Source organism: Rahnella ecdela, from assembly GCF_019049625.1.
Lineage (GTDB): Bacteria > Pseudomonadota > Gammaproteobacteria > Enterobacterales > Enterobacteriaceae > Rahnella > Rahnella ecdela.
The window spans coordinates 57,672-104,034 of record NZ_JAFMOY010000117.1; the positions used below are offsets into that span (position 1 = coordinate 57,672).

Sequence of the window (46,363 nt, forward strand, 5' to 3'; positions counted from 1 at the left end):
GCGTAATAAGACCGCATTTGACATCAATGTCGGTAATCTGGTGATAACCCTTATCCATCAGAACACGGGCATCACGGTGTTCTTCCCACGTGTTGATCCGTCGTAACTCGCCGTCACGGACATTGGCAGCCACCAGAATAGGAAGGCGGCGTGTCTTCCCGCTGAGCTCGCCGGCTTTTTCACGAGCAGAATGGATCTGTGCATTAATCGCCCGCCGGTCCTCATTGAGATGGGTCACAATGAGCGTTTGTCTACGTGCCTCGAATGTTCTTCCCATGTAATCGTTCACGATACAGGCATAAAGCGAGGCGGGCTGCGCTTCTTGGAGATATTTCCCTTCTGCGGCAGCGCGTTGTATTTCCTGTTCTCGCTTGCGGGTAAATTCAATCACGGAGCTTTGCGGCACCCATGCATTTTTTTGGCGGGGAACTTGCTCAGGTTTCACATGCTCAACGGTGTTCAGGGCGCCAGCCATGTCTCGGGCAATCATGCTGTAAACCGCCGGTCGCAGCGCCGGTGTTTGTCGCACAATTTCTTTCATGATCGCCACATCTGCAGCACTGCGGGCTTGTTGCAGCTTAAAGGGCTGACCTGAAGAAATCGGTTGAAGCTGACTGCTGTCGCCGCTGAAAACGGCCCGCCCACCACCGGCGGTGATCAGCGCATAGGTTTTGGCCATATCAGCATTACCAATCATTGAACTTTCATCCACCACAAACACCGTGCTGCGGTAATTGAGCGTATCCCCGTGTTTGTGCTGCAGGTCTGCATCAAAGAGAAAAGATGACAGCGTCTGCGCATCGATGCCGGCACTGCGCATTTCCCCGACGGCACGGTGAGTAGGTCCAAGCCCCACGACACGGGGTCGTATTTCCTCTGGCAAGGCGTTGATAGCCTTCATCACAGCGGTGAACTGTGTGGTTTTTCCCACGCCGGCATACCCCTGAACAGCAACAAAACGATCGTGTGTTTCCAGGATCAGCCGGGTGGCTTTTTGTTGCCCTGCGGTCAGGCCCGTTAACACTTGGTCGGGCACGTGCGCGATGAGTGATTGGACCGCTCCCTTCCCTTCGGCAATATGGCGGATAATGCGCTTTTCGGCATCAAAAGCGCTGCGAGATATCAGTAAATCATCGCCGTACGCGTGGGAGGCACTGACTGAAATGAGCACCCCATCATGGATTTGCTGTTTGACCTCTTTTTCAAGGACAGGGAGTGTTAACGCACTTTCGCCAAATTGCTGGGCGGTGGCGAGAAGGGAGATACGTGAAAAGGCCAGTTTTTGGCCCTCAAGGACGGGGATGGCTAAATGGAGGGCTTGTTGCGCAGGCGTATTCAGGCGTGCTTTCTGACACATCATAGCCTCCTCTATCTTCTCCCGACCGGAGACCTCGGTGAGGTGTTGTATGACAGTGCGACAGACAAAGTGCCGGGCGAGTTTTTCCGTCGTTCTTTGCTCTTGCTGCGCGCAATACAGACACACCTGCACGCCACTTCGCGAAATTTGATTCAATGTCCTCCTGTCGAGGTCACGATTGGCGACCGCGGCAAAGACAGTGGCGGTATCGCTGACGGATCGCCCCAGGCCCTCCACCCAGGCCTGATCGACTTTGATCGCCCCAAAAGGGGACCCCGCCACGTGCAAAGATTGCGGGGTGGACTGATTGTTTCGTAAAACCCCCAATTGGCCCCCCTCCACCTTAACGACACGAAGAACATCGCCAGACTGCAGTTGATATTGAGGCATTTTTCCCAAAACATGCAGCTTCTCACCTACCGCGACAGGGAGTCGCTGTGGTCGGTAAAGCGACCACTGGCTATCGAGTGCAGACAGTGGGACTTGTTTTGTTTCCCCCGCCTCATTACGCAACGTCAATGCGTGTGTCTTATGCGCTATGCGGTCTATAACAAACCTGACAGGGGATTTGCTTTGTCTCCCCCAATGCTCCAGGACCATGCCTTCCTGGTAATGATCGCGTACCCTGCGACCTTTACTGGGTACCCACACCGGTACGATTGTGCTGATAAATGCATCCTTTGGGGACAAGATTTCCTTAGCCTTAAGGGCTTGACGCACCACATCGATGAGGGTCTTCTGTTCGCGCGGGCCTGAGGCCTGAATGACCGCGTGCCCTCCTTCTTTTAGGTGAGAGGCGTAGTCGTGCGCTAACCGGCTGTAGCGTTGATCTTTATCCGTTTCGCTGATGACGGTGACATCGACCTGCTTTCCCCCCTCATAACGGTAAGACTTACTGCCTGAATCACGCATAATGGCCAGCGCATTCCCTGTTCCTCCCCGTTGCTGCGCATCCATCACTAACAGTTGAACATTGTTTCGTAGAGCGCCCTCCAACAAGGTTACGGTCTCTTTCAGGCTGAGCTTCTCGCCCTGATCCACAATGAGGGTGCTGTGGGGAACAAACGCCGTGCCGTCAGGCAAACGGGCCTTAGTGAGCACCGTTTCATTCACCAGGTGCGGGTCGTTTTGTATGAATTTACGGGACGCTGCATCACCGGTGAGTATCTGCACGTCACGGCCTTGAGCTCGGGCCAAACGTATCAATTCTGCCACGCGATCACGCTGAAGCCCCGCGCCACCCGTGCCAGAAAGTATTGCGATAGCCGGTTGGTCCTGTACCAGTTTACTCACCACGTCGCTGAAGGGTGCTGCGCGGGTGCCTTCCCTGTGTGGATGAATGGCAACCCGCCCATGGCACAAGAGTTCCGCGCTTAAGGTTTTGATGGAGAGCTCATCGAGGACATGAATATAAGAGGTAAAAACCCCTTTCTCTTTGTCCAGAGGAATAAGCTGCTGGTCTGCGATCGCCCCCTCTATTCCTGCACGAGCCTGCTCAATCACCCCACCCTGGGCGGGCAGTTGACTGACCGTCTTGGCTAAGACATCCGAGTAAGAGAATTGGGTCTTTGCTTCACTGAGCAGTGAAATGGCTTGCCTAATAGCCTGGTTCACGTCTGCCTGGGACGGCGGGTGACGAGGCGTCATTCCTTCCCTCAGTCGTTGGTCAGCACGCTCACGATAGGTGGCCATATCGAAACCTGTGGTTTTTAAAGTTGTCATCCACTCGAGCATTTTTTGCGCTGGATACAGTGTTTTTTTGGCCTTTCGGGTATCGAGGGCGGCGACATCGCGTGATTGAGGGGAAGCATCCGCGCCCACCGCCTCATCAATGGCTTTACTCCGACCAGAGAAGACCTTCACAGGGACATCACGCAGCTCCCACATGTCATGTCGGCCAACAATTTCGACCTCATAGCCCATCTTCTCCACCGCCGTGCGCAGTGCCTGCCGGTATATTTTTCCGAGCGCAATTTGATTTGCCAGGACATTTTCTGAGAATCCGGTTTTACCCACCGTATCGCTGCTCAGCGCCTGCCACTTTTCTCCATTGCGGGTCGCATTGATTACCACGCTGTGCGTATGCAGGTGGGGATCTTGGTCCCGGGAAGTATCATGGTTAAAGCAGGCAATAATCAGATTGCCTGTCAGTACCGTTTCAGAATGACCTTCACGCATAGACCGTGTCGAGGCCAATGACTCGACCTGGTTTAGTGCCAGGTCAACGGCAAGATTATGGGCCTCGACAAGGCGCTTATCCCCTCCCAGCATGGCCATGACGGAAACACTTTTTGGTGCGGAAAACGTCAGATCGTATCCCGGGCGATGTGTATTGACTCCGCGTTGCCAGCGGCTAAGGTCAGCCCCGCCTGGCAGACGCCCGTTTAAGGCTTCACTCAGCGTAAGTCTGTCTATTGCCCCCTTTAATCCTAACCGTTTGGCCCCCTCCCCGCGCCAGTGCTCACTCATGCTCCCCAGCACATAGTCATTGTCCTCATCGGTGTAGTAGCTGGCCGCATTTTCGGCCGACCGGATTCGACTGAAACTCATCATCAGAAACTGTCCCCTACCTCGACCTCATCAGGTGGCGCATGACCGGGAGGTATGTCGCTATCTTCTGGCCGCCATATCGCGCGTTCTGCCACCTGTGAAGACTGCCACCGTGCGTAAGCATCAAAATCCACAGCCTCCCCCTCGTTCTCAAGGCCTGGCGGTAGCGTCACCCCGTCGTCTCGTAAAGACGCCTGCCCACCGGCATGGCCGGCCGGTGTGGCGGCGAAAGTGCCGGCAGTCTGATCATCAGTCGGCACCGCGCAATGAGGTGTGTGAGCAGAGGCCTCTGCGGGTGCCACACTTTGCATTCTCACACCATCCGGAAGGCGCTCAGACCCCGTCGCGTCAGTTTCAGGTTGAGCAAATAATTCTGAAATACGCCGTCCTTCTTCTTCTCGGGTGGTCAGGACTGCGCTCAGCCGGCACTCCGCCTCACTATCTACCTGACGGGGGATAAACGGCGCAGCCACTTTTGGGCGAGACTGATATTTAAGCGGAAGTTTTACGGCAGGATAAGGGCCCGGTAGGGTGACATAACAGGTTAAGTCGGGCAGCGTTTGAATATCGCTATAACTGACCAGCGTCATTCTTTCCCTGTCCTTGCCCACCGAGGTCCCGTCACGCACAGGATCGACGCCGTAAGAATATTGTTCAGACGCTTTGAGCAACTCCTTTTCCCCGATCTCCCCTGCGGCAAATTCTGCTATCTGCTTGCTCGGCGAACGGAAAAAGGCACGGGTGTTCAGCACATCAAATAACGTCGCCGCGCCTTTGGTGCCGTAGATATCTTCGAGCTGGGCATAAGACTGAAAGCCCAGCACATAGCACCCCCCGAATTTTCTCGCCTCGGGCAGGATTTCAACCAGATCCGGCAGCTTGTGCAAGGTGGGCAATTCATCGCCAAAGATCCATACGCGGCGTTGTCTGTTTTCACCCATTGAGAGCAAACCGCGTATTGCCAGCGACAGCCACATGGATATGACAGGCTTGAGGGAAGCATGGGTATCCGCATTCGATGAAATGAATAACCAGCCGTTGTTTCCGTCTTCGCGCACCCCGCGCATCCAGTCACGGATAGTGAAAGGTTCACCATGACACTCAATCCCCTGGAGATAACGGATAGCTTTGACGTAATTGGTGAGAACGGCACGAATGGAGATCGCCGTTTTTTCAATTTTTTCTTCCACCAGATTCGCCGCAGGTGAAGATTTCAGATAAGCCCGGAGCTTATCCATTTTTATAGACAACAACGTATCGACCAGCTTGGCATACCGGCGATCAGAATCCTTTCGCATCACATAAGCTGCTTCGGCAAAAATGGTTCGACCGGAACCTTGCCAAAAAGGATCGTCTCGGGTGCCCATAGGAATGAGGGTATTTGCGACGTTATCGAAATCGGGCTGGGTAAGGCATTCACGCCACAAATCCCATGCAGGGCAACGGGCATCGAGGGGATTGAGGTTGATATCTTTTGAGGGGTCATAGTAACTTTTCACAAACTCGCAGGAGCGGTCGTAAACAATCGCCATATCTCCGCGCCTACGGACATGGTCCATCAGGCGACGCATGAATTCAGACTTTCCAGACCCCACGGTTCCATGAAGGCAAAAGTTCTGTATTTCGCTGTCTTTTATCAGAGGGAGCTTATCGATGTGGATATCCGAGGTTTTCCCCTCCCTCTTTAGCATCGCGGCCACCACACCAGGATCTGCGGTGAGCTGACGCCCCCCGGTGATCTCATCTTCGCTTTGTTTTTTACCCCGGGATCCCAATACCCAGACAGTAACAACGAAGACGATGAGACAAATGACACTCCCGACCATAGCCGCTATCAGAAAACTCACCCAAAGCTGTTCGCCACACCAAAGGGGGTATTTTTCAGTGAGTATTTGCTGCACGTTATAACTGAGTTTCCTGCCGTAATAGTCCAAATGGTAAACCGGTTGCACGTGCATCAAGCCACGCATAGGACCCAGTGTCCTGCACCACCAATACACCATGCCATTGATAAAAGTCTGCCATGACAACCGGAGCATTATTGTCAGTGCGGTCGTCGTCCAGAAAAGAAGGAATAAACAATAAAATATAATGTTAGCGATTTGTCCAAACATGCGGAAACGCATTGCTGCAATTTGTCCGCCTTGCGTCATGTCTTTTACGCTAAAGCTCATTGAGTTCACCAGGATGCAGGGAAGTAAATATATTTTGCAATGCATGTTTAACAACAGGCTGGGGCTACACATCAAGAAACGTAGGAATATCCTCATGGATTATAAAAATTGAAGGACTCCTGAATTCATTTTTTATTAACTGGCTCTCTCATCCATTTTTTTTGAGGATATTCAGAATGATTATTTTGGCTCGTTCATATCCATGTTTCCTTCAAGATTTATGCCCTCATCTAGGAGTTCGCGCTTGGTTTTAGCACCTGGCAGGGAGCCTTGCTTATCTTTTTCATTATTATATCCCGCCTGATATTTTCTTTGCTCATTGTCGAAATCATTATTTTGTTCGCGGGCATGCGTGATAATGTATTTTGATTGCCTCTCAATATTATTTTCAGTTTCTAAATGATGGGCCTGGCTATTTTTAATCATCTCCCTGACGGTATTATTGACGCCCTCGCGAATACCGGCATGTTGAGTCTGACCCTCAATTATTTCACGGTTGCTTTTAAAATCAGCGCCGATCCCACCGTCGACATCACGGGGTTTCATCGTGGGCATAATTTCACCTGTTGCGGGTTCTGGTGATCCTGGCTCAGTGGCCATTCTTGGCGCCATTTGATTACGCACGAACTCACGAGCCAAGTTCTCCCGTTTTGCAGCTATCTCCGCAGAACCCGCGTCAGTGAGTAAGGTGTCCGCGTCAAGGGGGGCGCGTTCACGCACAAAATTGGAGAATTGTTGCGTAAGGTTTTGATTCATCTGACCACCGAGTGACTGGGTTCGGGAGGCCATTTGCGCATACTCTTGGCTACGTGTAAAAGCTTGCGTGTACTGGTCGTAGCTATTTTTCGCCTTACTCAGGGAGGCTGCTAACTGGTCAACACGGGACACCGAATTATTCTCCGTAGCGTTGCCAGATTGGCTCGTACGGGAATACGTCAGATAATCACGGCTTTCCCTAAAGTCCCTCGCTGCCTGAGAACTGATGTCGTGACGTGTGTCATGAGATTGCCGTCCAGAATCCGTGAGGCTCTGTGTTGACCCCGAACTTCCAGAGACGCTACCTGTGATCCGCCCGCCCCCTTCGACACTCAGCCCGGTCGCCAAGCGTCCTACTCTGCCAACGATTTGATCTCCACTACTGAATCTTCCTGCTGCATAGGCTTCCGCTGACGCGGTACCGCGGGAGGTTTTGTCCATGAGGTTCTGAAAGGATTGTTCTGCACTGATGTGGTTAGCTTTCGCATTGCTGGTCACGGCATTCCACATTTTGCTGTGCATCAACGATTCCTGAGAATTCTGAGCTTTATCCGCGCCTTCGATCAGCGAAGCACTGTGCCCTCGGTGACTGTTGAACTGGTTTAATGCATTCCAAGCACTGACCACGCTGCGGTTGTAACCCTGTATTGCCGTTTCGGCCTGCGATTCTGACTCCCGGGCCATTCGCTGTTGGGCGCGGGCAACCGAACGGGTGATCAGAATATCGACAGGTGTTTTAGACATGCTGCCCGTCGCGTCAACCACATGTCCGCCATCACGTGTTTGTGTTGAGGTGGCCCCATTGGCCAATTGCTGTGTCATTTGTCCGAACGACGTCGAGCTGTTGGTATTCCAGCTGTAACCCGTCACATTTTCCGTTTGCATATTGGCGAAGGAATAGTTGCCATCGACAACGCTTGCGGAAGAGGCGGAGGTTGAGCTCAGTGAAGCTGACCCGAGGGATGAGCTGATACTGGAGAAAACCTCACCTAAACCCATGACCATTTTCCAGGATAAGAAGGGGATCATCATTGAAATGTAACCCGCGGTGGTCGCGATATCCGAATACTTAACCTGTACCCGCGACAGTTCAGACAGCACCACAGGAGCACCATTTTGTTTCGCATAAAATGTCATGGCATTGTTGAGAATGGCGTAGAGAAGTGGCCATGTTTGAAGCCACAAAAAGGTAAAGGCATAGCCTTTAACCACCGACGTCGTGACCGCATTAAACATACCTGCCATCACCATTATCGGAAACAACCCCACCAAAATCCCCATCAGAACCGTTTGCATAATCGGTAGGGATTGCAGTGCGACCTGCCCGAGAGACGCATGGGCGAGACGTTGTTTCTCAAGCGAAGACGTGGTGGCAATGTTTAGGAGGCTGGCGGTATCACCATTGCGGGAGGCATAGCTTAAGATACCGCCTCGAAGCGCATTTAACGTGACGTTGTGTCTGATAATCTGGCTGGCACTTTGGCCGGAGGAGTAAAAGTAACCATAGCTATCCCCCAGCAGCTGGCTGAACAACAGATCAGGTTGGGGCTTTCCCCCAAAGAGTTGCCGAACATAGTAATGCCACGTCTTTCCTCCGGTGTTGGAATCCAGTGCCAGTTTGCTTTTCAACTCAACGGCAGCGTCGCTGCAGGTTTGATAATCGTTCTTTTGGGTGAATAGGCCCCTTAACGGACTGGGTGAGGCAAAAATCAAGGTATAGGGGTCGGATGAATTCATCAGATCTTCAAGACTGTATTTATGGTTGAGAAAGATGTCACCCATGACGCAGTTTTGTACATAATCGGAAAACACCGTCGTGATTTGTGAATTTTGGGAAAGAAAATCCGTGCTGCGTGCGACCAGATTTGCCCCAAATAACATGCCCGTCTTACTGTAGGTCACGCTGTCGGGTTGTGAAAAAACCGTTTCGTAGCTTTGCACCAGCGCATGTCCGATCCGGGTGGAAAGTGACGCAGGCAGCGCCAGACCCACCGGCACGTTATCCACTTCATATACCTGCACGGCATTGCTGTTATCAATGATCTGAATCGGGGTACGAATGATCACCATTAAAGAGACAAACACCAGCACAAAGGACCACCCCACCATATCCAGTACATCGTGTTTTCTCGTCCAGTTAACGGCGACGATGAGCACTGAAAACAACAAAGCCATGTGCGACATCGTTTTCCAGGTTTGGGTGCCGATGAACGCCGCGATTGCATTGAAAGTTCCGCGCAGCCATTCCCCTCCCGCAAGGGTGTAAATGTCTAACATTATTGCCCCCCGCTGAAATGGTAGTTATTTTGATAACGGGTCATCATGCGGGCAGAGACCTGCTGTCGCATGTAATTCATCTGGCGGTCTACCACGAGTAACGCATCCTGCTGAACCTGGACCCTGGCCTGAAATGCCGCGATTTGCTGCGTGGTCTGATTCAGGTTATCCATCACCAGATCCATTGATGCCTGCGGATAATTGCCCACAGACAGGGTGGCTCTGGCTTGCTGGATAAGTTCCTGGATGTACTGCAAGAGGATGTCGTACCCGATGTAATCGGTCAGTTGGTAGACCAAACTGTTTGCAACACCCAACATCTGGGGGTCAACCAGATACTTCAAGAGAGGAATGGAGGTGCTCGAAATGAAGCCTTTTTCCTTTTCGGTCAGCGCAACATCGCTTACCGCCTTGTTCTGAATGCTGGTGAGGAGCTGAGTAACCTGCGCTTTAAGGGCTTTATCTTGGCTAATGGTGACAGGGGTATCGGAGACCACCTTCAGACACTTATCTGCGTCATTACAGTGGTAAATTTGTGCCGTGCCGCCGTCCATCATGGCTTTAATCAGGTCGCGGTCCGTAGTCCTTGCCGGCAGCGGCGTGATGTCACCGTTAGCACCAAATACCAGCGACCCCGTCAACGTCATAATGAATTCTTTGAGTTCTTTGTTGCCGTCAAAAAGCCGGTTTTTCGACAATGCGTTCCACATCAGATTGATGTTTTTCATGACCCGTTCTTTGTCTTTTTCACTGGCCCTGTCCTGAACATCATCGAGACTGCCTCCGACGGTACACCCCTGACGTGATGCCGCCCAATCCGCGAAAATATTGCTCTCACCGGCGATGTCCTGACAGACTTTCTGCTGTGAGACTTGTGTTCGTGGAAACAGCCCACCGACAATGCCCTGGGCGGCCTGACAGGAGCTAAGATTCATGCTATTCACGTCACTGGCGAGCTTTTGTAGAAAGTCTTTCGCCTGTTTAATCTCAGGCACGGTCGTCTGCAGCGCTAAATCGAAGAAATAACCGGCGGCATTCGACATGATCTGCTTGGCAAAGCGCTGTAATTGTTCGCCATTAATAAAACTGAACGCGCCAAGATAAGCATCGATACCGCCACAACCGGCATTAATATCCGGAAGCGTCATGGAGACCAGTTGGATTTGTTTGACCTGCGTCCTCGCGTAGATGGAGCCTCCCGACGCATAGCCGGCAGCTTGCCCTTGCCATACCTGTGGCTGGCTCGTATTGGAGGCAAAACCCAGCTTATTGAAAAATTGATTCATGTCGCTGTTAACGTCGGCGTATGACGAACTGACGACCACCACACCCAACACGAACAGGGAGCGCGCCCAACGTTTGGACATCTTGTGACCATGGCGTTTACTCACTCCCCGCCTCCTTGGTTACCGCCTCCTGAAACACCCTATCCAGGCGAGTTAAAAAAGCGTACTCGTCGCTTGCCCCTTGCATAATCGGCCAGGTATTCAGGGTGTTTACATTCACCAAAAATGTCGTGGGCGTGGCGATAGGCATCGGGGACGGAAAAAAGGCCTTCATCACGTCTGCCGGCGCGGGCAAGGCACCGGGGTAAGTTTCATCGCCTTGACCATCAAGGGTGTAGGGAAATACTGAAAGGCCCATCCGTTCACCCAATCGTTTCAACAAAGGGTCAAACTGGTGGCAATAAGGGCAGTGGTATTGCATGAACACCACCACTTTCCACTGGCTAAGATCTACCTGCTGTCCATTGCTTAAGATGCGCCAGTGCGCAGACGGTTTTTTCCTGTCAGATGCATGGATTACGGGCTGCCCTGCCCCCATGACCCCGTGACCTGGCCTGTCTAGCGCTGCGGCATCGGCGCGTACCGCGGCATAGGTTATGCCAAGTGCAAGCACGAGCAGGCTACTTGGTGTGATCTTCATGGTGGATTTCATGGTCATCACGCTCCTTTTTGTCGATATTCTCCAGTTCCCTGTTGAGGATTTTGTATCCCCCCACCACAACCATCATGACCGCGGCCGCCTCCCCTAACTGCATGGCCATGTCAGGCTGTTTCCTGACAAGGTGGGCAAAAATATGAAACCAGACGCCAATGGCAACGACCCACATGCCAGTAATATCCAGTTCGGGTAAGTGATGTATGCGCATGCCGCGATATTCCTTTAAAAGGTGGGGGAAAAGTCCGTGGAGACATTCAGGAACTGCTTTGCCAGATCGTCCTGAGTGATAAATCCGTAGGACAGGGGTTTGACGCTTTCGGTGCGGGGGTCAACAAGCATCATGGCCGGAAAATATTTGAGGCCGAGACGCGCCGCCTGTCCCTCATCGTGTCGAGTGTCTGGTAAAAGCGGGCTGACCACGCCATCTGTTGAAATGGGAATGACGCTCAGCTGATAGCCCTCCCGAAAGTTTTTGATAACCTGCGCTAATTGTTCATCAATAGGTTCCTTTCCCCGGTAGAAAAAGAACACCCCGTACTGCTGGCTTAAGGTTTGTATGGCCTGACGTTGCCGGACATCGTCGGCAGACAGTTGATTTTTTACGGTTCCGTTGTAGTGGCTATATTGCAGGTTGTAGTCGAGCTCGGGATGAATGAGCATCGCCTTTTTCGCGCTCATCGAAAAGAGTCCGGCCTGATGAGTCCAGTAATTTTGCATCTGAAAATAGCGGGCAAAGTGGGGAACGGACGGATATAAAATGGCGTCATACAGTGAATGCTTGGTATATTCTTGGAGCCTGGCCAGCTTATTCATAATATCAGCAGGATTGGGGGCGGGGGGTAAAGGTAATCTCTTTTCTGGCGTCGTCTCTTTAACCGGTTCGTTATACCACTGCCACCCTGCGTCATGAGCGCTTAGTGGCAATGGCGACAAAAATATCATCACAAGTAAAAACAACCCTCTGAGCGTCATACGTTAACCCGATTCTAATCACCTATTTCTAAGGTGTTTCTTTTGGCCTGCTGATATGCACAAAAAGAATATTTAATACCTAGTCTTTAATGCGATGTCTTAGTTTGTAACTGATGCGTAATTTGTTCCTTCACTCTGTCCAATAATTCATTGTCCGAGGGGACGTTCTGATGGCTGAGTAAATCATCGAAGAAATGACTAAAATCCAAACGTGCAAAATTTATGCGTTGTAATTCTTCCACCGTCACCCCCCGACAGTCGGGATGGTTGGCGCGACCAAACCCAATGCCGAGTTGCCCTGCCCGTCCCTGTTGCTGCACAATTTGCGCGAGCTTGGAATCGAACTGGCAATAACTCCGTTTCTTCTCCAGGCAGACGCCTAACACTTTGCGGGCGCAGAACTCACCGGTGCTCACCGTGAGATTTTTCTCTTTGGCCTTTGCCAGCGCCTTCTCATCACTGCTGCAATTGGCCAGCCCGATATCCTGCCCCCACCCTGAATCTTTGCAACAGTTACTCAATCCCACTGCGAATTTCTTGCAAAAACGCGCCTGTCCGGTAAACGCCCGCACGTCTACGCCGTTCAGTGCCGACACATCCTTACCGGCCGCGGCAACCGCCGCCAGCTGGGATACTGCCTGCGCAAAATCGTTGCTTTGGTGCTTCTCGGCCTTATCGCATTCCCCGTCGAGACAGAAGATATCACCGCCGCAAATTAACTCTTTCCCGGACGTTTTTGTTTCGCAGGAATAGGTGGCGTATTCATGCAAGCAGACGCCTTCTTCAGAGCTGAATGCACACTGGCGGGTTGCCAGCGTGCAGGCGGGGTTGTCCATATAGGGTTTACAGGATCCAGGATCGGCCGCTTGCGTCAGGTAGGTGTCTTTGTATGCCCAGCAGGGCTGATATAGGGTATAAGGTTGGTTTTCAACATAGCGGGTTTTATTCCCGCCCGGCTCGATACATTCCGTTGTTTTTAATTCTCCTTCTGCTTTAGCAAAGGGACAATTTTCTTTCCACTCAATCCTGGGTACCCATTTTCGTACTTCCCCTCTCAGGGTGATTTTTAATAGCATATTTGCCCTGCCGGTCAGGAATGCCTGATAAATCACATCATCCACAGAGCCGGTACACTTTCCGCTATTCGAACAACTCGTCCCCGTTAACACTTGCCCTTTTGCTACGCCCATTCCGTCGACATTCAGCGAAATATTATCATTCTGATAGATGAAGAACGTCGTGTTCATAAATTCCACTTTCGATTTCATTAAATATTGACTCGAGGTCACGTGTAAACGGGCACTGATTACAGCCCCACCTTCCGGCAAAATAAAGCTGAAGACAACTTGCTTCCCCTTTCTTGAATAAGTGGGGTGGAGTTCAAAATCCTTATTTTCCCAGTCCACGGTCCAGTCACCGGTTATTGTTGCAGACCGTGTACAATACTGTTCGACATGTAAATCTCTCTCACAGGTGTAATTCGTCGAGTCGGTGCGACTCCTGTCCCGCGCGTGGCATTGCTCACCGGTCTCTCCTACCACATGGTCGGCATCTGCCTCTGTCTCTTTACCCGTCTTAATAAAGGGGGTTTGCGGTGAAAGAGGCTCTTTGGGGTTATTTAACACAGAGTCGTTGACCGCGTTGCCGACGTCACTGTTTGCCCACTCATTTACCCCGTCATTGACTAACCCTTTATCTCCCCCGGCAGAAACCCCACCGTAATACCTGGATTCGGCAGGGCTTGGCGTATAATTGGGTAACTGACCTTCGGGTTTGAAGTTTTTAAGCATCTCTTCCCCCTGTCCCTGGATGTGCCTGGCGAAGTCCGCCCCCGCGTTGTAATCGCTGTTAGCATCGGCGTCGGCAGAGTGTACCCCTGACCAGAGTGTGATAAGTAAGAGTATCTGCGCGACTGCCCTGCCTGTCACCGGCGAGTCAGCCATGACGGCCCCCTCTCACCAACAGTTGGTGGGCGAGCGTGGCGCAGTCGCCCTGGGTGGCCATTTTCTGCAAGGCCTGAGACAGTCTCAGGTTGCCATGGATGACATCGACCCCTTTATCACATTGCACAATTAAAGCGGGGACGCTTTCGATGCCGTAGCGGCTGAACAACGTGGGATCGATCTGGATACCTTGGGTTGCCCCGTCCTGAACGAGCCTTCCCAGCGCATCAACGGTTTGCCGCAGATCATTATTGACCAACCCCCGCAGCGTGGCGGGTATGCCGTATTGACGGGTCTCATACAACATGCGCGTCAACCCTTCTTCAGGGATAGAGAACGAGACAAAGTAGAACGCGGCGTTACGGGGTAAATGATGCTTTTCCTGCTGCTGTCGGGCCAGTTTATCGATAACACGACGGGCTAAGGAAGGAACAGGAGAGGGGTCTCTTTGCGGCTCAAGCCCGTTGATACTATCGAGCGGCGATATGTTTCTCAGCGGCTCGCTCACGTTATCCTGCTTTTTGAGCCCCTCCCCTGCTTGTCTGGCCGGCGGCTGGACTCGTGATGGCATTTGGCCGGTTTCACGCGGATGAGGGGTACCTAACGATGCCCGAACAGTCCAGGGGCAAGTGATCACCAAGATGAGTAGTAGCCACTTATTCATCACACACTCCTTCTTATAGAAAGACGCAGTTACGTTTACGCCACATGAGATATCCGAAATTTTTGCGGCTGTTGGGGGCGTTATGTCCGGATTCCCAGCGCATCACGCTTCTGCCCAGCGGATGGCAGCGTGTACTGTCGGGATACATATTGACCATCTGATAACGCCACCGTTCCTTGGGAAGAATGGGTGAGGGATACTCAAAGCAGACCGACGTATCCTTACCGACAGTCTCCATGATCTGACCCTGCCGGTGCAGCTTGTAAGCCATCCGTTCACTGAGCAGCACCGAGGACTGTAACGGGCTGAATTCATTACTCACCCAGCCATTAAACGGGTACATCGAGCCGTGAGAACCCGCACACCAGAAAAGCGCATCAAGCGGGAGGTGAAAGCCACTGGCGAGGGCATCGCCCGCGCAGGCCGCCTGGGCGATAGGATTCGCAAAGACGACGGCCTCGGGGTTTAAAATCGTGGTGAGACTGCTGTCTACCCACGTCGGATCTATTTCAGACAGATAGGCAATATCCATATCGCCTCCCTCCAGACACCCCGCAGACGTGATGATATTGAGCCAATAGGTCAGCGGATATTTGTACCAGTGAACATGGTAAAAGGCCCCGGCGGCGTCTTTATCGCTCTGGCCTGCGGTACCGGTCTGTGTCTTTCCAAGATTGATGCTGATCCCCCCCAGATTCACCATACAGCCGGGGGCGCGGGTCACATCGGTTAACGCCACCGGCTCCCAATAGCCGATCGCAATCCCGATACGCTTAAAAAGGGGCGGCGGTGCGGGACATAACTGGATCGGCATGCCGGGGTTACCGGTGTCGGGCACGTCACCCCCGCTGACCTGGATACTGCCAATTGAAAGGGGAAAAAGACATTTCCAGCAAATATCGGTGATCGGGTTAACAAAACGCCCTTCGCACGCCGCATCGGCCTCTGCCGGGGCCACGTTTCCCAAAATAAGCATCAGCAGACAGATTATGAGGGTAAGTTTCATGACTGACGCTCCGCCGGCACGGCTTCGATATACAGACGTTCACCGCCTGGCACGGGGGTAATACGCGTTGGCACCTCTGTTATACCGAAACGTTCGCACAGCTTTCCGTTTTGATCGAAATAGATACGGCTGTCGAGCGCGACGGATGTTTTGGGAATATCCCCCCTCACCAGAATAATTTTGACCTGTACCGTTTTAGGCTGTTGCCGTTTCATCCAGGCAACCTGCAAAGGGTCATCGCCGTTGATAAAATAGAGTGTCTGCATAAAGGGGACGAATTTAAGCGGATTGATGACCTCCCCCTGACGGGCAAATATGCGTCCCTGTTGGTCTTTGAGATCGGCCGCAATTCGCACGCTGGGATCAAAGTACCGCGATGCGTATTGTCGCGTTCGGTTTATACCCCTGACGGGTGACGGGCGTTCACTGTGGTCAATGACCCGGTGAAAGAAACTCTCCCTCAATTTTGGCCACCCCGCGGAGTGCTCAAGCTGTTCGATACGTTCGATTATCAGATTCAACATATCTTTCTCCGCCACGGGATACACGTCTCCCCAAGTGCCTAAATCGCCGGCTGTGCTGCCCTGACACAACAAACATAAACTCAACCAGCCTACGGACATTTTCATTCGCGGCCACCCTCCCGCATGCGGCGGGCAATATCGCGTTGAATATCCCGCGTGATATCCGGCGCCCCCTGCACCACGGCGGGTGACACCATGATGAGCACGTGGTGCTCTCGTTGGAAGGCCCGCAAACTCCCTTCCAGCGCAGTATTGAACCGTTGAGATAATGCTTTGGACTGTTCCTCACTGAGATTTTTGTGACTGGCACTGTCAAAAAACGCATCCACAGTGCGTTTCATATCAAATGAAACTGTCTCCCGGGTCTGCCAAATCGTGATCGCATAACTCACACCGGCATTGATGATCAACGCCGCCAGGAAGCAAGCCACGGTCAAGGTGTCATGTCTGCGACCCGTAAAGGTCGAGTGTGCGGGGAAGACGTCTTTCATGATGCCACGCTCCATTTTTCATGGGCTTGCACCCAGTGTTCTAACGCGTTCATTTCCTCAGAGAAGTTTCGGCAGGCCAGCGCATAGACGGCATCATGAATCTCCACACCTGCCTGCCGTTTACGTCGAATAAACTCAAAGTCTTCACCCTTTGAGGAGTACATGGCTCGGCTGAGCGGATCGACAAACAGCCGGTGCCAGGAAGAGTGCGCTTCGACGGACAACATGAACGAGCTGTACCACTGGTCTTTGGCCGAACCAAATTTGGCGATCATATCTTTCTCAAGACGCGTGAACTGATCGGGATAAAGCTGGTTGTATTTGGCGAACTCTTTCGCACTCTGTTTAAGAATGATTTTGTACGAAGAGTTACCCCAAGCTGCCCGCGCCGCGCTGGAGGCTTCCGGCGAGTCGAAATCCACAATGTTTTGGGTGATCGTGATGTAAGAACCGTTATGCCGGCGAACGGTACGGTATCCCTTCTCAATAAACGTGCCGACTTTGTTATTCTTAAAATCCAGCAACTTCCAGCCTTCATCGATCACGTTGAGTTTTTTCACGCTACGCGACGAGTGGTACATGCGATTTTCAATGTAGATGATGAGTGAAAACATCACCGCCACCAGCAGGGATGGCCGAGACTCAAGCCCGCCCAATTCCAGCACAACCATGCGGGCGTCTTCGCGAAGCGACGGTTCGTCTGAGTTAAAGTATCTGCCGTAAGTGCCCGCCAGGGTGTACTGGTCGAGTAAAACGATCATTTCATCCAGGCGGCTGCGGATGGTCGGGGACTGGGCATATTGCTCGCTGTCTTTAGCCTGCTTCAGGAAATCGACCACATCATCAATACGGGCTCGGTTGGATTTGCTCAACCAGGCCGCTTTCACGGCTTGCAAGAGCAAACCTTCATGCACCTCATCCAAATTGCCATGAGGGCTGGCCATGACAGAAAGCTGATCGCGAATGCGTTCGGCAGAAAGATCTATATCTTGAATATTGGCAAACGGATTAAATTTGAGTGTGTCGCCGTCGAGATAGACGCCTCCCATGTTTTCGCACAGGGACTTATACCCGTCGCCCATGTCAAACACCCATGCATAGCCCCCAGTATCGAGAACGCTGCGGATAAGGGGTTGGATAAGGCCCGTCTTTCCCGCCCCCGAGGTTCCACATACGGCCATATTAAAATTGGTGTTATCCATCCCCTGATAGAAGAGGTCAATAAACGCCAGTTGATTGCGATAGGTGGGTGCCAGCAGGCCCGATGGGGCTAACGGACTGTCGGCGATGACCGGCATCAGGTTAGCCACGTTGAACGTTTCGGCCCGCCTGATAACGCCTGCTGCCTGTAATTCTTTAAATAAGCCACCCCCGGCCATAAAGGGAAGTGAGATGAGGAAATTACGCAGGTGATTAAAACGCGGCGTGATCAGTTCAATACCGTTTTTTCGGTAGCTATTAAGAATGTCCTGCTCATAGGCGAGTGCTTTCTCATTATCTTCTTCACAAAACGCCGTGATATTCATGAAATAAGACACAATTGAGGACTGATTCCCGCTAAGACGTTGACGCAGTTCGCCCCACTCTTTGGCCTCCTGCTCCACGCTCGGGAAAAATTTGGCGTAAGAGGTCTTAGATTTTTTCTCTAAATCGAGATACTTGAGGTTTGCTTCACTGTGGGACTTCACCTGATCTTCGACCATCAACGTGAGGGTGACAATGAAGGGGCAAGAGATGGTGAGCTCTGGATTTAACAGGTTGCTGTAGTTGTCCGCACTGTTCCACAAGAAGGCAATTTCGGGGTTACGAGCCAGCTGAAAGTTCATCACGCGCGCGTTGCTGGTATTCTGACGCTGGCCAGTGCGTAAACCGAGGGTAAGATATTCCGCCTTCACGCCTAAATCGAAGGTGTCATCAACGCACTGGTAATTCAAATCCATATAAGGGTCGAGCGGACGAGGTGGCCTGGCAAGCTGGTCGGGTTGATGATTGACCATCTCACCCACGATATTGATGAATGCCTCGGCATCAATCGGGCGGGTGTAAATACGTGCCCCTTGGAGCGATGCGCGGAGAATTTTTACGCGATTTTCCAGTTCGATAACATCGGCCCGGCCCTTTTTCCTCGAGGGGACGGAGCAGGAAATAAATACACGGTAATGACGCAGCGTTAAAGGTAAATCCAGTCCCTGTGGGAGGGAGAAACGCGTTTGAGCCGCCCGCATGTAATAGGCTCGAGTGATGGCATTGAATTTGTCTGCCTTAGGGCCGGACCAGGAGAACTCTTTAAGACCGAAGGCGATCTGCTCGCCAACCTGCTTACTCGACATGAGATGAATTGATAGGGGGATCCCCCGGGACATTTTGGTGCGCAACAAATTTTCCAACGATTTCACAATTTGCTCATTGGCCCCGACCAACGGTTGCGCCTCCAGCATGAATCCCATACTGCCAGCATTCATAAACAGCCCGGTCTCTTTATCGTAATCACGATAGGGCAGCAACCGACTAAACTGGGGAAAATGCATATTCGCCAATTGCTGGTTCGCAGAGGTGGATCCCTCAGGCAGTTTAAGTGCCGTGAGTAATGAATTGGCCGCATTCGTTATTTTTTCTAACACGCTTTCTCCCTCTCGTTATCCTTGAAATTCCTATTTTCTCTAACTCTGCATAGCGTCATAATCACTGTGTTTATTTCCACTGAATGAGCGCGCAGTCTTTTATTAATTATGAATATCGATAGGGTCCCATTCCCCAATGGTTTAAATCGTGAAACCCTATTTCATCGCTCATCGTGCGGAAAAAGATAAAACACGCCCAGCATTAACCTAAAAATCTGTTGAAACATGTTTGTTTTTTATCTCAGCTATCCTTTGACACTCAACGCAAAGTGAAGCTCCCGGCACGGCTATTCGCCGTTTAAGAGGTATTTCAGCACCGCAATTCTCACATTCAAATAAAGATGGCGTTGTAGTTTTAACTGTTTTCCTGATATTGCTAATTTGTATATCGGTTTGATATTGCAGGAATGCCTGCGCCTCATCGACTTTATCTGCCATTTCTGTCTCTCCTGATAAAAATATCCGGACACGCTACCGCCCACTTATGAACAAAACTGTGTGCTTCCGCGATAAATTACAAATTATGCGCAATACTCTGTGGCCTTTGCAGGCATCCGCCAATCAGCATTAGGGGAAAAGGGTTCCAACCCAGTGAGCAGGCGCGACCACAAACATCACAGTGCTGGGCGGGTGATAGATATCGTCTTTATCGGCATAGGGCGCTATCCGTAGCATGGCCAATTGCTCACTCACGCGCGAAGGTCGAGAAGAACGCCGTTGGCCGGCGATGTTCACCGCGGTTTCTGCGTGGAGTGCCCTCACCCATTGGATGCCTCCTTTTTTGGGGGCGGGATGATTAAACGCGCGTGCAGCAGGCCAAAAGGACATTTTCGTTTGCGGTCCTTTTATCATTGAGGAAGAATTCATTCCTCTCTCTGACGGGGATAGCAGGGCATTGACACCGGATTTGGTTAATGACTTTTTTTCTTTACGTTGGGCAATTTCATTAGCTTGTTGCATCGTCAAGCAAGCATCAGTGGTCTTCGCATTACACGTAAATTCGCTGCTCGTCCCGGCGCATCCTGAGAGCAATAAGACAATGCCTATGACATTATATACAAAGCATTTCATGCAGTATCCTTCCATAAATTAAGACGAAATGAACCGCCGCAAGTTTTGACTTAACCTTCTATAGAAGATTTCCTTTATACCTGATTTGTCACCTAGACTTTTTCACCGACATTATTCATAACGGGAAGCAACTCTTAATCAAAAGCTTTTCAATAAATCATGGATAACAAATGTAAACCCTAATAAAAATACATATTTAACCTTTCACACATGCCACTTCAATTTATGAACAAAGTGCATATTTTATCAATGGTCCACACTCACCCATTTATAAAGTCAGATGGGAATGTCACTATAAAGTTTGAAGAAGTACGACTTGCTCTATTTCCCTCAACCACACAATTGGGTTCCTTGAATGCGTTACTCATCATTTGGCATAAACTGCCGGGGATCCAATTCTCCCAGTGTTTGCAGCATCTGATCGGTATTCAATCCGTTCATGTCTCCTGGAGTTTCAGGCCCTGGCACCCTCACAGGATCTTTCGACGTGTGAGGGTGTCTGCTCTGACTTTTTTCATTCTCTACCTCCTCAATAGTCCTTAACTGGAACCCATCCTGAAACACCACGGTCACTTCGTTACCTGCCCCTATCGGAATCACGGGATGGTACTGTTCGGCTCTTTTTATGTAATAGTCACTCAGGGACTGTGCTGCCTTACTGCCTCCGCCCCCCAGGCCTGATTTGAAGACATCTCCTGCCCCAATACTGGCTGAACCGCCAATGCCCACCGAAGGCGTCGCCACACTTTTCATTCCCTCGCCGATCCCATCAAGAAATCCTGCGGCGCCAGCCCAACCCAGAATTTTGCCATTTCGCATAACAACGTCGCCTTTAACGCCATTTTTCCCCCGAAAACTGACATGTCCTTTGATTGGTTGGTCAATCGTCTTACCACCCCGCAGGCAGCTGATATTGCGTGTGCGAACAATCGCGCGCTCACTGGACACATCTCCCCAGGCTTCCAGACCGACAAAACATCCAGTCAGGTCAAAGGTTTTGTTATTTGGCATCTCGACGCTACCGATGAGCCGGAGTTCCATGGGCACGGTAGATTCGTTGCCCGTCACTGAAGCGTTAGCATCAGCCCCTTCAATTAATACCGCGTTGGCAAAACTCCCCGACGGGATATAGGGCAATGTTTTGGCCTTCTTGGCTTCGCCATAGTGAAACGTCTTTCGAATGATCCGATTAGGCACAGGAATCGGTTGATCACGTATCTGAGGCGGCGGCGTGGCGTCTGCGCCCGGGTAAAAGAACGTGGGGGGTGGAACCTGGCCCTTACGACCTTCAGGGGGAAAGATAAGCGGTTGGGGGTCTCCTTCAGGTCCCGGTAAGGGTGCAGGTTGCAGGGTCGCAGATTCGTCGGCATGGGTATGACCCAGGTTACCTAGCGCGGTTTTCAGGTTAGCGTTTTGACTGGCCAGTTGTTCTAGCTGTTTTTGATCCTCCAAGCGCCCCTTGCTTAATAATTCGATCTCTTCATCAATGCGCTTAAACTCCTTCGTCATTTCTGACTGGGCAACCTGCATTTCTGTTGTCGCGTGTTGCTGAACCTTTTCGTCAAAGGTTGCATCAACCACGCCCGTCATATCTGGCGCAGGCTCAGATTGATTCTCATCCGACGCGTTTACGGGTCTGTCGATATCTGATAAATACCATCCGGCGGCAATGGCTGTACCGACCGTTGCGGCTACCAGGCTCAACCACAGAAGTTGTTTACGTTTAACGAGGCTATTGATATTCATCAATCCGTTTCCTCGGAGCTCGTGACATAGAGTTGCAGGCGCCCACCCGGCAAAATCTGCGTCATGGGTTCGGCGAACATCACGGCGCGAGTAGTGGGTTGAAAGAAATTATCTTCTTCAATGGGTTTCGGATGGGGCAGCAAATTGGTCAGCGTGTAGCGAACGATTTTAAGATGATGGCCTACCCAAGCTTTTTCAGGCACCGCCTGCAAACCCTCTGGTACTGAGATGCTTTCATTTCTGACGGAAACGGACTGGTAACCTTGTGCAAGCGAGCCATTGCGTACTGCTCTATTGAGCATAACCAGTACGGACTGATAGGGTGCTGACTCTTCCCAAACTTTTGCGTCCTCCTCTGCCCTAACCCGTTTATTGACCAGCTCAATCGTGCAGCCTGCGCCTGCGTGAGGGCGAGCCTGTATTGAGATGTTGAGTCCCCGCTGAGTTTCAATTATGAAGGTAAAAGGTTTTTTCTTGAGTGTGGAGAGCACCACGCCACCGCTGTCAGTTTTTTCTTCACGGGTCAGTTCACCGTCCAGGCTGTTAATGGCGATCACGCGGTCGCCTGCCACGCGCAACAGGTTGGGATCGGTATTACTGACAACCAGACTGACCTGCCCCCCGTTATTCAATGGCACAAGAGTGGGAGATACGCTCACCGCAGCAGAGAATGCACCACAAGGGCCAAGAGACAAGGCCACTGCGACACACCGCCCCCACTTATCACTTTTCATGTTCAACCTCCCCAAAACGTGACAGCCAAGTGATCCCATCTTCACGCTTAAGTTCCAGAACATAATGTTTCAACTCCGTATAAGGTTGGGAATTTCCAATCCAAGTTTTAAGCTCCCCTCGGATATCGACCCGATTGCTGGCAGGGAACACTTTTACACTGGTTTGATAAAACGCAGAGTTGACGTTATTGGCTTTAATGCGCTTTGCATCTTCAGCGAGTGTCACTTTCAGTTCGTTTTGGGCGGCGGGTTTCACGAAAGCCAATAACACGGCGTGCGACGCTTCCACGGTTTCCGGGGTGACATTCAGGCGTAAGGCAATAAAGGACAATGCCAGTTGTTGCAGATATGACGCATCGGACTGATTTTGAGAGACCGCAAACGGCGCATCAAATAACATGGGCGTTACGGCGACTTTTTGTTCATTCTGCAAGCGATGGTTATTTGTCCCCTGAATAATGTTTGTCACAAGGCTCAGTAATAAAAATACGCCCATACAGGTAAACCCGATGGCTAACACGCGGTGTGTACTCAGGCGGGCACGGTGCTCCATGTTCACTCCTTGAAAAGTTACTTAACCCATTGCCGAAAGCAGGAGTCTGGGACGCTGTGGAATACACCTCTTAATATGGCCGTTGGCATATACCAGTAAATTAAATCGCGCAGCCAGGTACTGCCCCGCCCTTTTTTAAGTCTTTTGACTGCCCAGAACGACAATATTGCCGCCCCCAAACCAAAAAGTTGTTTACCGGTAAGCAGCCCCCAACCAAGACAGGTTGCGGTGGGTAAAAGCTCATCGAGATAGAGTCCGAACCAGCGAGTCTGATTGCTCAATGTCGCAGGGAAACGGTATTTTTTGAGTTCGCCGTCCGTCATACGCATTTTCCTCACTAATAGCCGGCTACGGACATGCCGATAGCAATAAAGACCGACAAAATGGCAAAGCCCGCGAGGAATTTTACGTTTTTGGTCATCATGTACATGATGGCACCGACCAGGACCTCGGCCAGAACGACCCATTTAACAATGCTTGAGTCACTGCCAAATGTGGCCTTCACGGACGCATCACCCGATTGCATTAAGTCCTTACCGGCACCGGCCGCAATGACCACATCGGGAAAAAATGCTGCCAGAACGGCGGCAGGCAGAAGGGTTTTCATGGCAATAAGTGATTTTTTCAGAAGAAATAAACGGGGATAAGAATAAAGTTTGTTTTCCGATACCGCTGTGGCTTGAACCTTTAAAGAGGTGTTCATAATAACGCCCTCAACTCTCTGAATTATTATTGATAATGGATGATCTATTTAGCATGATGGCCGTTGAGTTTAGGATTTAGCATTTCCTCCGCATATTCCGAGTTATAGAAATCAGGAAACCTTTCCAGATGGTCTTTAAGCCTGAGGGCCATCTCATTAGACTTACTTCGACCACTTCGATTTTTAGCATTAATAAGGCGGGTATTGGTAACGTCATCTAATCTGACCATTACCGCATTACCTAATGCAGGTCGCGAATTCCTCTGAACCAAATTTTGTCACTCCCTTTCCCTTGCTCATTATCAAAATAATCCCATCCTGCTCGTAAAAAGACAATGACAGGGCGTCATGAGTTTTATAACAACTTCCTTACATGCTTTTTAATTAATTGCGCCACATTTTTAGATATAGTGATATTTTGCCCACTCGCAAAGGTTGAGATGATGAGTTCATCCCTTAAATTGGTATTAAAAGATGCATGGATATCTGAAATAATATTTCTTGATGTCCCCGGTGAGATAGAAAGAATTTTCGAGATAGACTCGTGACTCAGACCTGACACATGGAGATTATGTACATTCCAGTGATTAAGACCACAGCGCTCGCGAAAGTCCATCACCAAACTTTCCATTCGCTTATAGGAAAAGCGTCCTAAGCAGATCGCATTCTGCCGGTGTTTTATTTTATTAAAATGCCACATGCACAATAACTCCCTGTGAACTGAAAGTATCTGAAAATGCACACTCCAGTTTTCGCCTACGATATTCACCGAATCTAAAAGCGTCATCATTTCAATATGGCTTAACGTTTCCAGCTCTGCCCGGGACAGTGCATAACTTATTTCCTGCGGCAGATGAGAAAACCATTCAGCGGGGGTATTGTGATTTTTCAGTAATTCGTTTTCAAAATACTCATTATGCAGGACAAACATGCCATTATTATTATGAATACAAACAGGATAAGATAAATAGTTTATGGCTTCCTTCAGGCAATTCAGTGAGTCAGTTTGGTGAAATGATAACGAGTGATCCCGTTCTCGTGCATATGCACACATAAAAACCGCCCTTTACAATCAGAGGAGAGTGTCAAAACATAAGGGACGCAGCATGTTTTTCGACCTGATCAAATGGGGTGAGCCTATTGACACGTCATTCAGAAGCCGTGACCCAAGACCCTGCCCAGTTTTTTTGACGATGTATTTCTGCCGAGCGCTTGGAGAAACTCGTTCAGTAGGTGGTCTATTCATCAAGCTCTTCGGCAGGAAATAAACCAGAAATAATTTCATGTACATCATCAATAATTTTAGGCACCATCGTTCTATATTCGAATTTAGGAATATTCGCTACATGTGGGCTCAGCGAATTTATGCCAAGCAGTTTCGACATCGCAAATTGTGTTTTCAAAACATTCTCAAGAAGTATTTTGTTATACGCCATTTGATTAAAATCAGAGGCTTTCCTTGTCATTTGCGCGTCATACACCCTCAGGCCGAGTTCAATTAACATCGCCGTGATACTTGAACAGCTGACATCTTTCTCTCTTGCCCCTTCGGCTCTTCTCTTTTCGACAATAAGGTTTATCTTTTCGGTCACTTCATCGCTGACATACGCTTGTATTCTGGCCATGATTAAATATTCCCTCATTTCAAATCAATTGCACTGACCTTAATAGGCTACTTATCTTTCATCTTGGAATATGACTCTAGGTTCAACTCGAAAACAGTTACACGTTAAATACAACTCAACGGACGGGTTATTACATGACTTAACCCTAGAGTCAAGCTTTCACAAATTACTGATTTTGAAAATTCGATTCACCACTAACTCTTGTTAGCCTCTGCCACAACTTGGCATAGAGTCTCTGGCAAGTCAGAATAACGTATCACAATGCAAGTGAGCGCAATATCTCATAATTAACCCATTGAAAATTAGCAGTAACCACTAAGATAATCATTTTGCGTGGGGTGTGAAACCACTCGAGCTGGGAAATATATCCCAAAATTTTGACATCTTCGTTGGATTTATGAATTATCGTGCTTGGCAACCCATGGGGGAAATTGTAAGGATCAGGCACAGCCTGAAGAAAGGAAAATAAGAATGCGTTGTGTATTATTATGCTTTACCTTTTTGACCAGCATGAACGTCCACGCTACGGATTGTTTTGACAGGGCAGGCAGGGATTACCATATTGACCCTGATCTACTTCGTGCAATCGCGCTGCGCGAATCATCAATGAAGCCCCATGCCATTAATTTCGTCGGTCCGGATAATTACGCCATCGGTGAGATGCAGATCCACTCTCATAACTTTCTCTCTTTATCTCGGCTTGGGATCACCCCCTATGATTTATATAATAACCAATGTCTGAATATTTACACGGGCGCTTATTATCTGGCTATTGCCTTTAACCGATGGGGGGTGAATTGGAATTCTGTCGGTGCTTATAACGCAGGATTTAAAAAGAATAGAGCGCAGGCCAAAATACGCTTCAATTATGCGGCCAAAGTCTATGCAACTTATACCGTAATTAAGCATGAGAAAAGTATCATATCGCCCCCAGTAAATTTAGGGCCTCATTGACATACTCCCTGTCCTTCAGGGTGAGGAGTATGTCAATCCCCCACAGATCCCGGACATCTACAGGTCACAGCATGGCGCATCTAATAAGGAAAAATTTATCGAACAGGAGCCACAATTAAAAGAAACGTCTGAATATATTTCGGACATCTTAAACGAACAAAACTAACGAACTTGATGAAGTTTTTCGCGAATACAACAGGATGCAAAATTCAAATACCCTTTCCGATGGAGATCCGCAATGACAACAATCCGTTCAGTAAAATTTATCCCTTCCTGAGAGGAACGTGAAATTGTCGGCGTAACTTAAATGGGTCGTTGCTACGCCTTCTTAAATCAGACGTGCGTTAACGACAGGGTATGCGGCGCGCGGCGACAGTCTGGGTGACGAGCGCACAGCCGACGAAATCATTGTTAGGCCCGAGATCCTACTGCAGTTGGCGGGCCAGCACCCTATCCCTGGACACAGCGGTGAGTCTCCCCGCGCACTGTTCCAGTTTGCTGCCAGTATCATCGCGTGCATTCTGGCAATCGTTAATACTTCTCTACTGGTCATATCATGTCATCCGCCTTTGCAAAAACAGGAGAATGATGAGTCTCCGCACTTCCTCGGTTAGCGTATGCCCCGCTTTCGCGGGGCATACGGCTCCAGGTGTCAGCATCAGAACGGTAGATCATCAAAATCTACGGCATGCGGCGATTGTCCTGTGGGAGCGGTATGCACCGGAAGATTGCCTTTGGATGCCTGAGGGGTTTTTGCCACTGGTTGTGCCATCCGAGTCGCCAGCGCGGATGCCTGACTGTCCGACGGACGGCCGCCCTGTCGGAGATTGCTCAGCACCTGCAGCGTACCGCGCGATTTGACGATGACTTCCGTGGTGTCATGCTCGACGCCGAGCTCATCCTGCCATTTGCGTGTTTGCAATTGCCCTTCGATATACACCTTTGCCCCCTTGGTCAGGTAGACACTGGCCACCTCAGCCAGCTTGCCGAACACTACCACGCGGTGCCATTCTGTCTTCTCTTTTTGCTCACCGGTCGCTTTGTCACGCCAATGCTCAGAGGTGACCAGAGAAAGGTTAGCGACCGCCCCGCCCTTAGGCATGTAGCGAATGACAGGTGCTTTCCCCAGATTGCCGATCAACAACACTTTGTTTACGCCACGTTCTGCCATGATTTATCTCCTTCATTCATCTGTTTTGCAGCCCATATCTTCTGTTAGATTATGGAGCCGCGGTGTTGACGTTTTGTGGTATCCGGCTTCAGGCCAGCCCGGTTTTGTCATATCTCCTGCTGAGTTCCTTCGCCGCGTGGGCGCCTGAAACACGGACGAGGTAAACCGTCCAGGGCGGATACAAAAGTTTTTGCCTGCAAAAAGTTTTGGGGGAGTTCATATACCCTGGAGGAGGAGACCGCGACTGTGTTTTCTTCAGCCCCGGCGAGAGGGACTTAGCGGGAGAGCACATCATGGTGGACGGAGCAGATACCTTCGCAACGACGACGAGCGGCCCGAATCGTGGTTGCGCAAAAGCGGCTGGAGCCTTGCGCAGGCCAGTGAATGCGGCGTGGCCATCGGCCGCTGCTAGCATCAAGGGCGTCAGGGATGAAAACCCGCAGGGCCAAGACAGCGCGCTGGCTCGGTGCACGACAGCCCGTCCCGTCAGGGGACGCCAGATGGAAAATACGCAGCGAAGCCAAAACGACAACGAGAGAGAAAAACCGTCAGTAAATAAGAAAAAGACGCACAAAGAGACTCGCCGGCCCCCCGAAAAAACAGGTTGAACGAAAACCAAACGGGCAGCAGCATAATGACAAGACGCGCGAGAGCGCGGCGTTGTGCCGGTGATAGGGGGATGTCAGACTCGGGGATAAAGAACCGTTCACTTTGGGATTTGACATGGGTAGGAGGTCAGTGAACGGTTAAATGGGTACAGATTGCATTATTATTATAGTGAGTCTCTATGGCGAGAGAAGCACCTATGCTTGATCATAAAACGCTCGCACTCAAAGTTTTGGTGCAGATCCTGATCACAACTCTGTCAATTGTGACGTTATCGCCTTAATTTAAAAAATCAGTCCCCTTCCGTTCGCTACGCGCATCCAAGACATCTAAAAAAAGACCGATACCACGGGTGGCTGCCAGGCATACATGCGAACTAACGTTAAAGGAAACAGACCCTACCCGCTTCAGCGGGTAGGGTGAATGAAGGTAACCGGTTAACAAGACACGATTAAGATTTGTCGCTCGCGGGCACAAAAACTCAACTTAAGATGTCTTGCCCTTCGCGGCCCCCTTCTTTTATTACCCGTATCAGAAGATATTCAGAAGATTCAGTTCACTCCGGGATAGGTCCTAACTAAAAAGTATTACTGTCACTGCCGCTCGAGTAAGCAGTACTCACGTACTGATGATGTTCAGCAGGGTTTTTCCTTGGATTAAAATGGAATGAAGTCACAGAGCAGCCCGTGATCAATCCGGCCGGCAAGGCCCCCTGAGTCCACATCAAATTAATGAACGTTAAATAAACCCTCTTATCCGCGATGCCGAAAGTACCGAACCGGCGATGATGCTAAAAAAAGGCCGCGCTGAGCAATGTGCCCACGACGGCCTTGATACACGACGACCTAAAAATCGTTAAACGATCCCAGGCGAAATCCGCGTTCTGTAATGGCGTACTTCAACGTTTCTGAGGTCAGCACATCCAGCTCCGCCAGACGCGGATAGCAATATTTACTCCCCAGAATCGTGTTATCAATAAATGAAGGATGCGTCATGATTTCCACAGAACGGTCGCCGCGCAGTGTCGCGTTGTCCAGGGTATGCAGAAACAGCGCTTCTGAAATCGCATCACCATAGAACGAGCTGTCGAAACCGTCGGTACTTTTCGCGCCACACAGCGCAATTTCACCTTTGCGGATTTCGTCGCGGTCAATACGCACCGGAATGCCCTTTTCTTTCGCAAAAGCTTCCACTATCGGGAAAATTGCCGCGAACATATGCACGTGGTGATGACTGTCGATATGTGTCGGCGCTTTGCCAAACAATTCGATAAAACGACCATACTGACACTCCAGCTCACGGGCGATTTCATCCAGCGGCAAGGTTCCGGCCTCGGCCATTTCCCAGATCCATTTCCCCAGTTCGCCCTCACGGGTCAGGTTTGGCATGGGCGAAAGCGGACGGCCTAACGTCAATACAAAGTGCATCCCGACGCCCAGCTGCGGACAAGCTTTGCTGAGTGCCGCAGCATGTTCATTGCCCTGCGCATTCATCATCGCGGTGGTGGATCGCACCACGCCGTGAGTAAACGCCTCAATGATCCCGTAGTTTTGCGCCTTGCAGAGCCCGAAATCGTCCGCATTCACAATCAGTAATTTATCCATAAACACCCCTGTTGAAGCGCCTTCCCTTGCGGGAAGGCGGCGGGTTATTTTAACGCGGCAATGGTTTTTGCAAAATTCGGCAGCAGTTTTTCATGTGCCAGCAACATTTCGCGCGCCAGTATTTCGGCATCTTTATCGGAATGGATCAGCGGGCTGAGGTTCATCGCCAGCAGCACATCATTGAGCTCGCCGCTGATGGCGGCATTGCTCGCGGCAATCTCAAAACCTTTGATGGTGTAGATAAGCCCCAGCACTTTTTCATCGAAATGCGTGATGCGCGGATGCGGTTTCGCGCCGTCACGACCGATAGTACAGGTCATTTCGACCGCCCAGTCCGCCGGAATATTATCAATATGCCCGTTGTGCGGGAAATTGACGTACTGCTCGGTTTGCTTGTCATTGTAAATCGCGCTGATCACTTCGCAGGCCGCATCGGAATAATAGGCTCCGCCGCGCAGCTCCAGCTCTTTTGGCTTCACGTTGAGGTCAGGATTTTTGTACAAGTCGAACAGCTGTTTCTCGACTTTCTGCACGACGGTGGCACGCGCGCCGCCTTTGTAGAATTCACCCATTTCAATCGCCAGCATCTCTTTCTGCTTAAAGTAGTACAGCAGGTAAGAACACGGCAGCAGGTTCAGCGAGCGGATCAGGCCTTCGCTGAACGGCAGGTCGAAGATGTTTTTCACCGAACCGGCGGTAAGTGTACCCGACGCCACGCCGTCGAGCAGTTCAGCAAAGCGTGATTCGCCGTTCACGATGACATCTTTGATGAACACCATGTGGTTCAGACCAAACAGGTCGATGGACAAATCGTCCTGCGGAGTCAGTTTCAGCACATCCTGAATGAACATTTTCATGCCGACAGGAATGTTGCAGACGCCAATAAATTTTTTGAATTGGGTGTGACGGAATACCGCCTCAGTGACCATACCGGCCGGGTTGGTGAAGTTGATCACCCAGGCGTCCGGGCAGATCTCTTCGACATCTTTAATGATGTCAAAAATCACCGGAATAGTGCGCAGCCCTTTAAACAAGCCACCTGCCCCGTTGGTTTCCTGCCCCAGATAACCGTGGCTCAGCGGAATACGTTCATCGAGCTCACGCGCTTTTAACTGACCAACGCGCAACTGCGTGGTGACGAAATCAGCGTCCACCAGCGCTTCGCGGCGGTTCAGCGTTTTATGCATCACAATCGGCACACCGGCGCGCTCAATCATACGCTGGCAAAGATTGAAAATAATATCCTGCTTCTCTTTTCCGCCTTCGACATCCACCAGCCATAATTCAGTAATTGGCAGCTCGTCGTAACGCTTAATAAAGCCTTCCAGTAATTCCGGGGTATAGCTGCTCCCGCCACCAATAGTGACGACTTTCAGTTTCTTACTCATAGGAACTCCCGTGCAATAATCATGCACTGCAAATTAAGACAGAAATATTATTGAATGATCCGGTATTAATTAATGCTGCATAACTTCTTCCGGTAATGGTTCGGCGTAAAAGAAGTCAGCTTTTTAAAGTTTTTAATAAACATACTCGGGCTGCTGTAACCGGATTCAAATGCAATATCCGTGACCGAGTAGTTGGTGATCTCCAGCTGTTTCTTGGCAAAATCAATGCGGATTTCATTAATAATCTGCATCGGCGTTTTACCGTAATGTCGCTGCGTCGCGCGGGTCAGGTATTCCTGCGATTTTCCGGAAAGCTCAACCATAGTTGATAATGCTTTATCACCAAACCGCGCTTTATCATGCATTTTCTCAATGGCCGTTTTCAGCCAGCCGGGAATATCAGGGGTGACTTCAGATTCCCGGTGATGACGTAACCGGTTAACGATATAAAACGTCACCATTTCCAGAAATTCATTGAACTCACCGTTACGAAAATTCAGTGAGGCAATGACAGACTCAATATAAGTCAGGAATTCCGTCTTTATCTGATACACCTGCGAGGCAACAAAGTGGGCAGGTAATAAAGATAAATAATGCTGTTCGAAAAACGCCTTACTGATCCCGACATTTAAAATCCGCGTGGCACCGAATTCATAAAAGCTTTGATGATTGGAACCCAGCGGGATGAAAACGAAATCGCCACGTTCTAACAACACCCGTTTACCGTTAACGTTTTGGAAATACCTGCCGGTCAGGACAAGGGTGAACTCGTAGTAGTCGTGCTCATGCAGCCCGGAGATGCTCTCTACCTTATTGTAGATAAACATGTGGAAATTCTGACCGTCGAAGAGTTGATTTTCGCGCGCTGTCTTGATTTCCATACTCAGTACCGATGGCTGCATGATGGTTCCCTACGTTATTTTATTTTCTCATGAAGCTCAATGAGTTCTGCAATCAGTTCACGGGCCAGCATGGACGTCATCAGGTGATCCTGCGCGTGAACCAGCACCAGGCTGACTTTGGTTTTGCCTTCGCCCTGATCTTCTTCAATCAGTTTGGTCTGTATCAGATGCGCTTCGTTGAGCGCCATTCTCGATTGCGCCATGACCGCACGCGCCTGCTCAAAATCGCCTTCTTTGGCTTTTTTCAGTGCTGAATACGCCAGGCTGCGGGCTTGTCCGGAGTTAATGATTAACCCCATCACCACTTCTTCGAGATCCTGCATTTCGCTTTCGGTATCCACAATGCTGTCTAAATCCATCATCTTTATCTCTCCGTGATTTGCCGGGTAGCGGCAGGCAGATTGCCCTGCCGCTACCCGTTCAGATTAAAATTTCAGTGCTGCGGCAATGTCTTCTTCGCTTTCTTCTTCCTCGATAATCGCCTGCGCTTTGTTCGACAGGATAACGAATGGCATATAAACCAGTGTGGCGATGCCGAGGTTGAACAGGGCCACGAAAAGGGCGGCGATGCTGCCATTACTGTTAAAGAATGCGCCCAGACCGGTCGGCATGGTCCACGGCGCCAGGTTGGTCACCGGTGGAATAATGCCCATGCTGTAAGCCGCCAGTGTAATCGCGGCCAGTATCGGCTGAACCAGTACGAACGGGATAAACATCACCGGGTTCATAATAATCGGCAGACCGAACAGGATAGGCTCGTTAATCTGGAAGATGCCGGAAGGCAGTGCCAGCTTGGCCACCTGGCGGTGATCTGCACGGCGTGATGCGATAAAGATGGCGATAATCAGCCCCAGCGTCGCCCCGGAACCGCCCAGCAGGATATAAGAATCCAGCATCGGTTTGGCCCAGAAGTGGAAGGTTTTACCGGCATCAATCGCCGCACTGACAGAGCCGTATTCGGTATACAACGCGATGTTTTCCAGCGCCCACGGGGTCATGATGCCGTTGTCCAGCGCGGTCAGCGCCAGTGAACCATGCACACCGAAGAACCACAGCAGGGAGTTGAAAATCACATACGCCCAGCCCACTACGCTGCCCATAGCCGCCAGAGGTTTGGAAATAGAATCCATAATAATCTGGTGGAAGTTATGACCGTACAGTCCCAGCAACCAGGAAATGACCCCGAAGAAGAACAGAATAATAAAGCCCGGAATTAATGCGGAGAAGGAACGGGAAACCGACGTGGGAACGCTTGCGGGTAACGTAATCACCCAGTTTCTGCGAATAACAAAGGTAAACATTTCGGCGACAACCAGACCGATTATCATGCCGGAAATAATATTCGCGCCACCTAACCAGTTTGCACCGACCGCATAGGCTTCACCCACGCTATAAGGGGTGACGGTCATGAAAGCAGCAACGGCTAGTAAGCCTGCGGAAAGCGAATCGACTTTTCGCTCTTCCGCTAATGCCATCCCTATAAAGAAGGGCGCCATCAGCGACATAATACCCAATGTGCCGTTGTAGACATTAATACCAATCGTTTTTAATCCGGCCAGCGTTTCAATGGTTGACGGATCCAACCGCACGCCTAAAGAATAAAAGAAAGAACCGGCACCGAAGTTCAGGAATACGTTATTAATTAATACGAACATGGCGCCCGCCAGGGTCAGCGGCATTAATTTTATAAAACCATTTTTAATGGCATTAATATGCGGCTGCTTACCTATTTTGACGGCAAAAGGAAGAAGTATCTTTTCAAGTGAATCAATGGCTTTGCTCATTGGTATTTTCCTTTAATGCCGCCATCCGGCGGCCAGGGTATGAAATTCGCTCTTTGACTGGAGTTCTCTTTGACTTAAACATTTCAATATAAAGACGTTCAATTTAACAATAAGGAAAAATAAGATTACTGCGCTGCTGCTTTTTTGATCGCAGCCACTGCTGCTTTCAGTACACCTAATCCATCAATTTTGCCGTAGAGGGCTGAATCGATCACTTCAACCGGCTTGCCCGGCAATACCTTTTTGATTTCGTCGAGCATGTAGGCAATTTGCGGCCCGAGTAAAACCACATCGGCGGCAGAGCCTTTTTCGGCAGCCAGTGTTTCAGGAAATGCTTCGATAATGACCGGTACTTCGTATTTCTCGGCCTGGATTTTCATTTTAGAAACCAGCAACGAGGTAGACATTCCGGCGGAACAAAACAAATAAATGACTTTCTTTTCCATGATGAAACCCTCATATCCCGGATAAATTACAGCGCAGACAACGGTTCCTGGTTAACCCATCAGAATGTTTCCAAAACCCACTGATGAATCTGACCTGTTGTCTCTGCTTGAGTCGAGTATACGGCATCGCTTTGGCAGGGGATAATTCTTAACTAACCGAAATTGTCTCTCCTTGACCAGCCCCTATGACTCCCTTCACGTTTTGGGTAAATAATTCGTGGAGATAAATAAGACGGGAAGGAGAACACAGGTCAAATGTCATCACAACGCAGGAGAGAATTTTATTCGAAAATACCGGACAGAAAGTCCCGCAAACTCTGTTCAATCACGCCTGTATCTTCACACTGTGGCTGACGTATCACTGCGTCGATGAGTTTTTCTCTGTTCAGCAAACTGAATTCCTTCAGGATGTCCGGTGGACAAATTAAGGCAACATCCTGACTGAGCAACATGGCGCCCATTCTGAAGATGTCCCCGTCTACTTTATCCCCAACTTCCGGTGTATCAAACAGCCTATGCTCTTCAATGGCCCCGTATTCTGAAATTAGATAGAAATGCCCTTCCCGGTCCAGGAGCGTGGCGGTTCACTTGATCGGGCCACTCTCCTGAATCAGTTCGTACAGCTTTAATGGTCTAATCATTTGCACATCTGCAGGCAGATTATCGATTGCAAGAGTCAGGAACGCTTTTTCATTCATTTGTTCACGCCCTCTTTTTGTTCATGAATCATGAACAATTTTATTTGGTGAACAAAATGCCTCATTCGCAACCTATGTTGGCGGACACCCCTGTCCGTTCACGCTCCCCTTTAGCAACACGGAATGGACATCTCCGATGAATTTTTAACCGCAGGATACGCCAAGACATCCGCTCCCTGTCGGGGTCACAGGGCGTATGACTATCATGAGCCAATCGGTATTCACGCATCCTCCCAGATGCCCCTCAGCCGGGTTTTCACCGATGAGCATGTTCAGTACGCCCCCTCAATCGTGACTATGTGCAATAAATGAAGTGTGGGGGGCCAGGCTATACCTCCTGAGGCTGAACTGTTCAATTAAGGGACTGACGGTCGTGCGGGCGCGGAGTGTATGCCCCCTATTGTTCACCCTTCCCAAAAGTTCATGATTCCTGAACATATGACAATAATGAACAATAGGTGTTTCTTCCCAAAGCAGACTTCATCACATCACTCAGCATCATTTTCATAACATTCAATAAACATTTTGCTCTTACCTAAGCAGGGAGGAATATGAGAAACTGACAATGTTTGCGCAAACATTCTCTTTATGACACCCGGACATTAGTAACCAACGTTTTGAATAATAATATGAAATCACAAAAAGGCCGCTCCCGTACGGCTACGCTCGAAGATGTCGCTCAGGCCGCCGGACTTTCTCCGATGACGGTCAGCCGCGCCTTAAACAATCCCAAGGTTGTACGCCCTGCAACCATTGCCCGCGTGATGGATGCGGTTAACAGCACCGGATACATCCCGAACATGCTGGCCGGTGGACTGGCGACCAGCCGCACCAAACTCATTGCTGTGGTGGTACCGCAGATTAACAACAATATGTTTGTTGATACGGTGCAGGCGATCAGTGACCAGCTGGCGGCGCGCGGCTATCACATGTTGCTGTGTATTGTCGGCTACGAGCCGGAAGACGAAACCGATATTGTCTCGACGCTTTTGTCCCGTCGCCCGGATGGGATCGTGCTGACCGGCATTCATCACACCTCAGAGCTGAAAAGAATCATCCTGAACGCCAATATTCCGGTGGTTGAGATTTGGGATCTGACGCCGACGCCGATTGATATGCTCATTGGCTTCTCGCACGAAAAAGTGGGCAATGCTATCGGTGAATACTTCACCGCGAAAGGATTTACCCGTTTTGGGTTTATCTGCGCCTCAGATCGCCGCGCGATGGTGCGGAAAAACGGTGCGATCAGCGTGTTGCGGGCAATTCGTGAGCACGACATAAAAGAAGTGATTGTCTCACGCCCCGCGAATATGGAAGTCGGACGCCAGGCACTGCGCCAGTTGCTTGAGAGTGGTCACCGGTTCGACGCCATCATTTGCAGTTCCGACACCCTGGCGCAAGGCGCCATTATGGAAGCTGAAGCGCAGGGTTTGCGTGTTCCCGATGATTTCTCAGTGATCGGTTTTGCGGATTTGAATTTTGCTGCACACAACCGCCCTGCCATTACCACCGTCAGCGTGGATAAATGGGATTTAGGCATACGTGCTGCGGATATGCTGGCGGATAAGATTGAAGGCATCGCAGTTGCAGAGCCGATTGTGGATATGGGCTACCGGCTTGTTATCAGGGAATCAGCCTGACTCTATTATTTCTCGGCTCTTTCGCAGCAGTAGGTATCAGCAGAGCGGGTTTGAGTTACACCGCTTTGTTGGCTTAACTCACGTTCGGGGGTCCGGGCATTTTTCTCCAGCATGGTAGAATATAACTGCCAGAATAATTCATTATCAGGTAGCACTAACGCTTTGCTTGCTTTGGTCTTTACAACGAATTCAGGCATCAAGGCACTCATCATTGTGTCAACACGTGCCTGCAGCAATGTCTGCAATTCATTTAAAGAATGGTCAGGACCGTGTCTACGTTTTTCAGTTACGATGTTCATAAATCCCTTTTTCTTGACAGGAAATATCTATCCAACTTGGGTATTGGTTAAGCAAGCCTGACCCGACAACATGATGGGTACTTATCTTGGATTGTTAAGATGAAAAAATGACGACATAACATGGAGAGAGAGAAGGTTCTTCGCGCAGCTTGCCCCATTAAATGTCTTCCGACTAATGAAAAACCTGAGCATACCTGAACCGACTTGCTGACCCAGTCAAAGGTGCTGAAACACCCGATGCACATGACGGTCCTCGCGCTCTCTTGTGGCATTTTCAGCGTCGTAAAATGGGGTTCAGCCATCCGTGACGAATTCATACTGACGTATAAAATGGAAGTCATCTCGGTCGCAGAGCCGATTGTCGATATGGGGTAACGGCTTGTTATCAGGGTTCAGCGTAGGGTTTTAGTTTTTCCCCTTGGGGAGGGGAAGATTTTGAAACTGCCCCGGCGTCTTTCCAAAACGCTGCCGGAAGACGTCGATATAAGCGCTGACGTTGCTGTAACCACTTCTAAATGCCACACCACTAGTTGAATAACCAGCAAGTCCCTACATTCACTTTGGGACTTCATCCTCCAAAAGTGTTATTGCCAATTTACACTGCCCGCATCTTCATCTGGGAAGTCAAAGTTGTCTCTGCCTTTTACTCATTTCCTAATTATTGATGATCGATATCAATAAAAAACTCTTTTACTGGCTTGACGGCAAGTAAATTGAAGAACAACATTCCAACTGTTCGATAATAACCGAACAGTTGGAATGTTGTTACTTGTCGTCTGGATCACTATGAGTACAGGACAACAATGATCAAAGGAAACCTCTGGCGGCTCTGGCCGCTGGTCATGGGAACGTTCGCTCTCGGGCTCGATGCCTACGTGCTCGCAGGTCTTTTACCTACCATGGCGAAAAGCCTACACACGACACAAGCCAGTGTGGGTTTAGGCGTAGCATTATTTACCGCAGCCTATGCTGTTTCCGCCCCTATACTCGCACCTGTATTTGCTTCCAGCACCTCTGCGCGTTTTGCTTTACTTTCTGGCATCGTCATTTTTATTGGCGGCAATGCAATCACTATGCTGTCCCACTCCCTCAATTGGTTATTATTTTCAAGAGTATGTGCAGGGTGTGGTGCAGGAATCTTTTCTCCCCTGACCTCTGCGTGTGCAGCCGCTATGGTTGAAGAGTCACATAAGGGAAGAGCATTGGCGCTGGTGCTTGCCGGGCTGAGTGTAGGGACTGCTCTGGGAGTACCAGCTGGTCTGATGGTAGAAAATGCATTTGGATGGCGTACGACAATTGGCCTGATTACCTTGGTAGGCATCATTTCTATGACTGGGATGCTGATGAACAAACTGATGTTTTCGGCAACTAAGGCTGCCCCATTAAAAGAGAGGCTTTCTGCGCTAACGTCCAGAGTCACTGCAATGACGCTGACTGTAACACTCCTGACAGGTATTTCTTCCCTAGGACTTTATACTTATATTGCACAAATCAGTACAGATAAAGGCATGGGGCAGGAAATTCCGCTTCTAATCTGGTTTTGGGGCATAGGCGGGCTGATCGGGGCGATGTTTATTGGGCAAATCATCGACAGATTAATGTCCCCATGGTTAACAACACTCATTCTAATTATTTTACTGACCAGTAGTTTTGTTGCTTTTGGTTATGGTTCCCTCTACATCTGCCTTGCTGGCACGCTTTTTTGGGGACTCGCGGGATGGTCTAGTATTGCACCCCAGCAACATTCTCTTATTAAACATGCTCCCGAACACGCAACATCTCTAATCGGTTGGAATTCTTCTGCTAATTATGCAGGTGGTTCAATAGGCGTCTTCATCGGCTCAACTATTTTGAGTACGCCCCTGCTATCCGATTCATTACCTTTATTTGCGATACTTGTGGCTCTTTTAGCACTAATTATTCATCTGATGAAAAAATTCATAAACGGCACTCCCCATCATTAAGGAGATAGTTATGTACGATATTTTCTTTAGAGAAAAGGTTGAGATTCTAAAACAATCGGGTCAGTACAGAAACTTTGTTACACTGAATAGAATTTGTGGAAAATATCCTCTCGCAAATATCACTGCGAATCACTCATCTGCTGTAGTTTGGTGCAGTAATGACTACCTGGGAATGTCTCAGCATCCTATCGTGAGGCAAGCTGTGCATAAGGCTGTTGACCTCTATGGTGCTGGTGCCGGAGGCTCAAGAAATATTGGTGGGAATTATGAACTCTTTGAGCAACTGGAATCAAGTCTGGCAGAATGGCACAACAAAGAAGCTGCATTAGTTTTCCCTACTGGTTTTAGTTCCAACGACGCAACATTACAATGCCTTTTACATTTGATGGATGATGTAGTCATTATCAGTGATGAACTTAATCATGCTTCGATCATTAACGGAATACGTGCAGTAAATGTTCAAAAGGAAATATATCGCCACAATGATGTCAAACATCTTGAAGAGATAATTTCAGCTTACCCCTCAGAAATGAAGAAGATAATTGTATTCGAATCAGTTTATTCAATGGATGGTGATGTCTCACCTATCCCAGAAATAATAAATTTAGCTAAAAAATACAATGCAATGACGTTCTTGGATGAAGTACACGCTATCGGTATATATGGCAATAAAGGTGCAGGCAAAGCTAATGAAATGCATGTGGCAGATCAGATCGATATTATTCAGGGAACAATGGGGAAAGCTATCGGTTTAATCGGTGGCTATATTGCCAGCTCGGCAATCGTTATAGATACCATTCGTTCCTTTGCCACAGGATTTATCTTCACAACGTCATTACCACCTGCAGTCGTCGCAGGGTGTCTTGCAAGCCTCAACTATATAAAAGACCATCAAGAATTAAGAGATAATCTGCATACTAAAACCATGTTACTACGATTTGCACTGGATGAAATGCAGATCCCTGTCATGCCCTGTTCAAGCACTCACGTATTGCCGATCCTTATAGGAAATGCAGACAAATGTCGTGCAGCCGCAGAGCGCTTGCTGAAAAAACATCATGTTTATCTGCAGCCAATAAACTTTCCCTCCGTTCCCGTGGGTACCGAACGTTTTCGTGTGAATGCCACACCCAACCACACGCGTGAACAAATTACGCATCTGGCGGCGTCGCTTAGAGAGACCTTTGAGTTTTTCGAGATCCCGTTTGTCACCCAAAAATGTAAAACAGCAGAGATAATATAAATGGATGCTACGTCTTTCGTTATACAACAAGCTGAAAGACGCCATATTGAGGGTCTGATCCCGCTTCGTGCGTTACTGCTTGAACAAACCTCCTCAGCATCTTACGTCTGCCGGACACCCGAAGAGTGCCATAACTGGAAAGAACAATACCGGCATTGGCTTTATGAGGTGCTGGAAAACGATTCTGACATAAGAGTTTTTGTAGCTATACATGGTCAGGAAGTCATTGCTTGTTCCACGGGAATTATTGACCGAAGGGCACCTGCCAGAGATTGTCTAAATGGATACAGTGGTTGGATCCAATCAGTTGTTGTAGCGCCATCCTTTCGAAGACAAGGTGTGGCGGCCACCTTGTTAAAATCGCTTACAGAATGGTTTGCTGAAAGGAAGGTGTCAAAAATCGTACTGGAGTCTACATCAGGATCTGAGACGTTCTATATTTCACAGGGATTTATTCCTGATCAGGAAACCCTCTTCATACGGGAGATTTAAGAATGAACATACTTATCATTGGCCTAGGATATGCGGGAAATAGATTTTACTCTGCTTTCAAACTTATAGCACAGGCCGATAAGATTAATTTCGCCTATGTAAATCGAACCAAAATAAATCATGAATTACCCTGTTACGAGAATATCCAGGATGCTTTAGATAAATTTAAACCAGAAATAATAGTTATCAGCACAACAGACAATCAGCATGTTAGCGTTATGAAATCACTGACTCAATATAATGGATTTATAATTTGCGAGAAACCACTAGCTACACCCGGGGATGGTTGGCAAGTGACTTGTAGTGATTTAAAAAATATCAGTGGATTTGCATTGGATTTAGTTGAACGCTATTCATTCGCAACCATCACTCTTAAGTCCATGATTATTGAACGAAAATGGAGCTTGGTGCGAGCTAATTTCATTTGGGGGGAAAAATCGTATCAGCGATTACCGACCGACGTGCGGCGTAATAAGTGAGGTTATTCATCCTTTAGACCTCATATCCTGGATATATGATAAAAATAGCGTAATTGGTATTAACAGCGTCGCTGGTGTGAGATCTGATTTTTCCATTTCCGGTGAGCAAATTCTTGATACTGTTCTGCTTACAGCAGAAATAAATGGCATACCGGTAACCGGTATGAGTAGTTTCGTGAATATACAACGTCAGAGGAATGTTGATTTTTCATTTTGCGATGAGACAGCAGGCATCATTCATGCGAGAATTACATATGATACGCCCGCCTGGGACTGCGATCATCTTCGCGTATGGACAATAAACCCAGATGGTAGTGAACGTATTCTTCTTGACCGATTACAGGAAAAAAGTATCGAAGAATTTGCTACTATCGATAAATTGTCCGCCCTTTGCCGCGACGTTTATAATTTTGTGAAAGAAGGCACTCAACCTTCACAACCCTTCCCAGACCTCAAAACCTCAGTGCGATTACAGGAAACCTTGGATTATTTACAGGAGAATGCTATTACCCACGAGCCAGCACGCTATATTCGCTATGGCAAAAGGACGTTATTATCACGTGAATCAGCACTCGAAGTGTTGGGATAATCTTTTCTATTAATCTGGCATCAGGTGTGGTCAGGCTCCGATGCCAGACTTTGCTCCTTCAGGATAATTTTAAGAAGCCCCGGAAACTTATCTTCAATAAGTTCCTGTCGCAGACTTATCCAGCAGTTACGACCCTCTGGCTCGGTGCGAGTCAATCCTGCTTCACGCAAGATGCGCGTATGATGGGTGATAGTAGATCTCGGCATTCCAAGACCTAGTGACAGGCTGTTTATTCTTGCGCCAGATGCCAGCATCCGCACCATATTCAGACGGATAGGATCGCTGAGTGCGAAGAGCACACGCTCCAGGCTGACTTCATCCCTATTAGGATGGATATACTTTCGGGACATGGTTCACCCCTAGATGCGATAGGATATGATTATTCTCTCAGAAAAGAGACATTGATACGAATTTGAACAGGTATTTTGCTGCAAGCGAACTGTATCCATCATGTGTACCCATCATACTCATTCAGTCTAACTGTACTTTGCATTCACTACATGAGTAAAACTTAGTCTGCACTTGATGATTCAATCCAGACCCATTACTTCAGATGCTAGGAAGTAGTTGCATTTATCCATTTTACTCAAGCTTTAACCCCACTCTTGACGACGTTTGGCTTAAGTTTGAAACTGCCCCGGCGTCTTTCCAAAACGTCGCCGGAAGACATCGATATAAGCACTGACGTTGCTGTAACCACTTCTTAACGCCACCTCGCTGACCGGCAAGCCGGCAAGCACCCATTGCAATGAAGTGACAACTTTTGCCTGCTGTCTCCACTGGCTAAAACTGAGGCCGGTTTGTTGAGTAAACAAACGACTCAGGCTGCGAACGCTGAGCCCCCATTGTTGGGCAAGCTGCGTTTGGTCTAGCGCGCATGCCGGGTTTTTCAGTAATGCATTCGCGACATTACGTGCCCGGCGATCGACGGGCAACGTCAACTGAAGCGGCAAGTCAGGACCTCCGGCAATTTCAAAGCCTAATAATTTGAGAAGATGACGTTGATATTCCGTAGGGGAAGAAAAATCACCTTCCCGGCACAGGCGTTCCAAAATTGCCATCACGAAGGCATCTGCCCCATAGACCCCCGGATGAGTGGGAAACGATGAGCAGAAACCTGGTTCAAGGTAAAGGCTTTGACCTTTCACGCCTGCCGGAACCCAGGCCCTGTGGCTGACATCAGCGGGAAACCATCCCAGTGATCCCGGTGTGACAGTCCACTGTACTGACGTCGTTTCAATGACAAGAATGCCATGACTCAACCAGTACAGCTGACCGGATGCGTGTTTATGCCAGGGCGTCGAATGCAGACTGTCGTAGTCGAATTTTTCAATCTTCATCTTATGGCCGATTAACCGTATATCTTGTCCAGATACGGATAATAGCCTCATCCACTCTTCCCGTACTCTTTCTGCTCTCAAAATGGAGGAACCGATGAAAAAGACAACTCAGACAGTCATTGATGCACTGCAAAACGTGGTCTGCAGCCCGGAACACAGCGAGCATGAAATTGCCCTTTACTTTGATCCGGGCTATCAGCAGGTGGTCGATGGTCACCAGCTCGATTACCGCAAATTTATTGAGCATATGGCGCTGCTTAAATCACACACCACAAAAATAAACATCTCTGTACTGTCTGCCGTCACGGAAGATCAGACGGTGTTTACACACCATCATGTCAAGGCAGCAAAAATTCAGGGTGAACACTGTGAATTTGAAGTTTTTGCCCGCTTCACGTTGTCATCTGGAAAGATCATCCGCTGCGAAGAACTCACCCGGATGATTCATGGCACATCAGGCGACCGCGATCTTGGGGGCAGACATTAACGGTCCCCCACTCTTTGCTTAGAGGTGGGGACCACCACCCGATAACCAGGCTTAATTGATACGTTACCCTTCAGTCGCTACCTGCTCTGTAGGTGAGGTCAGCGCGACCCTCACCTTTAGTCCAATAACGAGTGTGGCAAAAAACATGATGCAACCGGCGGTGATGAAAACACCTGTTACACCGCTGATAGCAAAGAGTGATCCTCCCAACGCCGCACCCGCAGCAATTGAGGACTGAACGGCGGCGACTACCATGCCGCCAGCGGTTTCAGCCTGATCGGGAACCGAACGCGCTACCCAGTTTGACCACGCAACCGGTACGCCACCAAATGCCATCCCCCACAACGCGACGAACAACATCAATCCCTTTTCCTCCAGTGGCAGCAAAATCATGCTTAATGCCGCGAAACCGACAAGCGCTGGCATGAGTATCAGGGTAAGACGCAGGCTTCTCTCCATCAGCCACCCGGCCAGCAGGGTACCGATAAAATTAGCGATGCCAAATCCAAGCAATATCAAAGACAAACGATCCACATCAAGGTGGGCAATATTTTCAAGCGCTGGGCGAATATAGGTAAACAGCGCGTACTGACCCGTATGGGCGATCACACACCCCGTCATTCCCATCGCAATGCCTGGGCGGCGGAGTAAATCCATGACAGATGCCGTTATCGTCATTCTACGCGGCGCCATTCCAGGAAGGGTAAACAGCTGAAAGATCAGTGTCAGCACGCCGACTGCGGTTGCAGCGATAAACGCACTACGCCAGCCATAAAGCCCACCTAAATAGCTCCCCAGCGGGATCGAAACCACAGTACCGACAGCAATACCGCTAAAAATAATGGAGAGAGCACGCGGAACGCTTTTAGCAGGAACCAGCCGCATAGCGACGGCAGCAGCCATACTCCAGAAGCCTCCCAGCGCAATGCCCAGCAAAATGCGCATGATTAACAGAACAGCCAGACTGGATGACAGTGCGACAAGCAGGTTGGAGGCAATCATCAGCACGGTGAAACCCAGCAAAACATTTCGGCGATCATAGTTACGCGTCAGACGGGGAACCATCAGGCCAGCAAACAGGGCCACCACGGCCGTTACTGTCACTGCCTGACCAGCCAGAGCTTCGGTCACCCCGAGATCGGCAGCCATGGGTGTCAACAGGCTGGCAGGAAGATATTCTGCAGTTAGCAAGCCAAACACACCCATCGTCAGTGATATCACGGCCATCCATGCGGACTCTTTGGGTTCCGCCCTCTTCAAACTCGCGGATACAGCTTCAGTTGCTTCATTTCTCATAACACACTCTTCTTGGAGTAAAAATCACAATGCCAAGTCTAGAGTTGAGCAGCTGGACGATCTATGATGCCACATCCTGATTTTTTACCCGAAACGCCGATTATGCATGTGAATAAACATTTTGCCCTGTCATCCGAGCTCATCAGTGAACTGCTGCTGGAAATGCGCCTGCGTGGCGTGCAGTATCGCCGTTTACAGACGGGCTCTGAATTTGGCGTCGGTTTTAGCCACAGGCCAGGGCATGCCTATTTTCATTACATCGCTGTGGGCACTGCTGTGCTTCGTACGCGCGAGGGGACGTTGCACGAACTGAAAGCCGGAAGCATGGTATTCATGCCGCAGGGTGAGGAGCATCAGCTTTTATCGGATGTCAGCTGTTCATTTCAACATATCGACACCTTAGGCTCTGCGCCTTTGGGCGAGGCCGTCAGCGGAATCAATACTTGCCCAAGTTCGCATCCGACACCTAGTACGGTTCTGTTTTATGGCTGTATGGCGTTCGATCTCGGTGGAATGCAAGGTCTTGGTAAACTGATGCCGCAAGCCATAGTGGTTGAGGCAAATGAACAGATCTATCCGGGGCTGGTTCCCATTCTGGGCGCGATGAAATTTGAAATCTGTTCCGGACGCGCTGGCTTCGCGGGCATTCTGGCCCGCCTCGCAGAAGTGGCAGCCGCCATGATTGTGCGTGGATGGATCGAACACGGCAGCGAGAACGCCGCTGGCCTGATCGCTGCGTTACGTGACCCCCGACTCGCCCGAGCTATTTTGGCCATTCATCGCGATACGGGGCGAGAGTGGTCTGTTGCAGAGCTTGCTGCCCAGTCGCATGTGTCACGTTCTGTTTTTGCTGAACGCTTCAAATCAATCATCGGCATACCTCCCCAGCGCTATGCAAGGGAGGTGCGAATGCGCATCGCAAGTCACTGGATTATTCACGATAAGATCTCAATTGACACTGTTGCTCTTCGCCTCGGCTATGCCTCACAGGCAGCGTTTAGCAGAGCTTTTAAGCGCATCAATGGATATCCGCCGGGCGCTATGCGTCAGCGACCCGCGAGTGGCGTTAATACAGTCAATGAGTGAATGTTATTTTTTACCATTTGCGGGAATCACTGTAGGAGGCCGCACTCAACTTGAAAACGGAGCGGAAACGGCTTTTCACCACTCAAGAATCGCAATTTCCTTAATTTCCGCTTCTGAAGCGCTTCTCATCAACTGCTCTGTTTCTTAGTTGTTATTATAATTTTTGCACCCGAGTGCAAAAACC

44 protein-coding genes (1 of these 44 running past the window's edge) are annotated in these 46,363 nt (G+C 49.6%); 10 read left to right on the forward strand and 34 right to left on the reverse strand.

Annotated features, from left to right (window positions below; all coding sequences use genetic code 11):
* From traI to traM, 23 genes are all read right to left on the reverse strand, one after another.
* On the reverse strand, positions 1 to 3,910 hold the 5' portion of the coding sequence (gene traI / locus J1784_RS07220; RefSeq protein ID WP_217148611.1) for a conjugative transfer relaxase/helicase TraI. 1,322 nt of this gene lie to the left of the window's left edge; the window shows 3,910 of its 5,232 coding nt (coding positions 1-3,910); it begins with the start codon at positions 3,908 to 3,910; its stop codon lies beyond the left edge, outside the window.
* Positions 3,910 to 6,081 (reverse strand): type IV conjugative transfer system coupling protein TraD, encoded by a 2,172-nt coding sequence (traD, locus tag J1784_RS07225; protein WP_217148612.1) that lies wholly within the window; start codon positions 6,079 to 6,081, stop codon positions 3,910 to 3,912. The genes traI and traD overlap by 1 nt, the downstream gene beginning before the upstream one ends.
* A 180-nt stretch (positions 6,082 to 6,261) precedes the next feature.
* Entirely contained in the window at positions 6,262 to 9,114 is a 2,853-nt protein-coding gene (gene traG / locus J1784_RS07230) for a conjugal transfer mating-pair stabilization protein TraG (RefSeq protein ID WP_217148613.1), read from the reverse strand.
* Positions 9,114 to 10,481: a conjugal transfer pilus assembly protein TraH gene (gene traH, locus J1784_RS07235; RefSeq protein WP_119825103.1), complete on the reverse strand. Its 1,368-nt coding sequence runs from the start codon at positions 10,479 to 10,481 to the stop codon at positions 9,114 to 9,116. Before traH ends, traG begins: the two co-directional genes overlap by 1 nt.
* A gap of 16 nt (positions 10,482 to 10,497) precedes the next feature.
* Positions 10,498 to 11,040 carry a type-F conjugative transfer system pilin assembly thiol-disulfide isomerase TrbB gene (gene trbB / locus J1784_RS07240; protein WP_217148645.1) on the reverse strand — a complete coding sequence of 181 codons (543 nt, stop codon included), beginning with the start codon at positions 11,038 to 11,040 and terminating at the stop codon, positions 10,498 to 10,500.
* On the reverse strand, positions 11,021 to 11,266 hold the full coding sequence (locus tag J1784_RS07245) for a conjugal transfer protein TraQ (RefSeq protein WP_217148614.1): 246 nt from the start codon (positions 11,264 to 11,266) through the stop codon (positions 11,021 to 11,023). Before J1784_RS07245 ends, trbB begins: the two co-directional genes overlap by 20 nt.
* Positions 11,267 to 11,280: 14 nt before the next feature.
* The gene (traF, locus tag J1784_RS07250) at positions 11,281 to 12,030 is read right to left on the reverse strand and encodes a type-F conjugative transfer system pilin assembly protein TraF (RefSeq protein ID WP_274387315.1); all 750 of its coding nucleotides are present in this window, start codon (positions 12,028 to 12,030) and stop codon (positions 11,281 to 11,283) included.
* Positions 12,031 to 12,116: 86 nt separating this feature from the next.
* Positions 12,117 to 13,973, reverse strand: a complete 1,857-nt coding sequence (gene traN / locus J1784_RS07255; protein ID WP_217148615.1) for a type-F conjugative transfer system mating-pair stabilization protein TraN — start codon at positions 13,971 to 13,973, stop codon at positions 12,117 to 12,119.
* Positions 13,966 to 14,637 carry a type-F conjugative transfer system pilin assembly protein TrbC gene (gene trbC / locus J1784_RS07260; protein WP_238485435.1) on the reverse strand — a complete coding sequence of 224 codons (672 nt, stop codon included), beginning with the start codon at positions 14,635 to 14,637 and terminating at the stop codon, positions 13,966 to 13,968. Before trbC ends, traN begins: the two co-directional genes overlap by 8 nt.
* A 13-nt stretch (positions 14,638 to 14,650) precedes the next feature.
* Positions 14,651 to 15,643, reverse strand: coding sequence for a conjugal transfer pilus assembly protein TraU (traU, locus tag J1784_RS07265; RefSeq protein ID WP_217148616.1), 993 nt, complete (start codon positions 15,641 to 15,643; stop codon positions 14,651 to 14,653).
* A complete protein-coding gene (gene traW, locus J1784_RS07270) occupies positions 15,640 to 16,272 on the reverse strand; it encodes a type-F conjugative transfer system protein TraW (protein ID WP_217148617.1) in 633 nt (210 codons plus the stop codon). Before traW ends, traU begins: the two co-directional genes overlap by 4 nt.
* The gene (gene trbI / locus J1784_RS07275; protein ID WP_217148618.1) at positions 16,269 to 16,658 is read right to left on the reverse strand and encodes a type-F conjugative transfer system protein TrbI; all 390 of its coding nucleotides are present in this window, start codon (positions 16,656 to 16,658) and stop codon (positions 16,269 to 16,271) included. The genes traW and trbI overlap by 4 nt, the downstream gene beginning before the upstream one ends.
* A complete protein-coding gene (gene traC / locus J1784_RS07280) occupies positions 16,655 to 19,279 on the reverse strand; it encodes a type IV secretion system protein TraC (RefSeq protein WP_217148619.1) in 2,625 nt (874 codons plus the stop codon). Before traC ends, trbI begins: the two co-directional genes overlap by 4 nt.
* Positions 19,280 to 19,486: 207 nt before the next feature.
* On the reverse strand, positions 19,487 to 19,717 hold the full coding sequence (locus J1784_RS07285; protein WP_217148620.1) for a TraR/DksA family transcriptional regulator: 231 nt from the start codon (positions 19,715 to 19,717) through the stop codon (positions 19,487 to 19,489).
* A 129-nt stretch (positions 19,718 to 19,846) separates the two neighbouring features.
* The gene (traV, locus tag J1784_RS07290; RefSeq protein ID WP_217148621.1) at positions 19,847 to 20,350 is read right to left on the reverse strand and encodes a type IV conjugative transfer system lipoprotein TraV; all 504 of its coding nucleotides are present in this window, start codon (positions 20,348 to 20,350) and stop codon (positions 19,847 to 19,849) included.
* A gap of 360 nt (positions 20,351 to 20,710) precedes the next feature.
* Positions 20,711 to 22,099 carry an F-type conjugal transfer pilus assembly protein TraB gene (gene traB / locus J1784_RS07295; RefSeq protein ID WP_217148622.1) on the reverse strand — a complete coding sequence of 463 codons (1,389 nt, stop codon included), beginning with the start codon at positions 22,097 to 22,099 and terminating at the stop codon, positions 20,711 to 20,713.
* Positions 22,096 to 22,830, reverse strand: coding sequence for a type-F conjugative transfer system secretin TraK (gene traK / locus J1784_RS07300; RefSeq protein WP_217148623.1), 735 nt, complete (start codon positions 22,828 to 22,830; stop codon positions 22,096 to 22,098). The genes traB and traK overlap by 4 nt, the downstream gene beginning before the upstream one ends.
* A complete protein-coding gene (traE, locus tag J1784_RS07305) occupies positions 22,820 to 23,383 on the reverse strand; it encodes a type IV conjugative transfer system protein TraE (RefSeq protein ID WP_120508665.1) in 564 nt (187 codons plus the stop codon). Before traE ends, traK begins: the two co-directional genes overlap by 11 nt.
* 17 nt (positions 23,384 to 23,400) lie before the next feature.
* Positions 23,401 to 23,706 (reverse strand): type IV conjugative transfer system protein TraL, encoded by a 306-nt coding sequence (traL, locus tag J1784_RS07310; protein ID WP_420803957.1) that lies wholly within the window; start codon positions 23,704 to 23,706, stop codon positions 23,401 to 23,403.
* Between the two features lie 14 nt (positions 23,707 to 23,720).
* A complete protein-coding gene (traA, locus tag J1784_RS07315; protein WP_217148625.1) occupies positions 23,721 to 24,086 on the reverse strand; it encodes a type IV conjugative transfer system pilin TraA in 366 nt (121 codons plus the stop codon).
* Positions 24,087 to 24,130: 44 nt separating this feature from the next.
* Positions 24,131 to 24,316, reverse strand: coding sequence for a TraY domain-containing protein (locus J1784_RS07320; RefSeq protein WP_120508662.1), 186 nt, complete (start codon positions 24,314 to 24,316; stop codon positions 24,131 to 24,133).
* Between the two features lie 125 nt (positions 24,317 to 24,441).
* On the reverse strand, positions 24,442 to 25,140 hold the full coding sequence (locus tag J1784_RS07325) for a hypothetical protein (protein WP_120508661.1): 699 nt from the start codon (positions 25,138 to 25,140) through the stop codon (positions 24,442 to 24,444).
* A 184-nt stretch (positions 25,141 to 25,324) separates the two neighbouring features.
* Positions 25,325 to 25,711 carry a conjugal transfer relaxosome DNA-binding protein TraM gene (gene traM, locus J1784_RS07330; RefSeq protein ID WP_120508660.1) on the reverse strand — a complete coding sequence of 129 codons (387 nt, stop codon included), beginning with the start codon at positions 25,709 to 25,711 and terminating at the stop codon, positions 25,325 to 25,327.
* Positions 25,712 to 26,176: 465 nt separating this feature from the next.
* Between traM and J1784_RS07335 the strand changes: the two genes are divergently transcribed.
* Positions 26,177 to 26,665 (forward strand): transglycosylase SLT domain-containing protein, encoded by a 489-nt coding sequence (locus J1784_RS07335; RefSeq protein ID WP_476655298.1) that lies wholly within the window; start codon positions 26,177 to 26,179, stop codon positions 26,663 to 26,665.
* A gap of 658 nt (positions 26,666 to 27,323) precedes the next feature.
* Here the strand turns inward: J1784_RS07335 and ssb are convergent.
* The 7 genes from ssb to J1784_RS07370 form a co-directional block, all read right to left on the reverse strand.
* Positions 27,324 to 27,836 carry a single-stranded DNA-binding protein gene (ssb, locus tag J1784_RS07340; RefSeq protein ID WP_217148627.1) on the reverse strand — a complete coding sequence of 171 codons (513 nt, stop codon included), beginning with the start codon at positions 27,834 to 27,836 and terminating at the stop codon, positions 27,324 to 27,326.
* Positions 27,837 to 29,287: 1,451 nt separating this feature from the next.
* Positions 29,288 to 30,046 (reverse strand): chitin disaccharide deacetylase, encoded by a 759-nt coding sequence (chbG, locus tag J1784_RS07345; RefSeq protein WP_217148628.1) that lies wholly within the window; start codon positions 30,044 to 30,046, stop codon positions 29,288 to 29,290.
* Positions 30,047 to 30,090: 44 nt separating this feature from the next.
* A complete protein-coding gene (locus J1784_RS07350) occupies positions 30,091 to 31,434 on the reverse strand; it encodes a 6-phospho-beta-glucosidase (protein WP_217148629.1) in 1,344 nt (447 codons plus the stop codon).
* A gap of 65 nt (positions 31,435 to 31,499) precedes the next feature.
* Positions 31,500 to 32,336, reverse strand: a complete 837-nt coding sequence (gene chbR / locus J1784_RS07355) for a transcriptional regulator ChbR (protein ID WP_217148630.1) — start codon at positions 32,334 to 32,336, stop codon at positions 31,500 to 31,502.
* A 14-nt stretch (positions 32,337 to 32,350) separates the two neighbouring features.
* Complete coding sequence (chbA, locus tag J1784_RS07360; RefSeq protein ID WP_119825055.1) at positions 32,351 to 32,698, reverse strand: PTS N,N'-diacetylchitobiose transporter subunit IIA; 348 nt, start codon at positions 32,696 to 32,698, stop codon at positions 32,351 to 32,353.
* Positions 32,699 to 32,761: 63 nt separating this feature from the next.
* Positions 32,762 to 34,120 (reverse strand): PTS N,N'-diacetylchitobiose transporter subunit IIC, encoded by a 1,359-nt coding sequence (gene chbC, locus J1784_RS07365; RefSeq protein WP_120508654.1) that lies wholly within the window; start codon positions 34,118 to 34,120, stop codon positions 32,762 to 32,764.
* Positions 34,121 to 34,245: 125 nt separating this feature from the next.
* Complete coding sequence (locus J1784_RS07370) at positions 34,246 to 34,566, reverse strand: PTS sugar transporter subunit IIB (protein WP_120132376.1); 321 nt, start codon at positions 34,564 to 34,566, stop codon at positions 34,246 to 34,248.
* Between the two features lie 1,327 nt (positions 34,567 to 35,893).
* On the opposite strand from J1784_RS07370, the gene J1784_RS07375 reads away from it, so the two are divergent.
* The gene (locus J1784_RS07375; RefSeq protein ID WP_217148631.1) at positions 35,894 to 36,904 is read left to right on the forward strand and encodes a LacI family DNA-binding transcriptional regulator; all 1,011 of its coding nucleotides are present in this window, start codon (positions 35,894 to 35,896) and stop codon (positions 36,902 to 36,904) included.
* 5 nt (positions 36,905 to 36,909) lie between these two features.
* Here J1784_RS07375 and J1784_RS07380 read toward each other — a convergent pair whose 3' ends face one another.
* Positions 36,910 to 37,203 (reverse strand): hypothetical protein, encoded by a 294-nt coding sequence (locus tag J1784_RS07380; RefSeq protein ID WP_217148632.1) that lies wholly within the window; start codon positions 37,201 to 37,203, stop codon positions 36,910 to 36,912.
* A 237-nt stretch (positions 37,204 to 37,440) separates the two neighbouring features.
* Between J1784_RS07380 and J1784_RS07385 the strand changes: the two genes are divergently transcribed.
* The 6 genes from J1784_RS07385 to J1784_RS07410 all read left to right on the forward strand — a co-directional run bounded on the left by J1784_RS07385 (position 37,441) and on the right by J1784_RS07410 (position 41,970).
* The gene (locus J1784_RS07385) at positions 37,441 to 37,578 is read left to right on the forward strand and encodes a hypothetical protein (RefSeq protein ID WP_217148633.1); all 138 of its coding nucleotides are present in this window, start codon (positions 37,441 to 37,443) and stop codon (positions 37,576 to 37,578) included.
* A 428-nt stretch (positions 37,579 to 38,006) separates the two neighbouring features.
* On the forward strand, positions 38,007 to 39,167 hold the full coding sequence (locus tag J1784_RS07390; protein WP_217148634.1) for an MFS transporter: 1,161 nt from the start codon (positions 38,007 to 38,009) through the stop codon (positions 39,165 to 39,167).
* Positions 39,168 to 39,177: 10 nt separating this feature from the next.
* Positions 39,178 to 40,410 carry a 5-aminolevulinate synthase gene (gene hemA / locus J1784_RS07395; RefSeq protein WP_217148635.1) on the forward strand — a complete coding sequence of 411 codons (1,233 nt, stop codon included), beginning with the start codon at positions 39,178 to 39,180 and terminating at the stop codon, positions 40,408 to 40,410.
* On the forward strand, positions 40,411 to 40,902 hold the full coding sequence (locus J1784_RS07400; protein ID WP_217148636.1) for a GNAT family N-acetyltransferase: 492 nt from the start codon (positions 40,411 to 40,413) through the stop codon (positions 40,900 to 40,902).
* Positions 40,903 to 40,904: 2 nt separating this feature from the next.
* Complete coding sequence (locus tag J1784_RS07405; protein ID WP_217148637.1) at positions 40,905 to 41,381, forward strand: Gfo/Idh/MocA family oxidoreductase; 477 nt, start codon at positions 40,905 to 40,907, stop codon at positions 41,379 to 41,381.
* A gap of 76 nt (positions 41,382 to 41,457) precedes the next feature.
* A complete protein-coding gene (locus tag J1784_RS07410) occupies positions 41,458 to 41,970 on the forward strand; it encodes a hypothetical protein (RefSeq protein WP_217148638.1) in 513 nt (170 codons plus the stop codon).
* Positions 41,971 to 41,990: 20 nt separating this feature from the next.
* On the opposite strand, the gene J1784_RS07415 is transcribed toward J1784_RS07410, so the two are convergent.
* Together J1784_RS07415 and J1784_RS07420 are read right to left on the reverse strand one after the other, a co-directional pair.
* Entirely contained in the window at positions 41,991 to 42,320 is a 330-nt protein-coding gene (locus J1784_RS07415; protein WP_217148639.1) for an ArsR/SmtB family transcription factor, read from the reverse strand.
* Positions 42,321 to 42,590: 270 nt separating this feature from the next.
* The gene (locus J1784_RS07420; RefSeq protein WP_217148640.1) at positions 42,591 to 43,310 is read right to left on the reverse strand and encodes an AraC family transcriptional regulator; all 720 of its coding nucleotides are present in this window, start codon (positions 43,308 to 43,310) and stop codon (positions 42,591 to 42,593) included.
* Between the two features lie 94 nt (positions 43,311 to 43,404).
* Between J1784_RS07420 and J1784_RS07425 the strand changes: the two genes are divergently transcribed.
* Complete coding sequence (locus tag J1784_RS07425; protein WP_119825047.1) at positions 43,405 to 43,797, forward strand: nuclear transport factor 2 family protein; 393 nt, start codon at positions 43,405 to 43,407, stop codon at positions 43,795 to 43,797.
* A gap of 63 nt (positions 43,798 to 43,860) precedes the next feature.
* Here the strand turns inward: J1784_RS07425 and J1784_RS07430 are convergent, their stop codons facing one another.
* Positions 43,861 to 45,093 carry an MFS transporter gene (locus J1784_RS07430; RefSeq protein WP_217148641.1) on the reverse strand — a complete coding sequence of 411 codons (1,233 nt, stop codon included), beginning with the start codon at positions 45,091 to 45,093 and terminating at the stop codon, positions 43,861 to 43,863.
* A gap of 63 nt (positions 45,094 to 45,156) precedes the next feature.
* Here J1784_RS07430 and J1784_RS07435 point away from each other — a divergent pair, with 63 nt between their 5' ends.
* Positions 45,157 to 46,179, forward strand: a complete 1,023-nt coding sequence (locus J1784_RS07435) for an AraC family transcriptional regulator (protein WP_217148642.1) — start codon at positions 45,157 to 45,159, stop codon at positions 46,177 to 46,179.
* Positions 46,180 to 46,363: the final 184 nt, after the last annotated feature.

Coding starts and splice junctions, on each gene's coding strand:
- traD (WP_217148612.1), bottom strand. CDS start 6,081: ATGAGCTTTAGCGTAAAAGACATGACGCAAGGCGGACAAATTGCAGCA.
- traG (WP_217148613.1), bottom strand. CDS start 9,114: ATGTTAGACATTTACACCCTTGCGGGAGGGGAATGGCTGCGCGGAACT.
- traH (WP_119825103.1), bottom strand. CDS start 10,481: ATGTCCAAACGTTGGGCGCGCTCCCTGTTCGTGTTGGGTGTGGTGGTC.
- trbB (WP_217148645.1), bottom strand. CDS start 11,040: ATGAAGATCACACCAAGTAGCCTGCTCGTGCTTGCACTTGGCATAACC.
- J1784_RS07245 (WP_217148614.1), bottom strand. CDS start 11,266: ATGCGCATACATCACTTACCCGAACTGGATATTACTGGCATGTGGGTC.
- traF (WP_274387315.1), bottom strand. CDS start 12,030: ATGACGCTCAGAGGGTTGTTTTTACTTGTGATGATATTTTTGTCGCCA.
- traN (WP_217148615.1), bottom strand. CDS start 13,973: ATGGCTGACTCGCCGGTGACAGGCAGGGCAGTCGCGCAGATACTCTTA.
- trbC (WP_238485435.1), bottom strand. CDS start 14,637: ATGAATAAGTGGCTACTACTCATCTTGGTGATCACTTGCCCCTGGACT.
- traU (WP_217148616.1), bottom strand. CDS start 15,643: ATGAAACTTACCCTCATAATCTGTCTGCTGATGCTTATTTTGGGAAAC.
- traW (WP_217148617.1), bottom strand. CDS start 16,272: ATGAAAATGTCCGTAGGCTGGTTGAGTTTATGTTTGTTGTGTCAGGGC.
- trbI (WP_217148618.1), bottom strand. CDS start 16,658: ATGAAAGACGTCTTCCCCGCACACTCGACCTTTACGGGTCGCAGACAT.
- J1784_RS07285 (WP_217148620.1), bottom strand. CDS start 19,717: ATGGCAGATAAAGTCGATGAGGCGCAGGCATTCCTGCAATATCAAACC.
- traV (WP_217148621.1), bottom strand. CDS start 20,350: ATGAAATGCTTTGTATATAATGTCATAGGCATTGTCTTATTGCTCTCA.
- traK (WP_217148623.1), bottom strand. CDS start 22,830: ATGAAAAGTGATAAGTGGGGGCGGTGTGTCGCAGTGGCCTTGTCTCTT.
- traE (WP_120508665.1), bottom strand. CDS start 23,383: ATGGAGCACCGTGCCCGCCTGAGTACACACCGCGTGTTAGCCATCGGG.
- traL (WP_420803957.1), bottom strand. CDS start 23,706: ATGACGGACGGCGAACTCAAAAAATACCGTTTCCCTGCGACATTGAGC.
- traA (WP_217148625.1), bottom strand. CDS start 24,086: ATGAACACCTCTTTAAAGGTTCAAGCCACAGCGGTATCGGAAAACAAA.
- J1784_RS07320 (WP_120508662.1), bottom strand. CDS start 24,316: ATGGTCAGATTAGATGACGTTACCAATACCCGCCTTATTAATGCTAAA.
- J1784_RS07325 (WP_120508661.1), bottom strand. CDS start 25,140: ATGTGTGCATATGCACGAGAACGGGATCACTCGTTATCATTTCACCAA.
- traM (WP_120508660.1), bottom strand. CDS start 25,711: ATGGCCAGAATACAAGCGTATGTCAGCGATGAAGTGACCGAAAAGATA.
- ssb (WP_217148627.1), bottom strand. CDS start 27,836: ATGGCAGAACGTGGCGTAAACAAAGTGTTGTTGATCGGCAATCTGGGG.
- chbG (WP_217148628.1), bottom strand. CDS start 30,046: ATGGATAAATTACTGATTGTGAATGCGGACGATTTCGGGCTCTGCAAG.
- J1784_RS07350 (WP_217148629.1), bottom strand. CDS start 31,434: ATGAGTAAGAAACTGAAAGTCGTCACTATTGGTGGCGGGAGCAGCTAT.
- chbR (WP_217148630.1), bottom strand. CDS start 32,336: ATGCAGCCATCGGTACTGAGTATGGAAATCAAGACAGCGCGCGAAAAT.
- chbA (WP_119825055.1), bottom strand. CDS start 32,698: ATGATGGATTTAGACAGCATTGTGGATACCGAAAGCGAAATGCAGGAT.
- chbC (WP_120508654.1), bottom strand. CDS start 34,120: ATGAGCAAAGCCATTGATTCACTTGAAAAGATACTTCTTCCTTTTGCC.
- J1784_RS07370 (WP_120132376.1), bottom strand. CDS start 34,566: ATGGAAAAGAAAGTCATTTATTTGTTTTGTTCCGCCGGAATGTCTACC.
- J1784_RS07375 (WP_217148631.1), top strand. CDS start 35,894: ATGAAATCACAAAAAGGCCGCTCCCGTACGGCTACGCTCGAAGATGTC.
- J1784_RS07380 (WP_217148632.1), bottom strand. CDS start 37,203: ATGAACATCGTAACTGAAAAACGTAGACACGGTCCTGACCATTCTTTA.
- J1784_RS07385 (WP_217148633.1), top strand. CDS start 37,441: ATGCACATGACGGTCCTCGCGCTCTCTTGTGGCATTTTCAGCGTCGTA.
- J1784_RS07390 (WP_217148634.1), top strand. CDS start 38,007: ATGATCAAAGGAAACCTCTGGCGGCTCTGGCCGCTGGTCATGGGAACG.
- hemA (WP_217148635.1), top strand. CDS start 39,178: ATGTACGATATTTTCTTTAGAGAAAAGGTTGAGATTCTAAAACAATCG.
- J1784_RS07400 (WP_217148636.1), top strand. CDS start 40,411: ATGGATGCTACGTCTTTCGTTATACAACAAGCTGAAAGACGCCATATT.
- J1784_RS07405 (WP_217148637.1), top strand. CDS start 40,905: ATGAACATACTTATCATTGGCCTAGGATATGCGGGAAATAGATTTTAC.
- J1784_RS07415 (WP_217148639.1), bottom strand. CDS start 42,320: ATGTCCCGAAAGTATATCCATCCTAATAGGGATGAAGTCAGCCTGGAG.
- J1784_RS07420 (WP_217148640.1), bottom strand. CDS start 43,310: ATGAAGATTGAAAAATTCGACTACGACAGTCTGCATTCGACGCCCTGG.
- J1784_RS07425 (WP_119825047.1), top strand. CDS start 43,405: ATGAAAAAGACAACTCAGACAGTCATTGATGCACTGCAAAACGTGGTC.
- J1784_RS07430 (WP_217148641.1), bottom strand. CDS start 45,093: ATGAGAAATGAAGCAACTGAAGCTGTATCCGCGAGTTTGAAGAGGGCG.
- J1784_RS07435 (WP_217148642.1), top strand. CDS start 45,157: ATGATGCCACATCCTGATTTTTTACCCGAAACGCCGATTATGCATGTG.